At 71.0% G+C, this 57,321-nt stretch carries 48 protein-coding genes, 1 tRNA gene, 5 pseudogenes and 1 riboswitch (1 of these 55 only partly in view); of the genes and pseudogenes, 25 read left to right on the top strand and 29 right to left on the bottom strand.

Annotated features, from left to right (window positions below; all coding sequences use genetic code 11):
• Positions 1–537 precede the first annotated feature (537 nt).
• The 4 genes and pseudogenes from AB0M27_RS18625 to AB0M27_RS18640 form a co-directional block, all read left to right on the top strand.
• Entirely contained in the window at positions 538–1,089 is a 552-nt protein-coding gene (locus tag AB0M27_RS18625; RefSeq protein ID WP_365722945.1) for a hypothetical protein, read from the top strand.
• A 280-nt stretch (positions 1,090–1,369) separates the two neighbouring features.
• A pseudogene (locus AB0M27_RS18630) lies at positions 1,370–1,878 on the top strand (ATP-binding protein); the annotation flags it as partial.
• A 286-nt stretch (positions 1,879–2,164) separates the two neighbouring features.
• Positions 2,165–2,431, top strand: a complete 267-nt coding sequence (locus AB0M27_RS18635) for a hypothetical protein (protein WP_365723103.1) — start codon at positions 2,165–2,167, stop codon at positions 2,429–2,431.
• Positions 2,432–2,494: 63 nt separating this feature from the next.
• Positions 2,495–2,779, top strand: a pseudogene (locus AB0M27_RS18640) (site-specific integrase); the annotation flags it as partial.
• Positions 2,780–2,932: 153 nt separating this feature from the next.
• On the opposite strand, the gene AB0M27_RS18645 reads toward AB0M27_RS18640, so the two are convergent.
• Positions 2,933–3,014: transfer RNA gene (locus AB0M27_RS18645), tRNA-Tyr, on the bottom strand.
• A 237-nt stretch (positions 3,015–3,251) separates the two neighbouring features.
• On the opposite strand from AB0M27_RS18645, the gene AB0M27_RS18650 reads away from it, so the two are divergent.
• The 3 genes from AB0M27_RS18650 (at position 3,252) to AB0M27_RS18660 (ending at position 5,849) form a co-directional block, all read left to right on the top strand.
• Positions 3,252–3,740, top strand: a complete 489-nt coding sequence (locus AB0M27_RS18650) for a YajQ family cyclic di-GMP-binding protein (RefSeq protein ID WP_365722946.1) — start codon at positions 3,252–3,254, stop codon at positions 3,738–3,740.
• A gap of 176 nt (positions 3,741–3,916) precedes the next feature.
• Positions 3,917–5,170: an amino acid permease gene (locus tag AB0M27_RS18655; protein WP_365722947.1), complete on the top strand. Its 1,254-nt coding sequence runs from the start codon at positions 3,917–3,919 to the stop codon at positions 5,168–5,170.
• 277 nt (positions 5,171–5,447) lie between these two features.
• Positions 5,448–5,849: a YccF domain-containing protein gene (locus tag AB0M27_RS18660; RefSeq protein ID WP_356307606.1), complete on the top strand. Its 402-nt coding sequence runs from the start codon at positions 5,448–5,450 to the stop codon at positions 5,847–5,849.
• A gap of 20 nt (positions 5,850–5,869) precedes the next feature.
• On the opposite strand, the pseudogene AB0M27_RS18665 reads toward AB0M27_RS18660, so the two are convergent.
• The 14 genes and pseudogenes from AB0M27_RS18665 to AB0M27_RS18730 all read right to left on the bottom strand — a co-directional run bounded on the left by AB0M27_RS18665 (position 5,870) and on the right by AB0M27_RS18730 (position 17,891).
• A pseudogene (locus AB0M27_RS18665) lies at positions 5,870–6,269 on the bottom strand (gas vesicle protein K).
• Positions 6,266–6,510: pseudogene (locus AB0M27_RS18670) on the bottom strand (gas vesicle protein). Before AB0M27_RS18670 ends, AB0M27_RS18665 begins: the two co-directional pseudogenes overlap by 4 nt.
• Positions 6,484–6,624 (bottom strand): annotated as a pseudogene (gene gvpO / locus AB0M27_RS18675) (gas vesicle protein GvpO); the annotation flags it as partial. The pseudogenes AB0M27_RS18670 and gvpO, both read right to left, overlap by 27 nt.
• A 70-nt stretch (positions 6,625–6,694) precedes the next feature.
• Positions 6,695–7,558: a zinc metalloprotease HtpX gene (gene htpX, locus AB0M27_RS18680; protein ID WP_365722948.1), complete on the bottom strand. Its 864-nt coding sequence runs from the start codon at positions 7,556–7,558 to the stop codon at positions 6,695–6,697.
• A gap of 192 nt (positions 7,559–7,750) precedes the next feature.
• The gene (locus AB0M27_RS18685; RefSeq protein ID WP_365722949.1) at positions 7,751–9,271 is read right to left on the bottom strand and encodes an NADH-quinone oxidoreductase subunit N; all 1,521 of its coding nucleotides are present in this window, start codon (positions 9,269–9,271) and stop codon (positions 7,751–7,753) included.
• On the bottom strand, positions 9,268–10,842 hold the full coding sequence (locus AB0M27_RS18690; protein ID WP_365722950.1) for an NADH-quinone oxidoreductase subunit M: 1,575 nt from the start codon (positions 10,840–10,842) through the stop codon (positions 9,268–9,270). Before AB0M27_RS18690 ends, AB0M27_RS18685 begins: the two co-directional genes overlap by 4 nt.
• Before the next feature lie 6 nt (positions 10,843–10,848).
• Entirely contained in the window at positions 10,849–12,843 is a 1,995-nt protein-coding gene (locus AB0M27_RS18695; protein WP_365722951.1) for an NADH-quinone oxidoreductase subunit L, read from the bottom strand.
• A complete protein-coding gene (gene nuoK, locus AB0M27_RS18700) occupies positions 12,840–13,214 on the bottom strand; it encodes an NADH-quinone oxidoreductase subunit NuoK (RefSeq protein WP_365722952.1) in 375 nt (124 codons plus the stop codon). Before nuoK (AB0M27_RS18700) ends, AB0M27_RS18695 begins: the two co-directional genes overlap by 4 nt.
• Positions 13,214–13,897, bottom strand: coding sequence for an NADH-quinone oxidoreductase subunit J (locus tag AB0M27_RS18705; protein ID WP_365722953.1), 684 nt, complete (start codon positions 13,895–13,897; stop codon positions 13,214–13,216). The genes nuoK (AB0M27_RS18700) and AB0M27_RS18705 overlap by 1 nt, the downstream gene beginning before the upstream one ends.
• The gene (locus AB0M27_RS18710) at positions 13,894–14,445 is read right to left on the bottom strand and encodes an NADH-quinone oxidoreductase subunit I (protein ID WP_365722954.1); all 552 of its coding nucleotides are present in this window, start codon (positions 14,443–14,445) and stop codon (positions 13,894–13,896) included. Before AB0M27_RS18710 ends, AB0M27_RS18705 begins: the two co-directional genes overlap by 4 nt.
• Complete coding sequence (locus AB0M27_RS18715) at positions 14,445–15,413, bottom strand: complex I subunit 1 family protein (RefSeq protein ID WP_365722955.1); 969 nt, start codon at positions 15,411–15,413, stop codon at positions 14,445–14,447. Before AB0M27_RS18715 ends, AB0M27_RS18710 begins: the two co-directional genes overlap by 1 nt.
• Positions 15,410–16,888 carry an NADH-quinone oxidoreductase subunit C gene (locus AB0M27_RS18720; RefSeq protein WP_365722956.1) on the bottom strand — a complete coding sequence of 493 codons (1,479 nt, stop codon included), beginning with the start codon at positions 16,886–16,888 and terminating at the stop codon, positions 15,410–15,412. The genes AB0M27_RS18715 and AB0M27_RS18720 overlap by 4 nt, the downstream gene beginning before the upstream one ends.
• Complete coding sequence (locus AB0M27_RS18725; RefSeq protein WP_365722957.1) at positions 16,885–17,481, bottom strand: NADH-quinone oxidoreductase subunit B family protein; 597 nt, start codon at positions 17,479–17,481, stop codon at positions 16,885–16,887. Before AB0M27_RS18725 ends, AB0M27_RS18720 begins: the two co-directional genes overlap by 4 nt.
• Entirely contained in the window at positions 17,472–17,891 is a 420-nt protein-coding gene (locus AB0M27_RS18730; protein ID WP_365722958.1) for an NADH-quinone oxidoreductase subunit A, read from the bottom strand. The genes AB0M27_RS18725 and AB0M27_RS18730 overlap by 10 nt, the downstream gene beginning before the upstream one ends.
• Before the next feature lie 233 nt (positions 17,892–18,124).
• Here AB0M27_RS18730 and AB0M27_RS18735 point away from each other — a divergent pair, with 233 nt between their 5' ends.
• The 5 genes from AB0M27_RS18735 to AB0M27_RS18755 all read left to right on the top strand — a co-directional run bounded on the left by AB0M27_RS18735 (position 18,125) and on the right by AB0M27_RS18755 (position 25,237).
• On the top strand, positions 18,125–19,306 hold the full coding sequence (locus AB0M27_RS18735) for a sensor domain-containing protein (protein WP_365722959.1): 1,182 nt from the start codon (positions 18,125–18,127) through the stop codon (positions 19,304–19,306).
• Between the two features lie 399 nt (positions 19,307–19,705).
• Positions 19,706–21,049 (top strand): sensor domain-containing protein, encoded by a 1,344-nt coding sequence (locus AB0M27_RS18740; protein WP_365722960.1) that lies wholly within the window; start codon positions 19,706–19,708, stop codon positions 21,047–21,049.
• Between the two features lie 246 nt (positions 21,050–21,295).
• Positions 21,296–21,955: a response regulator transcription factor gene (locus AB0M27_RS18745; protein WP_365723093.1), complete on the top strand. Its 660-nt coding sequence runs from the start codon at positions 21,296–21,298 to the stop codon at positions 21,953–21,955.
• A 263-nt stretch (positions 21,956–22,218) separates the two neighbouring features.
• The gene (locus AB0M27_RS18750) at positions 22,219–24,147 is read left to right on the top strand and encodes a 2-oxoacid:acceptor oxidoreductase subunit alpha (RefSeq protein ID WP_365722961.1); all 1,929 of its coding nucleotides are present in this window, start codon (positions 22,219–22,221) and stop codon (positions 24,145–24,147) included.
• On the top strand, positions 24,140–25,237 hold the full coding sequence (locus tag AB0M27_RS18755; RefSeq protein ID WP_365722962.1) for a 2-oxoacid:ferredoxin oxidoreductase subunit beta: 1,098 nt from the start codon (positions 24,140–24,142) through the stop codon (positions 25,235–25,237). Before AB0M27_RS18750 ends, AB0M27_RS18755 begins: the two co-directional genes overlap by 8 nt.
• Positions 25,238–25,255: 18 nt before the next feature.
• On the opposite strand, the gene AB0M27_RS18760 is transcribed toward AB0M27_RS18755, so the two are convergent.
• Positions 25,256–25,660, bottom strand: a complete 405-nt coding sequence (locus tag AB0M27_RS18760; protein ID WP_365722963.1) for a helix-turn-helix domain-containing protein — start codon at positions 25,658–25,660, stop codon at positions 25,256–25,258.
• A 101-nt stretch (positions 25,661–25,761) separates the two neighbouring features.
• Between AB0M27_RS18760 and AB0M27_RS18765 the strand changes: the two genes are divergently transcribed.
• The 3 genes from AB0M27_RS18765 to AB0M27_RS18775 all read left to right on the top strand — a co-directional run bounded on the left by AB0M27_RS18765 (position 25,762) and on the right by AB0M27_RS18775 (position 28,204).
• Positions 25,762–26,616 carry an SDR family oxidoreductase gene (locus AB0M27_RS18765; RefSeq protein ID WP_365722964.1) on the top strand — a complete coding sequence of 285 codons (855 nt, stop codon included), beginning with the start codon at positions 25,762–25,764 and terminating at the stop codon, positions 26,614–26,616.
• A gap of 113 nt (positions 26,617–26,729) precedes the next feature.
• The gene (gene rarD, locus AB0M27_RS18770) at positions 26,730–27,680 is read left to right on the top strand and encodes an EamA family transporter RarD (RefSeq protein WP_365722965.1); all 951 of its coding nucleotides are present in this window, start codon (positions 26,730–26,732) and stop codon (positions 27,678–27,680) included.
• Between the two features lie 44 nt (positions 27,681–27,724).
• On the top strand, positions 27,725–28,204 hold the full coding sequence (locus tag AB0M27_RS18775) for a VOC family protein (protein WP_365722966.1): 480 nt from the start codon (positions 27,725–27,727) through the stop codon (positions 28,202–28,204).
• A gap of 12 nt (positions 28,205–28,216) precedes the next feature.
• On the opposite strand, the gene AB0M27_RS18780 is transcribed toward AB0M27_RS18775, so the two are convergent.
• Positions 28,217–29,305 (bottom strand): hypothetical protein, encoded by a 1,089-nt coding sequence (locus AB0M27_RS18780; RefSeq protein WP_365722967.1) that lies wholly within the window; start codon positions 29,303–29,305, stop codon positions 28,217–28,219.
• A gap of 195 nt (positions 29,306–29,500) precedes the next feature.
• Between AB0M27_RS18780 and AB0M27_RS18785 the strand changes: the two genes are divergently transcribed.
• The gene (locus tag AB0M27_RS18785) at positions 29,501–30,094 is read left to right on the top strand and encodes an NAD(P)H-dependent oxidoreductase (protein ID WP_365722968.1); all 594 of its coding nucleotides are present in this window, start codon (positions 29,501–29,503) and stop codon (positions 30,092–30,094) included.
• A 2-nt stretch (positions 30,095–30,096) separates the two neighbouring features.
• Here the strand turns inward: AB0M27_RS18785 and AB0M27_RS18790 are convergent, their stop codons facing one another.
• From AB0M27_RS18790 to AB0M27_RS18805, 4 genes are all read right to left on the bottom strand, one after another.
• Positions 30,097–31,014, bottom strand: coding sequence for an ABC transporter permease (locus AB0M27_RS18790; protein ID WP_365722969.1), 918 nt, complete (start codon positions 31,012–31,014; stop codon positions 30,097–30,099).
• The gene (locus tag AB0M27_RS18795; protein WP_365722970.1) at positions 31,001–31,999 is read right to left on the bottom strand and encodes an ABC transporter ATP-binding protein; all 999 of its coding nucleotides are present in this window, start codon (positions 31,997–31,999) and stop codon (positions 31,001–31,003) included. The genes AB0M27_RS18790 and AB0M27_RS18795 overlap by 14 nt, the downstream gene beginning before the upstream one ends.
• Before the next feature lie 70 nt (positions 32,000–32,069).
• Entirely contained in the window at positions 32,070–33,284 is a 1,215-nt protein-coding gene (locus AB0M27_RS18800; protein ID WP_365722971.1) for a sigma-E factor regulatory protein RseB domain-containing protein, read from the bottom strand.
• A gap of 822 nt (positions 33,285–34,106) precedes the next feature.
• On the bottom strand, positions 34,107–35,117 hold the full coding sequence (locus AB0M27_RS18805; RefSeq protein WP_365722972.1) for a polyprenyl synthetase family protein: 1,011 nt from the start codon (positions 35,115–35,117) through the stop codon (positions 34,107–34,109).
• A gap of 576 nt (positions 35,118–35,693) precedes the next feature.
• Positions 35,694–35,875, top strand: a riboswitch (cyclic di-AMP (ydaO/yuaA leader).
• Between the two features lie 5 nt (positions 35,876–35,880).
• On the opposite strand from AB0M27_RS18805, the gene AB0M27_RS18810 reads away from it, so the two are divergent.
• Positions 35,881–36,369: a transglycosylase SLT domain-containing protein gene (locus tag AB0M27_RS18810; protein ID WP_365722973.1), complete on the top strand. Its 489-nt coding sequence runs from the start codon at positions 35,881–35,883 to the stop codon at positions 36,367–36,369.
• Positions 36,370–36,480: 111 nt separating this feature from the next.
• Here AB0M27_RS18810 and AB0M27_RS18815 read toward each other — a convergent pair whose 3' ends face one another.
• From AB0M27_RS18815 to AB0M27_RS18825, 3 genes are all read right to left on the bottom strand, one after another.
• Entirely contained in the window at positions 36,481–37,293 is an 813-nt protein-coding gene (locus tag AB0M27_RS18815; protein ID WP_365722974.1) for an HAD family hydrolase, read from the bottom strand.
• Between the two features lie 131 nt (positions 37,294–37,424).
• Positions 37,425–38,627, bottom strand: a complete 1,203-nt coding sequence (locus tag AB0M27_RS18820; RefSeq protein WP_365722975.1) for an NAD(P)-binding domain-containing protein — start codon at positions 38,625–38,627, stop codon at positions 37,425–37,427.
• Between the two features lie 47 nt (positions 38,628–38,674).
• Entirely contained in the window at positions 38,675–39,919 is a 1,245-nt protein-coding gene (locus AB0M27_RS18825; RefSeq protein ID WP_365723094.1) for an ATP-grasp domain-containing protein, read from the bottom strand.
• A gap of 304 nt (positions 39,920–40,223) precedes the next feature.
• Between AB0M27_RS18825 and fahA the strand changes: the two genes are divergently transcribed.
• The 8 genes from fahA to AB0M27_RS18865 all read left to right on the top strand — a co-directional run bounded on the left by fahA (position 40,224) and on the right by AB0M27_RS18865 (position 49,825).
• Positions 40,224–41,441, top strand: a complete 1,218-nt coding sequence (gene fahA / locus AB0M27_RS18830; RefSeq protein WP_365722976.1) for a fumarylacetoacetase — start codon at positions 40,224–40,226, stop codon at positions 41,439–41,441.
• 419 nt (positions 41,442–41,860) lie between these two features.
• Positions 41,861–42,799, top strand: a complete 939-nt coding sequence (locus tag AB0M27_RS18835; protein ID WP_365722977.1) for a M56 family metallopeptidase — start codon at positions 41,861–41,863, stop codon at positions 42,797–42,799.
• Between the two features lie 147 nt (positions 42,800–42,946).
• Positions 42,947–43,735, top strand: coding sequence for a GntR family transcriptional regulator (locus AB0M27_RS18840; RefSeq protein WP_365722978.1), 789 nt, complete (start codon positions 42,947–42,949; stop codon positions 43,733–43,735).
• 44 nt (positions 43,736–43,779) lie between these two features.
• Positions 43,780–44,007, top strand: coding sequence for a ferredoxin family protein (locus tag AB0M27_RS18845; protein ID WP_031166915.1), 228 nt, complete (start codon positions 43,780–43,782; stop codon positions 44,005–44,007).
• The gene (locus AB0M27_RS18850; RefSeq protein WP_365722979.1) at positions 44,004–45,365 is read left to right on the top strand and encodes an ABC transporter substrate-binding protein; all 1,362 of its coding nucleotides are present in this window, start codon (positions 44,004–44,006) and stop codon (positions 45,363–45,365) included. Before AB0M27_RS18845 ends, AB0M27_RS18850 begins: the two co-directional genes overlap by 4 nt.
• The gene (locus AB0M27_RS18855; protein ID WP_365722980.1) at positions 45,362–46,276 is read left to right on the top strand and encodes an ABC transporter permease; all 915 of its coding nucleotides are present in this window, start codon (positions 45,362–45,364) and stop codon (positions 46,274–46,276) included. Before AB0M27_RS18850 ends, AB0M27_RS18855 begins: the two co-directional genes overlap by 4 nt.
• Positions 46,260–47,048 (top strand): ABC transporter ATP-binding protein, encoded by a 789-nt coding sequence (locus tag AB0M27_RS18860; RefSeq protein WP_365722981.1) that lies wholly within the window; start codon positions 46,260–46,262, stop codon positions 47,046–47,048. Before AB0M27_RS18855 ends, AB0M27_RS18860 begins: the two co-directional genes overlap by 17 nt.
• Before the next feature lie 11 nt (positions 47,049–47,059).
• Positions 47,060–49,825 (top strand): fumarate reductase/succinate dehydrogenase flavoprotein subunit, encoded by a 2,766-nt coding sequence (locus AB0M27_RS18865; protein ID WP_365722982.1) that lies wholly within the window; start codon positions 47,060–47,062, stop codon positions 49,823–49,825.
• 27 nt (positions 49,826–49,852) lie between these two features.
• On the opposite strand, the gene recQ is transcribed toward AB0M27_RS18865, so the two are convergent.
• The 5 genes from recQ to nuoK (AB0M27_RS18890) all read right to left on the bottom strand — a co-directional run.
• Positions 49,853–51,835, bottom strand: a complete 1,983-nt coding sequence (recQ, locus tag AB0M27_RS18870) for a DNA helicase RecQ (RefSeq protein WP_365722983.1) — start codon at positions 51,833–51,835, stop codon at positions 49,853–49,855.
• Between the two features lie 213 nt (positions 51,836–52,048).
• Entirely contained in the window at positions 52,049–53,698 is a 1,650-nt protein-coding gene (nuoN, locus tag AB0M27_RS18875; protein WP_365722984.1) for an NADH-quinone oxidoreductase subunit NuoN, read from the bottom strand.
• Positions 53,695–55,266: an NADH-quinone oxidoreductase subunit M gene (locus AB0M27_RS18880; RefSeq protein WP_365722985.1), complete on the bottom strand. Its 1,572-nt coding sequence runs from the start codon at positions 55,264–55,266 to the stop codon at positions 53,695–53,697. Before AB0M27_RS18880 ends, nuoN begins: the two co-directional genes overlap by 4 nt.
• Positions 55,267–55,271: 5 nt before the next feature.
• Positions 55,272–57,218: an NADH-quinone oxidoreductase subunit L gene (gene nuoL / locus AB0M27_RS18885; RefSeq protein WP_365722986.1), complete on the bottom strand. Its 1,947-nt coding sequence runs from the start codon at positions 57,216–57,218 to the stop codon at positions 55,272–55,274.
• Positions 57,219–57,233: 15 nt separating this feature from the next.
• Positions 57,234–57,321, bottom strand: the 3' end of a protein-coding gene (gene nuoK, locus AB0M27_RS18890; protein WP_023547474.1) for an NADH-quinone oxidoreductase subunit NuoK. Its footprint extends 212 nt past the window's final position; only the last 88 of its 300 coding nucleotides appear in the window; its start codon lies beyond the right edge, outside the window; the stop codon is at positions 57,234–57,236.

The following is a 57,321-nucleotide window of genomic DNA, read 5'->3' on the forward strand; positions in this document are numbered from 1 at the left end:
ACCGCTTCAGCAGCTCTCCTACATCAAGCCACCTCCACGTTCAGGACACACGAAACCCGGCGCACACCCGACGCGACAGCCGGGCCACCGGCCTGCTCATGGCCGGACCGGCAAGCCGAAACGGCCTGCCAGATAAACTGACGGGTCGTCATGACAATTTGAGGCCGATTACTTTATCGCCTGGCCTCCAGAGGTGCCACCGGCGCTGAGCCACGCGTTCAGACATGTCAGCACCTGGCCTAAAACCGCAGGTCGAACCGTTATCGCATGCAGCTCGTACGGAATGCGTGATGAGGCTGGATGCGGCTCAACGTTTGCATCCTCGAACCAATCGGACAGTTCCCTCGGCTATGCGAGGAGAGAGGACGCAAGATGTTCCCGAAGCGCAAGGTGACACGCAATCGGCGCCAAGAAGAGGGCATTCCCTCACGCCACCCCCGCCTGAGTGCGAGGACGGCGGCCCTGATCGTGCTCGGCAGCGGGGCGGTAGGTCTCTGGTCAGCGCCCATGGCGCACGCCGCAGGTCATGATTCGCTCATGACCTTCCGCTCAAGCGGTACCTTCACCGTCCCCGAGCATGGTGCGCACGGCGGCGGCCATGGGATCCGAACCTCCGCCGAAGACCGCGCGGACTTCAAGGACGACGCAGACGGCGACGCCGCCGAAGACCGCGCGGACTTCAAGGACGACGCAGACGCCGACGCCACCCACGACCGCGCGGACTCCGACGACAACGCAGACGGCGACGCCGCCGAAGACCGCGCGGACTTCAAGGACGACGCAGACGCCGACGCCACCCACGACCGCGCGGACTCCGACGACAACGCAGACGGCGACGCCGCCGAAGACCGCGCGGACTTCAAGGACGACGCAGACGCCGACGCCACCCACGACCGCGCGGACTCCGACGACGACGCCACCCACGACTGGGCGGACTTCAAGGATGACGCAGACTGGGCGGACTTCGACGACGACGGCTTGCAGATCACCGTCATCGTCAACAACAACAATAACAACAACAATGCAGCCAACTCGAATAACAACAATAACAACAACAACGCTGTCGTGCGGGGGTCGCGGCGGAGCTGATGACCTCGTGCGGTGGCACAAACAACAACAACTGAATTCACGGTCTGGGGTGGATGGAAAAGCCATCCACCCCAGACCGGCTGTTTCGCGCGGACCTTCACCGTGAAGCGACATCCCCTTAATCGGCACCAAGATCGAGTGATGCCGACTGAGTGGCCGCCCACTCCGATTTTCACGACTCCTGGGTCTCCTCGGGATATGCGTCAGCCAGGGCGTGAAGTTGTGGGTCGGGGATGCGCGGAGCTCGCAACCGGGCTGTCCGTATGTTGGCTGCGGACCCAAGGCTCAGTGGGGGCAGGACCTGCGCGGGGATGTCGCCTCCCTGAGCCCGTATCAGCGGCACCTGCTCATCACCGGCCTGTCCGACCAGGGCAGGACCGCCGCCCTGCGCTCCCTCGCGCTATGACTCGCGCTGGACCGCACCGTTGAGTTCCGGATGGGCGACCTGAAGGGTGTCGGCGACTGGGCCACGTTGTCACCCAGATGTCCGAGGACGCCGTCGAGGAGATGAACCGCCGTCTCCAGGCACCGCCCGGCACCGAGTTCCCGCCGCTCATCGTCGTCCCGGATGAGGCGCAGGTCGCGTTCATGTGCCCGGTCAAGGGCGAGGACAAGCGGCCCTGCTGGGGCTCCGGCTCCACCTCCCGGTACTTCATGGCCGCCCGGAAGATCCACAACCAAGGGCGCGCGGTCAACGTCCTGCCGTGACAGGGCACCCAGGACCCCACCGACCAGAACCTTCCCAAACTCGTACGGGAGGGCGCCCACACGCGGGCATCGCTCGCGCTGGATGTTTCCACGGCTGACCTGCAACGGTCCCGCCGCCCAGTCCGCCCACGGCGCCTGCCCTCGGGGGCCTCTTGGACGACCACCCACACGAACGCCAGCGAAGCGGCCACCAGCAGGACATCGCACCATGACTGTCCCAGCCACAAGTGCGCGACAACAACGGCACCGCCGAAGCCAAGCACCGCCAAACCGAACCTCACCCAGCGGCGTGCCTCCGGGGACCGCAGTCGCCCGGTCGTCCGCCGCCCATTCGCCATGTCCAACTTGTACAACTTATGGATATTTTGTGTTCGAGATCCGCGCCATCTGCGAACCGGCCGACGCCAGCCGCGTCGCCACCATGCTCGGCACCGCCTTCACCACCGGCCCGGTACGCCGCTACCCCACCCGAGAAGGTGAGTGGGTGCGGCTGTACGTCACCGCTGACCACCGCCCGCCCCGGCCGCGTGGCCGACACCGGAACAGGCCTACGCCGCCGCCCCCGAGCATCACCAGCGAGATCGGGTGGACTGCCCGCACCGTCGCCCACACACCCCGTGCGGCGACGCCCTGAACCGGGAGTACTGGCTCCGCAAAGCGGCACTGCTCGACCGCATCACCGCGTACGGCACCGCTGCGGGGCAGACTCGTCCAGGACACCGGCTATGGAGAGGTCTGGGCGGAGGCCCGCTCACGGGCCCTGACTCCCGGCGGGTACAGATCGGCGTTGGCCAAGCGACCGTATGACCTTCGCCATGCTGCGGTGTCCACCTGGCTCAGCTCCGGGGTGGAGCCTCAACTCGTGGCGGAGCGCGCCGCCCACAGCGTGGCGGTGCTCTTCCGGGTGTACGCCAAGTTCCTCAAGGACGGAGACGAGGCGGCGAACGCCGAGATCTCCGGCCGCCTCAGGCAGGCTGGGTGACGGGCCGGAAATCCCGTCCACGCTCCGTCCACACACATCGAGACGCGGCGTTCGAACGCGAGACAGCGTGAGACAGTCCTCTGATCACCTGCGGGTACGACAACGGCCCCGTGACCTGCTTTTCTCGCAGGTCACGGGGCCGTTGTTCCCGTGTGGCGGCGCCAGGATTCGAACCTGGGAAGGCTGAGCCGGCAGATTTACAGTCTGCTCCCTTTGGCCGCTCGGGCACACCGCCGGGTTGGCCACCAGATCGAACCGCTTTTCGGCGGTGCCCCCTGGCGACGACGTAAACAATACCCGATACACGGGGGTGCTTCGCCACCCGGTTGATCTCCACCCCTCGGCTCGTGGGGTGGCTAGGCTGGTGCGGATGCGGCCCGGTGTCATGCCGGGCCCGGCGGCCGCCGCCGCGCACGCCGGCACGCACCCGATACGCACCCGATACGCACCCCGATACAAGGAGCCACAGGACATGGCCGACTCCAGTTTCGACATCGTCTCGAAGGTCGAGCGGCAGGAGGTCGACAACGCCCTCAACCAGGCCGCCAAGGAGATCTCGCAGCGCTACGACTTCAAGGGCGTGGGTGCCTCGATCTCGTGGTCCGGGGACAAGATCCTCATGGAGGCGAACTCCGAGGACCGGGTGAATGCTGTCCTCGACGTCTTCCAGTCCAAGCTGATCAAGCGTGGTATCTCGCTGAAGGCACTGGACGCGGGCGAGCCCCAGCTGTCCGGCAAGGAGTACAAGATCTTCGCGTCGATCCAGGAGGGCATCTCCCAGGACAACGCGAAGAAGGTGGCGAAGATCATCCGTGACGAGGGCCCGAAGGGTGTGAAGGCCCAGGTCCAGGGTGACGAACTGCGCGTCTCCTCCAAGAGCCGTGACGACCTCCAGGCCGTGATCGCACTGCTGAAGGGCAAGGACTTCGACTTCGCACTGCAGTTCGTGAACTACCGGTAAGCGACCGGCAGCACGTCTGCGACAGCACGGAAGGGCGGGCGCCCCCGAGCGGTGCCCGCCCTTCCGTGCTGTCGTGACGCACGTTCGCTGCCCGTTGACCACGTGTTCGCGGCCTGTTGACGAGGAAGACGCCGACGGTCCACCACCCGGTTCCGGCGGTCAGTAGGGTGCGCCGCATGACAACTTCCGGCACCGCACTGCGACGCACCCTCGGCGTGCGGGACGCCGTGGTCGTCGGCCTCGGCTCGATGGTCGGGGCCGGCGTCTTCTCGGCCCTGGGACCCGCCGCGCGCGCGGCCGGATCGGGGCTGCTGCCCGGGCTGGCGCTCGCGGCCGTCGTGGCTTACTGCAACGCCATGTCCTCGGCCCGGCTCGCCGCCCGCTATCCGGCCTCCGGCGGGACGTATGTGTACGGACGGGAACGGCTGGGCCCCTTCTGGGGCTATCTCGCGGGCTGGGCGTTCGTGGTCGGCAAGACGGCGTCCTGTGCGGCCATGGCGCTCACCGTGGGCGCCTACGTCTGGCCGGGGCAGGCGCACTCGGTGGCGGTCGCGGCCGTGGTGGCGCTGACGGCCGTGAACTACGGCGGGATCCAGAAGTCGGCGTGGCTGACGCGTGTGATCGTGGCGGTGGTGCTGGCCGTGCTCGCGGCCGTGGTGGTCGTGTGCCTGGCCTCCGGGCGGGCCGACGCGGGGCGGCTGGACATCGGGCTGTCGTCGGGCGCGGGCGGGGTGCTCCAGGCTGCGGGGCTGCTGTTCTTCGCGTTCGCCGGGTACGCGCGGATCGCGACCCTCGGGGAGGAGGTACGGGATCCGGCGCGCACGATTCCGCGTGCGATCCCGCTGGCCCTGGGGATCGCACTTGTGGTGTACGCGTGCGTGGCCGTCGCGGTGCTCGCCGTCCTCGGTGCGGACCGGCTCGGGCACGCGGCGGCGCCGCTGGCCGACGCGGTACGGGCGGCCGGCGTGCCGGGGCTCGTGCCGGTGGTGCGGGTCGGGGCGGCGGTGGCGGCGCTCGGCTCGCTGCTCGCGCTGATCCTCGGCGTGTCCCGTACGACGCTCGCCATGGCCCGGGACGGGCATCTGCCGGGGGCGCTGGCGGCCGTGCACCCGCGTTTCCAGGTGCCGCACCGGGCGGAGCTCGCCGTGGGCGCGGTGGTCGCCGTACTTGCCGCGACGGTCGACGTACGCGGCGCGATCGGCTTCTCCTCCTTCGGCGTGCTCGCCTACTACGCCGTCGCCAACGTCTCCGCGTGGACCCTGAGTCCGGCGCCGTCGGCCCGCATGGTGCCCGTGGTGGGGCTGCTGGGCTGCGCCACGCTGGCGTTCGCGCTGCCCTCCGTCTCGGTGACCGTGGGGACGGGCGTGCTCGCGGTGGGCGTGGCGGCCTATGGCCTACGACGATTGGCGCGGCGGCGGCACACCGAGTGACGCCTCGTCAGCCGCGTCGGCACGCGCGCGTGGGCGTCAAGCACCCGGCACGCGCGCGTGGTTGTCAAAGCAGCCGGCGCGCGCGTAGTGCCCACGTTCCGCCGGCCCGGTCGGCGGGCAGCCGGCGCTGCCGGCGCTGCCGGCGCTGCCGAACGGGATCGTCTCCGAACGTTCCCGATCACGCCACAGGGATGCCGCGGTTCTGCCTGAACGCGCTGACGCGCTGATACTTGTGGCAGCAGGCATGCCGGCGGAGCGACCTGGAGAGGTACCGATCATGAAGGTGTTCAACCTGCTGCTCAACATCCTGTGGCTCGTCTTCTGCGGCTTCTGGATGGCGATCGGTTATCTCATCGCCGCCCTGATCTGCTTCGTCCTGATCGTCACCATCCCGTTCGGCATCGCGTCGCTGCGCATCGCCGGCTTCGTCCTGTGGCCGTTCGGCCGGACCACCGTGGACCGCCCGGACGCGGGGGCGGGCTCCTTCATCGGCAACGTGATCTGGGTGATCTTCGCCGGATGGTGGCTGGCGCTGGGCCACCTGATCACAAGCATCCCCCTGTTCCTGTCGATCATCGGGATCCCCTTCGGCTGGGCGAACCTCAAGCTCATCCCGATCTCCCTCATGCCGCTCGGGCGTGAGGTGGTGCCGTCTGACCAGGGTTTCGCCGGGCGCTGATCTCCCGCGCCCGCCGCTGGTCACGGTGGAAGCAGGGTGCCCAGCGGCCCGAGGCCGATGTTGAGGTCGGCCAGGGTGAGGCCGTAGCGGTCGCACAGTTCGGCCATCCGGTCGTGCAGCAGCATGAGGGTCAGGCCGAGACGTTCCTCCTGTTCCTCGGTCAGGTCGCCCTCGTCGACAGGGCGGAGGGCCTGGCGTTCCATCAGTTGGCGCAACAGCTCCACGATGGTCAGGGCGAGCCTGACCAGGCCCCTCTCCACCGTGTCCGGGTCGGCGCGAAGCCGGCGCGCGGCGCCCCGGACCCGGCCGTCGGGCGACGGGGGCACCTCCTCCGGGCGGGCAGCAGCAGCAAGAGGCGCGGTCCGCGGCCTCGGCGACCTCGCGCAGCCGATCGGGGGACGGGCGGTCAACGGGGCTCATCCGGAACCACCGTCTCCGCCGTGTCCACCGTGCCCGGTGAGCGCCTGCCGCGGCGGCGGACGGAACGTCGCCCACTGCTCGTCGAGCTGCTCGCGGACGGCGACCACCACGGCGCTCAGCGAGATCCTCACGAGATCGATGTCGGCGATGGACAGGACGAGGTCCCGGTGCGCACGACACCTCCGGTCAGCAGCCGGTCCAGCAGGTCGATCAGGGCCACCTGCCTGCTCGTCTCCGGCACGCGCTCCAGCTCCACGACTTCGACTTCCCAACCCCCGTCGGTCGGTCTCAGCGCCGAAACCGATTCCGGGGTTCGCCCCAGCAGTTCGGCGAGCTGCTCCGTCGCGCTCCGCATGGCGTCGGTCGCGGACACGCGGTCCGGCGCAGGCCCCTGACTTACCGGGACTTACCGGGACGCCGGACCTTCACCGGTGGTGACCTGCCATCTGCTCCAGCCGGGCGATGCGGTCCGCCATCGGCGGGTGCGTGGAGAACATCCTGGCCAGGCCCTGGCCCGCGCGGAACGGGTTCGCGATCATCATGTGGCTGGCGGTCTCGATCCGCGGCTCGGGGGGCAGCGGGAGCTGCTGGGTGCCGACCTCCAGCTTGCGCAGGGCACCGGCGAGGGCCAGCGGGTCGCCGGTGAGCTGGGCGCCGGAGGCGTCCGCCTCGTACTCGCGGGAGCGGCTGATGGCCAGCTGGATCAGGGAGGCGGCGAGCGGGCCGAGGATCATGATCAGGAGCAGGCCGAGCAGGCCGGGGCCGTCGTCGTCGTCCGAGCGGCCGACCGGGATCAGCCAGGCGAAGTTCACCAGGAACATGATCACCGAGGCGAGCGCGCCGGCGACCGAGGAGATGAGGATGTCCCGGTTGTAGACGTGGCTGAGCTCATGGCCGATGACACCCCGCAGCTCGCGCTCGTCCAGCAGGCGCAGGATGCCCTCGGTGCAGCACACGGCCGCGTTGCGCGGGTTGCGGCCCGTGGCGAAGGCGTTGGGGGCTTCCGTGGGCGAGATGTACAGGCGGGGCATGGGCTGGCGGGCCTGCGTGGACAGCTCGCGGACCATGCGGTAGAGCGCCGGGGCCTCGAACTCGCTGACCGGGCGGGCGCGCATCGCGCGGAGCGCCAGCTTGTCGCTGTTCCAGTACGCGTACGCGTTCGTGCCGAGGGCCACCAGGACCGCGACGATCAGACCGGTACGGCCGAAGAGGCTGCCAATGACGATGATGAGTGCGGACAGTCCCCCGAGGAGTACTGCGGTCCTGAGCCCGTTGTGCCGGCGGTGCACCGTGCGCCCTCCAAGTCGTGCAGCTGGGGAACACTTTGGTCCAGTGGACCCTCCCGCTTCTGACAACGCCAGGCGGCGGCTGCGAGTTCCCTGGTGGATGCGGCTGCGCGCCGGAGCCGTACGGGTGACGGTGCGCGTACGGCCACGAGCGCGTGGAGGCTACGGGTGCCCCACGCGCGCGTGGCCGCTTCCTCAGAACAGTCCGGTGGCCGCGAAACGGAGGACCAGCTGGGGTGCTCCGGACAGGGCGACGCCGAGTACGCCGGTGAGGGCGAGGGCGGCCGTGAGGGGGGCCGGGACGCGGTGCCGGGCGGATTCGCCCTCAGGGGCGCGGAACAGCAAGGCCGTCCACTGCAGGTAGTAGAAGAGGGCGATCACCACGTTGACGGCCATGACGACGGCGAGCCAGCCGAGGCCCGCGTCGACGGCCGCCGAGAACACGGTGACCTTGGCGAACAGCCCGATGACGCCCGGCGGCAGCCCGGCCAGGCACAGCAGGAAGAACGCCAGCAGCAGCGCGGTGAGCGGGTTGCCGGCGTACAGGCCCCGGTAGTCGCTGATCCGGTTCAGGGCCCGGCTACGGCCCACCACGGCGGCCACCGCGAACGCGCCCAGGTTCACGGCGCCGTACATGAGCGCGTAGGCCACGGTGGAGCCGATCGCCTTCTGCGGATCCCTGGCGTAGCCGGCGGCGGCGATCGGCACCAGCAGGTAGCCGGCCTGGCCGACGGAGGACCACGCGAGCAGCCGTACGGCGCTGTACGCGCGCGTGGCCTGCTGGCGCAGGGCACCGACATTGCCGACGGTCATGGTGAGCGCGGCCAGGGCGGCGAGCGCGGGGCCCCAGACGTCGGCGTACGACGGGAACGCGACGACGGTGACGAGGATCAGTCCGGAGAAGCCGACCGCCTTGCCGACGACCGACAGATAGGCGGCGACGGGCAGCGGGGCGCCGACGTAGGTGTCGGGCACCCAGAAGTGGAAGGGCACGGCGGCCGTCTTGAACGCGAAGCCGATCAGAGTGAGGACGACACCCGCCTGGGCGAGCGTGTGCAGTTGTCCGCCGACGTGCGGCAGGCGCTGGGCGACCTGGGTGAGGTAGAGGGTGCCGGTGGAGGCGTAGACGAAGCTGACGCCCATCAGGCTGACGGCGGTGGCCGTCACCGAGGACAGGAAGAACTTCAGGGCGGCCTCGGAGGACCGCTCGTCGCCGTGCCGGATGCCGACGAGGGCGAAGGCGGGCAGGGAGGCGACCTCCAGGGCGACGATCAGGGTGGCCAGGTCGCGGGAGGCGGGAAGCAGGGCGGCGCCGGCCGCGGAGGACAGCAGCAGGAACCAGAACTCGCCCGGTGGGACGCGCCGCTCGTCGTCCCTGAGGTTCGTGACCGACAGCAGGGCCGTGAGCAGGGCGCCGCCGAGGACCAGGAACTGGATGACGAGCGTGAAGTGGTCGGCGGTGTAGCTGCACGGGCGCGTGCCACCGCCGGTCAGGCAGAAGGTGCTGCGGTCGCCGTCCAGGAGGGGCAGCAGCATCAGCGTGGCGACGGCGAGTCCGGCGACCGAGGCCCAGCCGAGGACGGCCCTGCGGGTCTCGGGCAGGAACAGGTCGGCGACCAGGACGACCAGTCCGACCGCGGCGGCGATGGTCGGCGGGGCGACGGCGAGCCAGTCGACGGACTGGACCAGCGACTCGGCGAGGGGCTGGGCGCTCATCGGGTGCCTCCTGCGAGGAGCTGGTGCACGGCCGGGTCGGTCAGGCCGAGCAGCGCCCTCGGCCACAGTCCGGCGGCGACGGTGAGGGCGACGAGCGGGGTCCAGGCGGCGAACTCGTAGCCGTGGACGTCGGCGAGCTTCGGGACTTCCTGTTCGACTCCGCCCATGCAGACGCGGCGGACCACGATCAGCATGTACGCGGCCGTCAGAAGGGTGCCGAACGCGCCGATCGCCATGAAGGTGAGGAAGGCCGGCCGGCTGAGGTCGGCGGCGGGCTTGAACGCGCCGAGCAGGGCCAGCATCTCGCCCCAGAACCCGGCGAGCCCGGGCAGCCCGAGCGAGGCGACCGCGCCGAACGCGAGGAGGCCGCCGAGGCGCGGGGCCTTGCCGTACAGCGCGGCGCCGGTCTCCTCGGCCAGGGTGTCGAGGTCGGTGCTGCCGGTGCGGTCCTTCAGCGCGCCGACCAGGAAGAAGAGGAGGCCGGTGATCAGGCCGTGGGCGATGTTGGCGAACAGGGCGCCGTTGACGCCGGTCGGGGTCATGGTGGCGACGCCCAGCAGGACGAAGCCCATGTGACCGACCGAGGAGTAGGCGATCAGCCGCTTGAGATCGCCCTTCGCGCCCCGCTTGGCCAGCGCCAGACAGGCCAGGGACCCGTAGATGATCCCAACCACGGCGAACGCGGCGAGATACGGCGCGAAGGTGTGGAAGCCGTGCGGCGCGACCGGCAGCAGGATCCGGACGAACCCGTACGTACCCATCTTGAGCAGGACACCGGCCAGCAGGACCGAGCCGACGGTCGGCGCGGCGGTGTGGGCGTCGGGCAGCCAGCTGTGCAGCGGCCACATCGGCGACTTCACGGCGAGCCCGATCCCGATCGCCAGAACGGCGATGACCTGCACGGACGCGGTCAGCGACCGGCCGTTGTCAGTGGCGAGTGCCACCATGTCGAACGTGCCCGCCTTGATCCCGATCAGGAGCAGGCCGAGCAGCATCACCACGGAGCCGAGCAGCGTGAACAGGATGAACTTCCACGCGGCCCGGGTCCGGCCCTCGCCGCCCCAGCGGGCGATGAGGAAGTACATCGGGATGAGCACCATCTCGAACGCGAGGAAGAACAGCAGCAGGTCGAGGACGGCGAAGGTCGCGAGGGTGCCGGACTCGAGCAGGAGCAGCAGCGCGACGAACGCCTTCGGGGAGCCGCCCGCGGGCGGCTTGAAGTAGGAGTACAGCGCGCAGAGGAAGGTCAGCAGCGCGGTCAGGACGACCAGGGGGAGGGAGATGCCGTCGATGCCGAGGTGGATCCGCACGTCGAGTGCGGGGATCCAGCTGATGTCGGTCGTGGCCTGCATCTTCGACGGATGGTCGTGGTCGAAGCCGAGCGCCAGGACGATCGCGGCGATGAGGATGGCGCCGGTCGCGGTCACACCGTGCCGCAGCACGGCCTGCTCGGGCGACTTCCCCTTCAGTCCGGGCGGGGCCGGGAGGAGGGCGGCGACGGCGCCGAGGAGCGGGCCGACGACGACGAATGCCAGAAGGAACTGCATCACGGACTCGTTGATATCGATCACGCCTGCTCACGCTCCCGTGGCGACGAGGACGACGGCGACCACCAGGACGACGGTGCCGGCGAGCAGCGCGCTCACATAGGTCTGCACATTGCCGGTCTGCGCCCGGCGTACGGCGGCCCCGAGCAGCCGCGGCAGGCCGGCCGCGCCCTGTACGTAGGTCTCGACGACCTCGCGGTCGAGGAACCGGACGAGGCTCGCTCCGGCCTGCACCGGGCGGACGAACAGCGCCGCGTACACGGCGTCCAGGTGGAAGCCGACGGCCGCGTGGCGGCGCAGCGGGCCGAGCAGCAGCCGCGCCGGGTCCGCCGGGTCGGGCGTGTAGGCGATGTCGCCGTAGGCCGGCTCGTGGGTGGCGATGGCCTCGGCCTCGACCAGCCCGGCGTCCTCCTCCGGATGGGCGGCGACCGCGCCCAGCGGGACCCGGGCGGCGAGCTGGGTGGTGCGCTGCCAGGCGCCGTAGGTGAGCAGCCCGCCGACCACGGCGAGGCCCGTGCCGAGGATGGAGGTGAGCAGGGTCGGGGACAGGTCGCGGCCGTCGAACCAGCCGGGCAGCGAGCGGTAGGCGAGCCCGCCGAAGGCCAGGGACGGCACGGCGAGGACCCACAGCACCACGGTCATCGTCAGCGGCTGGCGGCCGTGGTCAGGGGCCTCGGCGCCCCGGCCACGGAAGGCCAGCAGCCACAGCCGGGTCGCGTAGGCGGCGGTGAGCAGCGCCGTGACCAGACCGGCGGCGAGGACGATCCAGCCGGCCGCGCCCGGCACGTGCAGGGTGTCACCGTCGGCCGCGTGCTCGGCGGCGCCGAGGACGGACTCCTTGGAGAAGAAGCCGCTGAACGGCGGGATCGCGGCGAGCGCGAGGAGCGCCACGGTCATCGTCCAGTAGGCGTCCGGGACGCGGTCGCGCAGCCCGTGCATGCGGGACATGGCGGCCAGTGAGTTGGTCCCGGCGGCGTGGATGATCACGCCGGCCGCGAGGAACAGCAGCGCCTTGAAGGCACCGTGGGACAGGAGGTGGAAGACGGCGGCACCGCGGTCGCCTACGGCCAGGGCGCCGGTCATGTAGCCGAGCTGGCCGATCGTCGAGTAGGCGAGGACGCGCTTGATGTCGTCCTGGGCGAGTGCCGCGAGACCGGAGCCGACCATCGTGACGGCGGCCATGACGGCGAGCACCAGCATCGCGGCCTGGGAGGCCTCGAAGACCGGAAGGAGACGGGCGACGAAGTAGACACCGGCGGCGACCATCGTCGCGGCGTGGATCAGCGCCGAGACGGGCGTGGGGCCCGCCATCGCGTCCGGGAGCCAGGTGTGCAGCGGGAACTGTGCCGACTTGCCCGCGACGCCCGCGAGGAGCAGCAGGGCGACCACCGTCGGATGGTGCAGGTTGCCGCTCGCGACGGCGCCGAGGACGCGCGTGATCCGGAACGAGCCGGCGTCGGTGGCGAGCGCGAACAGGCCGATGAGGAACGGCACGTCGCCGAGCTTGGTGACCAGGAAGGCCTTCAGGGAGGCGGCGCGGGCCTCGGGGGTCTCCCAGTAGTGGCCGACCAGGAAGTAGGAGCAGATGCCCATGACTTCCCAGCCGACCAGCAGCACGATCAGGTCACCGGAGTAGACGACCAGGAGCATCGCGGAGGTGAACAGGGAGACGAGGGCGGCGTACGAGGGGTAGCGCGGGTCGTCGCGCAGATAGCCGGTCGAGTAGATCTGCACGCAGGCCGCGACGAACGCGACCAGGATCGCGACGAGCGCGGCGAAGCCGTCGATGTACAGCGCCAGCTCGATCGGGACCGAGCCGGTGGGCGTCAGCTCGGTGTGGGCGCTGATCGCCGGTCCGCCGCCCTGGCGCGCGGCGACGAGTGCGGCCAGCACGAGCGAGACCAGCGGCGGCAGCACGGCGAGCGGGCGGACGAACCCGGGCGCGGTGCGGCCGAGCAGCAGTCCGGCCGCGGCGCCGAGGAACGGCAGAAGGGGGACGAGGGCGGCGAGGGTGGTCGTGGTCACGCGGTGGCCTCAGCCTTCTCGGCCGCGGAGGAGCCGGGTCCCTCGGTGCCGGGGCCCTCGGCGGTGTCGCGGAGCTTGTCGATGTCGGAGGTGCCGCGGTTGCGGTAGACGGCGAGCACGATCGCCAGGCCGATGCCGATCTCGGCGGCGGCGATGGTGACGGTGAACAGGGTCAGCGCCTGGCCGGAGTGCAGGGTGTCCTTCGCGGCCCGGCTGAGCCAGACGTCGAAGGCGACGAGGTTGAGGTTGACGGCGTTGAGCATCAGCTCGACCGACATCAGGACCAGGATCGCGTTGCGGCGGGCGAGGACGCCGTAGAGGCCGGTGCAGAACAGGAGGGCGGAGAGGACGGCCGGGTAGGCGAGGTGCATCAGCGGGCGCCTTCCTGCTCGACCGGGTGAATTCCGGAATCCGTGACGGAGGGGGAACTCTCGGTGACGCCTCGGGAGTTCACATGGGGAGGGTTCGACTCCGCCTTCGCCTTGCGGGACAGGACGATCGCGCCGACCAGGGCCGCGAGGAGCAGGACGGAGAGCGCCTCGAAGGGCAGCACCCAGTTCCGGAACAGGCTCTCGCCCGTGACCCGGGTGGAGCCGGCGGCGGGGCCGTTCAGGTCGACCCAGGTGGTGCGGAAGGCGTCGACGACCACCCAGACCAGGGCGACGGCGGCGGCGACCGCGACGGTCAGGGCGGCCCAGCGGTTGCCGGAGTCGGCGTCCGGGGAGCGGCCGATGGGGGCCTTGGTGAGCATCAGACCGAACAGCAGAAGGACGACGACGGAACCGACGTAGATCAGGACCTGCACCCAGGCGATGAACTCGGCCGTGAGCAGCAGGTACTCCACGGCGAGACCACCGAGCGCGACCACCAGCCACAGGGCGGCGTGCACCAGCTGGCGGGTGGTGACGGTGACCAGCGCGGCGCCGAAGGTGACCAGGCCGACGAGGAGGAAGGCGATCTCGACGCCGGTCGGGGACAGGAAGCCGGGCGAGGCCGCGGCCAGGTGCACGCCGGGGTGACCCGCGGCGGGACTCAGGGTCGAGGCGAGGGTCATGACGCGCCCTCCCCCGGATCGGCCTGAGCGGCCGCCAGCTTCTCGGCGGTCTTGCGGGCGGCGGCGATCTCCTTCGGCTCCTCGGCGGCGGGGTCGAGGGCCGGCGGGGCCGGGACGGTCCACATCCACTCGCGGAGCTTGTCCCGCTCGTGGGTGAGGTCACGGATGTCGGTCTCGGCGTACTCGAACTCCGGAGACCAGAACAACGCGTCGAAAGGACACACCTCGATGCAGATACCGCAGTACATGCACAGGGAGAAGTCGATGGCGAACCGGTCGAGGACGTTGCGGCTGCGCTCGCGGCCGCCGGGGGTGGCTGGCGGGACCGTCTCCTTGTGGGAGTCGATGTAGATGCACCAGTCCGGGCATTCCCGGGCGCAGAGCATGCAGACCGTGCAGTTCTCCTCGAACAGGCCGATCACGCCACGCGTGCGGGGCGGCAGTTCGGGCTGGGCGTCCGGGTACTGCTCGGTGACCGTCTTCCTGGTCATCGTGCGGAGGGTGACGGCCAGGCCCTTGGCAAGGCCGGAGCCGGGGATCGGAGCCACTAGGAGATCACCACCTTGACGGTGCCGGTGAGGGCGATCTGGGCGAGGGAGAGGGGGACGAGGAGGGTCCAGGACAGCTTCTGGAGCTGGTCCTCACGCAGGCGCGGGTAGGTGACGCGGAGCCAGATGACGAGGAAGGCGAGGATCGCGGTCTTCAGCAGGGTCCACAGCCAGCCCAGGCCGTCGTGGCCCCACGGGCCGTGCCAGCCGCCCAGGAAGAGGACGGTGGTCAGGCCGCACAGGACGACGATTCCGGCGTACTCGGCGAGGAGGAAGAGTGCGAACCGCAGACCGGTGTACTCGGTGTACGCGCCGAAGATGATCTCCGAGTCGGCCACGGGCATGTCGAACGGCGGGCGCTGCAGCTCGGCGAGTCCGGCGACGAAGAAGACGACCGCGCCGACGATCTGCCAGGGCACCCACCACCAGTGGAAGCCGTGCAGGATGCCGGGCAGGGAGACCGTGCCCGCCGCCATCGCGACCGAGGCGGCGGCGAGCAGCATCGGAAGCTCGTAGGCGAGCAGCTGGGCGGCCGTGCGCAGGCCGCCGAGCAGGGAGAACTTGTTCGCGCTGGCCCAGCCGGCCATGAGCGAGCCGAGCACGCCGACGCCCATCACCGCGAGCACGAAGAACACGCCCGCGTCCAGGACCTGGCCGACGGCGCCCTCGCCGGGGCCGATCGGGATGGCGAGCAGCACGAGGAGGTACGGCAGCAGGGCCACGGCGGGGGCGAGCTGGAAGACGCGGCGGTCGGCGCCGGCCGGGACCACGTCCTCCTTCTGCGCGAACTTCACGCCGTCCGCGATGAGCTGCGCCCAGCCGTGGAAGCCGCCCGCGTACATCGGGCCGAGGCGGCCCTGCATGTGCGCCATCACCTTGTGCTCGGTCTGGCCGACGATCAGCGGGAAGGTGAGGAAGACGACGAACACGACCAGGAGTCGCAGGGCGACGTCCAGCGCGCCGTTCACTGCGGGCCTCCTGTGGGGTTGTCGTCGGTGGGCTCGGGTTCGGGGTTGCCGGGGGTGGCGGGCGCGTCGCCGCCGGTGAGGTCGTCACCGGGGGCGGCGGACCGTTCGGGTTGCCGCTCGAGCTGCTCGGGTTCGGCAGGGCTCCGCTCCGGTTCGGCAGACGTTCGGTCAGGTTCCGTCGAGGCCTGTTCGGGCCCCGCAGCGGTCGTTCCCGGTTCCTCCGGCGCCTGTTCGGGCCCCGCCGGGACCTGTTCGGGCTCCTCGAAGGCCGGGCGGGCGTGGTGCCACGGGGCGTCCGAGCTGCGCGGGGCCGTGCTCCGACGGGCGGGACGAGCGGCACTGCCCGCCGCCGCCGGCTCACTCGTAGCCGGTGCCCTCGGCTCTTCCGCAGCCGGTGCCGGCCGCTCACCCGCAGCAGCCGGTTCCGTCGGCTCGTCGGTGGCCGGTGCCGTCGGTTCCGGAGCCTGGGGTCGCTGTGAGGCCGAGCCCTCCGAGGTGCTGCGGGCGCGGCGGGGCCGGGCCGGGGCGGGGGTGGGCTCGTGGGCCACGGAGGCCTCGGCGGCCGGACCTTCCGCTGCCGCGGCACGGGTCGCGTCGCCCTCGGCGGCGGTCTGCTTGAGCTCGGCCGCGTCCTGAGGTGTCCGCGTCTGGCTCACCGACCCCTCGCCGGCGCTCCGCGTCCGCCGAGGCCGCGCACCGGCAGGCCCGGCAGCAGCCTCGCCGGTCGGCTCGGTCGGCTCGGTCGGCTCGGTCGGGGCCGCCTGCGGCGTCTGACTCGCCGAGCCCTGTGCCGCCGTGCGGGTCCGTCGTACCGGGCGGTCTCCGGCCGCGCCTGCACGAGCAGCTGCTGGGCGTTCGCCCGCCGCCCGGCCCGCGCCCCGCGCCGGGCGGGCCGGGGCCGGAGGCAGCTGGCCTTTCAGGGGGCCCCACTCGTTGGGGTCGGGCACGCCCGGGGGGAGCATCTGGCGGCGCTTCGGGCCGCCGTGCTCGGATTCGCCGGGCTCCTTCGCACCGGGCCAGGCCTTGGCGACACGCGCGGCGAGGACGAAGTCCTTGCGGAGCGGGTGGCCCTCGAAGGTCTCCGGGAGGAGCAGGTGCTCCAGGCCGGGGTGGCCCTCGAACACCACGCCGAACATCTCGTGGGTCTCGCGCTCGTGCCAGGCGGCGCCCGCGTAGACGCCGACGGCGGAGGGCAGCGTCGGCGCCTCGTGCGGGACGGTCGTGCGGACGAGGAGGCGGCGGACCGGGCCCAGGGCGACGACGTGGGCGGAGACGCGGAAGCCCGTGCCCGGTTCGTCGACCGCGCTCAGCCAGTCGAAGTAGGTGCAGCCCAGGGTCGTACGGGCCGTCTCCAGGGCGGTGAGCCAGGAGGACGGCGGTACGTCCACGGTGAGGAGGTCGTACGACTCCTCGGCCGTGGCGTCCGTACCGAAGAGGTCCTCGACCGGGGCGGGCAGCCAGCCGACCGTGCTCATCGTCCCTCCCCCTCTCCAGCGGGGGCGGGCGGTTTCACCAGGTCGCTGGTCAGGGCGGCCGCGGACGGGCGGGAGTGGCCGTACCGCTCGCCCAGCGACTCTCGGGCGATCTTCTCCTGGAGCTTGAGGATGCCCTGGAGCAGCGCCTCGGGGCGCGGCGGGCAGCCGGGGACGTACACGTCCACCGGGATGATCTGGTCGACGCCCTTGGTGACGGAGTAGGAGTCCCAGTAGGGGCCGCCGCAGTTGGAGCAGGCGCCGAAGGAGATGACGTACTTCGGCTCGGGCATCTGCTCGTACAGGCGCTTGACGGCCGGGGCCATCTTGTCCGTGACCGTGCCGGAGACGACCATCAGGTCGGCCTGGCGGGGGCCGGGCGCGAACGGGATCACGCCGAGGCGGATGAAGTCGTGGCGGGCCATCGACGCGGCGATGAACTCGATCGCGCAGCAGGCGAGGCCGAAGTTGAAGACCCAGAGCGAGTAGCGGCGGCCCCAGTTGAGGACCACCTTCATCGGCTCGGGGGCCAGGCGGGCGAGCGCGCCCAGCCGCTTCGGCTCCGGGAGCGACACAGGTGTGGGGGTCACGTCCATGCCAGGACGCCCTTCTTGTATGCGTACAGCAGGCCGACGGCGAGGAAGCCGAGGAAGACGAACATCTCCACGAGCGTCGTCGCGCCGTAGCCGGGGGCGGCGAAGACCGTCGCCCAGGGGAACAGGAAGATGGAGTCGACCGCGAAGATCACGTACAGGAAGGCGTAGACGTAGTAGCGGACCTGGGTGTGGGCCCAGCCCTCGCCGACCGGGTCGACGCCGCACTCGTAGGTCAGGAGTTTCTCGGGGGTCGGCACGACCGGGCGCAGCAGGCGGCCCGCGCCGAAGGCGACCGCGACGAACAGCACGCCGATGAGCGCGAGCAGTCCCACCACCGAGTAGGACTGGAAGTAGCCGGCCGCGATGACGTTCCCCGCGGCGGTCGTCGAGTCCCCCAACGTCTCCCGCACCGTCCGTCCCTCGCTCCCTGACCGTGTGACCTGAGTGGATTCCGTGATCCCGCATGTTCGAGGATCCGTACGCACCGGAGTCTAGGCCCTGATAAAGAACCGGTAAGCAGCCCGTCACGCCATGAGACAGCTGACGGAGCCGTCCGACGCGTTCGAGGTGGGGTTTTCCCCCGTCGGCGGAGGGCGGCGTACCGCATGGCGCGGAGGGTGCCGGGCACGGCAGGCTGACCGGTATGACCGCTACCAGCTCCGCCGTCGGCCAGGCCGACGGCCCCGACCGTCTGCCCCCGATCCGGCCGGCGTACGACGCGCACACCTGGAAGGAGATCCTGTATCTCCTGCTGAACCTGCCGGTGACGCTGTTCGGCTTCGTCTACGCGATCACTGTGCTGCCCGTCGGCGGGTCTCTGACGATCACCGTCGTCGGCCTTCCGCTGCTGGCGCTCAGTCTGCTGGGCGCCCGGCAGCTGGGGAAGCTGGAGCGGGCCCGCGCGCGATGGCTGCTCGGGGTGCGGGTGGAGGAGCCGACCCCGCTGCCGCTCGCGAAGAGCGGCGGGCTGACGCAGCGGCTGTGGATGGCGCTGAAGGACCCGGTGGGCTGGCGGACGCTGCTGTACGACGTCATCCGGCTGCCCTGGGGCATCCTCACCTTCTGCACCGTGCTGACCTCGCTGTTCGTGCTGTGGCCGGTGCTGCCGTACCTGGCGCGGGGCCTGGCGAACGTCGACCGCTTCATGGTGCGCGGGTTGCTGTCGCCCTCGGACGAGCTGGAACGCCGTATCGCCGAGCTGGAGTCGGACCGCGGGGTCGTGGTCGACACGGCCGCCGCCGATCTGCGGCGCATTGAGCGGGACCTGCACGACGGGGCGCAGGCCCGGCTGGTCAACCTGGCCATGGGGCTCGGTCTGGCCAAGGAGAAGCTGCTGGAGGATCCCGACACGGCGGCGGCGATGGTGGAGGAGGCGCACGGCGAGGTGAAGCTGGCCCTCCAGGAGCTGCGCGACCTGGCCCGGGGCATCCACCCGGCCGTGCTCACCGACCGGGGCCTGGACGCGGCCCTGTCCTCGGTCGCCACCCGCTGCACGGTGCCGGTGAAGGTGACCGTGGACCTGCCGGACCGCCCGGCGCCGGCCATCGAGGGCATCGCCTACTTCACCGTCTCCGAACTGCTCCAGAACATCAGCAAGCACAGCCAGGCCCGGACCGCCTCGGTGGACGTGTGGCGCACCGAGGAACGGCTGCTCATCCAGGTCCGCGACGACGGCCGGGGCGGTGCCCGCCTGGAGGGCGGCACCGGCATGCGCGGCCTCGCGGACCGGCTGGGCGCGGTGGACGGCCTGTTCGTCCTCGACTCCCCGCCCGGCGGCCCGACGGTGGTCACGGCGGAGCTGCCGTGGAGGGACCGGACGGAGTAGCCGGCGGCGCCGCATGCGGGTGGAACGGCCGACGGTTCCCCATGCGGGTGCGGGCGACTGGCTCTCTGGACCCTTGATAACCAGAGAGAGCGACGGTTCCCCATGCGGGTGCGGGCGACTGCATCCCCCTAGGGGCGTGGGGATCTGCGCGAGCGACCCCGACGAACCCGCAGCCGCCCCGCAAGCAGACCCCCCACGGCGATCCCGCGCAACGCCACCAACGGCCAACCGCACCAAGAAGCCGACCGCACCGGGCGAACGGCTGTCCGCCGGAGGCAACAGGTGGGGAAAACCCCCGCCCCAAGACGCCGACGGACTCCATGGCCCGCAAACCCCCGCCGCACGACCCTGGAAACACGGCTGAACCGCCGCTGGGACGAGGAGAACGGGACGGAATCGATGGCCACGGAATACGGACACGGGTACGGATACGGACGGGGTGAGGATCAGTCCGCCGGCGCCGGCCACCGGCTGCCCGCCGCGCTGCGGGCGCCGTTCGAGGCGCGCAGCTGGCGCGAGTTCGGCTATGTCCTGCTGAGCCTGCCGATCTCGATCGTGCTGTTCACCTGGACGGTGACCATGGCGTCGCTCGGCGCGGGCCTGTTGGTGACCTTCCTCGGCGTCCCGGTGCTCGCGGCGGCGCTGGCCGGCTGCCGGGGCTTCGGCGCGCTGGAGCGGGCGCGGGCGCGGGGGCTGCTGCGGCTGGACGTGGCCGAGCCGGAGCCGCTGCGGATGCGCAAGCCCGGGGCGCTGGCCTGGATGGGCGCGGTGCTCAAGAGCGGCACCTCCTGGCGGAACCTGCTGTACGCGCTGGTGCAGTTCCCGTGGGCGGTGTTCTCGTTCTCGGTGGCGGTGAGCCTGTGGACGACGGGCTGGACGCTGCTGACGTACCCGCTGTGGTTCTGGGTCTTCCCGGCGTACGTCGGCCAGGGCGGCATCCAGCTGTACGGCGACGAGCACCACAGCGTCTATCTCGACAACCCCTTCGAGATCACCGTGACCGCGCTGGTCGGGCTGCTGTTCACGCTGGCCACGCCGTGGATCGTACGGGCCCTGACGACGGTGGACGGGCTGCTGGTCCGGGGCCTGCTGGGGCCGTCGCTGCTGTCGGCGCGGGTGGTGGAACTGGAGTCGGACCGCGGGGTGGTGGTCGACACGGCCGCCGCCGATCTGCGCCGCATCGAGCGGGACCTGCACGACGGGGCCCAGGCCCGGCTGGTCAACCTCGCCATGGACCTGGGGCTGGCGAAGGAGAAGCTGCGGGAGGATCCGCGGGCGGCGGCACGGATGGTGGACGAGGCGCACGGCGAGGTGAAGACGGCGCTGCAGGAGCTGCGCGATCTCGCCCGCGGTATCCACCCGGCCGTACTGACCGACCGGGGCCTGGACGCGGCCCTGTCCGCGGTCGCCTCCCGCTGCGCGGTGCCGGTGCGGGTGGAGGTCGATCTGCCGGCCCGTCCGGCGCCGGCCATCGAGGGCATCGCCTACTTCACCGTCTCCGAACTGCTGCAGAACATCAGCAAGCACAGCCGGGCTCGGTCCGCCTCGGTGGACGTGTGGCGCGCGGAGGACCGGCTGATGCTGCAGGTGATCGACGACGGCGTCGGCGGCGCGGACGTCACCCGCGGCTCGGGCCTGGCCGGTCTCGCCGGCCGCCTGGACGCCGTGGACGGCGTCTTCGTGGTGGACTCCCCGGAAGGCGGCCCCACCCGGGTGATCGCGGAACTGCCCTGGCGAGACTGACGCGAGGACCTGAATCGCCGACGCCCCACCCATCGATCACCGGCACAGGCATGAAGAAGATCCCACCCCCGCCCCGGCCCTTCCCGCCCCCTCCCCGGAGGCGGGATTGTGCTGATGAGGCGAGCGGCGCGTACCGAATGCTGGAATGCTGGACCTCCGTACGCTGGAACGCTGGATCTCCGTGAGGACGGACGTCGTCGCGGAGCGGGATCGGGCTCGGGGGGCCGGGAGATCGTGGAGGACAGGGTGCGGGTGGTCATCGCCGAGGACTCAGTGCTGCTCAGGGAGGGCCTGACCCGGCTGCTGACCGACCGCGGGCACGATGTCGTGGCCGGCGTCGGGGACGCGGAGGCGCTGGTCAAGACCGTCGCCGACTTGGACGCGCAGGGCGAACTGCCCGACGTCGTGGTGGCGGACGTACGGATGCCGCCGACACACACCGACGAGGGCGTGCGGGCGGCCGTACGGCTGCGGAAGGCCCATCCGGGGCTCGGCGTGCTGGTGCTCTCGCAGTACGTGGAGGAGCGCTACGCCACCGAACTGCTGGCCGGTTCCAGCCGGGGTGTGGGCTATCTGCTGAAGGACCGGGTCGCCGAGGTCCGCGAGTTCGTGGACGCGGTGGTGCGGGTGGCCCAGGGCGGTACGGCGCTGGACCCCGAGGTGGTCGCGCAGCTGCTCGGCCGCAGCCGCAAGCAGGACGTGCTGGCGGGGCTCACCCCGCGCGAGCGCGAGGTGCTCGGGCTGATGGCGGAGGGACGCACGAACTCGGCGATCGCCAAGCAGTTGGTGGTCAGTGACGGCGCCGTTGAGAAGCACGTCAGCAACATCTTCCTGAAGCTCGGGCTGGCTCCGAGCGAAGGGGACCACCGGCGTGTTCTGGCCGTACTGACCTATCTGAACTCCTGACCCGAAGAACACTGTCAGCAGGGCGTCGGACGGTCCGGCTTCGGTGGGAAGACCGGGTACCCGGATGGAAGACCGGAGGAGACGGCCGGGGAAGGACGTCCTGACACCTCAGCGCCGACTCGAAAGCGCCACGGGCCGACTCGAATGTCGTCCATTCTGTGGATCGCCTCGGGAAGGCGACCCTAACCGACGTAGGGTTGATCCTGGGATGGTCCGCGGGATGACCACGCCCCGGACAGCCGCCTCGAAGGAGGTCCAGTTCAGTGACCAGCCAGGTCAGCAGCCAGGCGGAGCAGGCCGACGGAGCCGTCGTCGGAGAGCAGCGCAAACCGGGCGGCGTCAAGGACGTACGGCGCCTGGACCGGGTGATCATCCGGTTCGCGGGGGACTCGGGTGACGGCATGCAGCTCACCGGTGACAGGTTCACCTCGGAGACCGCGTCCTTCGGCAACGACCTCTCCACCCTGCCCAACTTCCCCGCCGAGATCCGCGCTCCCGCCGGCACCCTGCCCGGCGTCTCCAGCTTCCAGCTCCACTTCGCCGACCACGACATCCTCACCCCCGGCGACGCGCCGAACGTCCTGGTCGCCATGAACCCGGCCGCGCTGAAGGCGAACATCGGCGATCTGCCGCGCGGCGCCGAGATCATCGTCAACACGGACGAGTTCACCAAGCGCGCCCTGCAGAAGGTCGGCTACGGCACCTCCCCGCTGGAGGACGGCTCGCTGGACGGCTACAACCTGCACCCGGTGCCGCTGACCACCCTCACGGTGGAGGCGCTGAAGGAGTTCGACCTCTCCCGCAAGGAGGCCGAGCGCAGCAAGAACATGTTCGCGCTGGGTCTGCTGTCGTGGATGTACCACCGGCCGACCGAGGGCACCGAGAAGTTCCTGAAGTCGAAGTTCGCGAAGAAGCCTCAGATCATGGCGGCGAACATCGCCGCGTTCCGGGCGGGCTGGAACTTCGGCGAGACCACGGAGGACTTCGCCGTCTCCTACGAGGTCGCCCCGGCCGCCAAGGCCTTCCCGGTCGGCACCTACCGGAACATCTCCGGCAACCTCGCCCTGGCCTACGGCCTGATCAGCGCGTCCCAGCAGGCGGACCTGCCGCTGTTCCTGGGCTCGTACCCGATCACCCCGGCCTCGGACATCCTGCACGAGCTGAGCAAGCACAAGAACTTCGGCGTGCGGACCTTCCAGGCGGAGGACGAGATCGCGGGCATCGGCGCGGCGCTGGGCGCGGCGTTCGGCGGCTCGCTCGCGGTGACCACCACCTCCGGTCCCGGTGTCGCACTGAAGAGCGAGACGGTCGGCCTCGCGGTCTCCCTGGAGCTGCCGCTGCTGGTCGTCGACATCCAGCGTGGCGGCCCGTCCACGGGTCTGCCGACCAAGACCGAGCAGGCGGACCTGCTGCAGGCGATGTTCGGCCGCAACGGCGAGGCCCCGGTGCCGATCGTGGCGCCGAAGACGCCGGCGGACTGCTTCGACGCGGCTCTGGAGGCGGCCCGGATCGCCCTGACCTACCGCACCCCGGTGATGCTGCTGTCCGACGGTTACCTGGCCAACGGCTCCGAGCCGTGGCGGATCCCGGACCTGCACGAACTGCCGGATCTTCGGGTGCAGTTCGCCTCCGGCCCGAACCACACCCTGGACGACGGCACCGAGGTCTTCTGGCCGTACAAGCGCGACCCCGAGACCCTCGCCCGGCCGTGGGCGATCCCGGGCACCCCGGGCCTGGAGCACCGCATCGGCGGCATCGAGAAGCAGGACGGCACGGGCAACATCTCCTACGACCCGGCCAACCACGACTTCATGGTCCGCACCCGGCAGGCCAAGATCGACGGGATCGAGGTCCCCGACATCGAGGTCGACGACCCGCACGGCGCGAGCACGCTGGTGCTGGGCTGGGGCTCGACGTACGGCCCGATCACGGCGGCGGTACGGCGGCTGCGGGCGGCCGGCGAGGGAATCGCGCAGGCCCATCTGCGCCACCTCAACCCCTTCCCGCGCAACCTCGGCACCGTCCTGAAGCGGTACGACAAGGTGGTGATCCCCGAGATGAACCTCGGGCAGCTGGCCACCCTGATCCGGGCGAAGTACCTGGTCGACGCCCGCTCCTACAACCAGGTCAACGGCATGCCGTTCAAGGCGCAACAGCTCGCCGCGGCGCTGAAGGAGGCCATCGATGACTGACACCGGCAACGGGCTGCTGCAGCTGGTCCCCAAGGCCGAGGCCAAGCAGTCGATGAAGGACTTCAAGTCGGACCAGGAGGTGCGCTGGTGCCCGGGCTGCGGTGACTACGCGATCCTCGCCGCCGTGCAGGGCTTCATGCCGGAGCTGGGGCTGGCCAAGGAGAACATCGTCTTCGTCTCCGGCATCGGCTGCTCCTCCCGCTTCCCGTACTACATGAACACCTACGGGATGCACTCCATCCACGGCCGCGCCCCGGCGATCGCCACCGGCCTGGCGACCAGCAGGCGTGATCTGTCGGTGTGGGTGGTCACCGGTGACGGCGACGCGCTGTCGATCGGCGGCAACCACCTGATCCACGCCCTGCGCCGCAACGTCAACCTGAAGATCCTGCTGTTCAACAACCGGATCTACGGCCTGACCAAGGGCCAGTACTCCCCGACCTCCGAGCTCGGCAAGATCACCAAGTCGACGCCGATGGGCTCGCTGGACGCGCCGTTCAACCCGGTGTCGCTGGCGATCGGAGCGGAGGCGTCCTTCGTCGCCCGCACCATCGACTCCGACCGCAAGCACCTGACCGAGGTGCTCCGCGCGGCCGCCGACCACCCGGGCACCGCGCTGATCGAGATCTACCAGAACTGCAACATCTTCAACGACGGCGCCTTCGACGCCTTGAAGGACAAGCAGCAGGCCGAGGAGGCCCTGATCCGGCTGGAGCACGGGCAGCCGATCCGCTTCGGCGGTGGGGGCACCTCCCGCTCGAGCGAAGCCGAGAGTGGGGGAGGCGGGCGCGGCGTTGTACGCAACAAGGCCACCGGTGACCTGGAGGTCGTCACCGTGACGGCGGAGAACGAGGCGGACATCCTGGTCCACGACGCCCACGCCACGTCCCCGACCACCGCCTTCGCGCTCTCCCGGCTCGCCGACCCCGACACCCTGCACCACACCCCGATCGGTGTCTTCCGCTCGGTCGACCGGCCGGTCTACGACACGGCGATGGCCGACCAGCTGGACACCGCGATCGAGCAGAAGGGCAAGGGCGACCTGGCCGCGCTGCTGGCGGGCGGGGACACCTGGACGGTCATCGGCTGAGAACGCCTTTCGGCTTGGCTATGAGGCCCGGGACCGGACGTCCCGGGCCTCGTCGTATGCCCGGCGGGCGCTGAGCACGTCGTCCATGCGCTGCTCGGTCCACCGGGCCAGCGCGCGCACCTGTTCCGCCGCCTCGCGGCCCAGCTCTGTCAGGGAGTAGTCGACGCGCGGCGGGATGACGGGCTTGGCGTCCCGGTGGACGAGACCGTCGCGCTCCAGGGTCCGGAGGGTCTGCGTGAGCATCTTCTCGCTGACGCCACGCCCGCCGAGGCCGCTGATCGCCCGACGCAGTTCGCTGAAGCGATGCGGGCGGTCGAGGAGCTGGATCAGCACCAGCACGCCCCAACGGCTGGTCACGTGCTCCAGGACCAGGCGGTGGGGGCACATGGCCTCGCCGTCGCCCTTCCAGTCACTTACCGACATGCCCGTACCTTACTTCAAAGTGGGTACTTTCGCTGGGTTAGCGCCCATCCTAAGGTGAGTGCCATACGAGATACACGGCATCCCACAAGGAGTTGCGAACCATGAGCATCGTCGTCACCGGAGCCACCGGACACCTCGGCCGGCACGTCGTGGAGCAGCTGCTGGAGAAGGTTCCGGCGCAGCGGATCACCGCCGTCGTGCGCGACGAGGCGAAGGCCGCCGACTTCGCCGCCCGCGGGGTGAAGCTGGCCGTCGCCGACTACAACGCGCCCGAGACCTTCGACGGCCTCTTCGCCGCCGGTGACAAGGTCCTGCTGATCTCCGGCAACGAGTTCGACAAGGGCAGGGTGCAGCAGCACAAGGTCGTCATCGACGCCGCCAAGGCCGCCGGCGTGGCGCTGCTCGCCTACACCAGCGCCCCGGGCAGTCTCACCGCCGCGCTCGCGGACGACCACCGGGCGACGGAGGAGGTACTGCTCGCCTCCGGCCTGCCGTACACCCTGCTGCGCAACGGCTGGTACCACGAGAACTACACCGAGAACCTGGCCCCGGTGCTGGAGCACGGCGCGGTCGTCCAGGCCGCCGGCGACGGCCGGGTGTCCTCGGCCGCCCGCGCCGACTACGCCGCCGCCGCGGTCGCGGTGCTGACCGGCGAGGGCCACGAGAACAAGACGTACGAGCTGGGCGGCGACGAGGCGTGGGGCTTCGCCGAGTACGCGGCCGAGCTGAGCCGGCAGACCGGCAAGGAGATCGTCTACAACGCGGTCTCCGTGGAGACCTTCGCCGGCATCCTGACCGGCGCCGGGCTGCCCGGGCCGCTGGCCACGATCCTGGCCGGTGTGGACGCCTCGGTCGAGAAGGGCGAGCTGGTGGTCTCCTCCGGCGACCTGTCGCGGCTGATCGACCGTCCCACCACCCCGCTGGCGGAGGCGGTCACCGCCGCACTCAAGGGCTGAGCCGTCCGACACCCCTCGGACTGTCATGACCGTATGGCGATACGGCCATGACAGCCGGGGGTGCTCGGCGCTACCTTCCTTCTCGCGTGCCTGATGCGAGAGGGAGGGGCCCCATGGCCGGGAAGTCCAAGGGTGAGCACCGAATAGGCCTGCTGAACGGCTTCGCCGCCTACGGCATGTGGGGCCTGGTGCCCCTGTTCTGGCCCCTGCTGAAGCCCGCCGGGGCGGTGGAGATCCTCGCCCACCGCATGGTGTGGTCCCTGGTCGTCGTCGCCGTCGCCCTGCTCTTCGTACGGCGCTGGGCGTGGGCCGGACAGTTGCTGCGCCAGCCCCGCCGGCTGGGGCTCATCGCCGTGGCCGCCGCTGTCATCACGGTGAACTGGGGCGTCTACATCTGGTCCGTGAACTCCGGCCATGTCGTCGAGGCCTCCCTCGGGTACTTCATCAACCCGCTGGTGACCATCGCGATGGGCGTGCTGCTGCTGAAGGAGCGGCTGCGGCCCGTGCAGTGGGCGGCGGTCGCCACCGGCCTCGCCGCCGTCGTCGTCCTGACCGTCGGCTACGGCCGCCCTCCGTGGATCTCGCTCGTCCTCGCGTTCTCCTTCGCCACCTACGGCCTGGTCAAGAAGAAGGTCGCCCTCGGCGGCCTGGAGTCGCTGGCCGCCGAGACCGCGATCCAGTTCCTGCCCGCGCTCGGCTATCTGCTGTGGCTCGGTGCGCACGGCAAGGCCAGCTTCCTGAACGAGGGGACCGGGCACGCCGTCCTGCTCGCCTCCACCGGCCTGGTCACCGCACTGCCCCTCGTCTGCTTCGGCGCGGCGGCGATTCGTGTGCCCCTGTCCACGCTGGGCCTGCTGCAGTACCTGGCGCCCGTCTTCCAGTTCCTGCTCGGCATCTTCTACTTCCACGAGGCCATGCCGCCCGAACGCTGGGCCGGGTTCGCGCTGGTCTGGCTGGCGCTGATGCTCCTCACGGGCGACGCGCTGCGCGCGGCGCGCAGGCCGCGGGAGCCGCTGGGCCTGCCCCGGGTGGAGACGCCCGATTCAGCGCCGGTGGAAACCTGATTCGGTGGGTCCGAAGTCAGTGCTCGCCGCTATAAGTGGTGAGCATGTCGACTCAGTCACCCACCGAGGCCCCTGCCCCGCTGCACTGGAAGCTCGTCATCGACGCGGCCGACCCGCACGCCCAGGCCGACTTCTGGGCCGCCACGCTGCACTACACGGCCGAGGACAACAGCACCCTGATCGAACGGCTGCTGTCCCTCGGCGCGCTGCCCGGCGAGGCCACGGTCGAGTACCACGGCCGGCCCGCCTTCCGTGACCTGATCGCCGTACGGCACCCCGACGACCCGTACGACCCGGAGACCGGCACCGGGCTCGGCCGGCGGCTGCTGTTCCAGCGCGTGCCGGAGCCGAAGACGGTCAAGAACCGGCTCCACCTGGACCTGCACCCCGGCGAGGGCCGGCGCGCCGACGAGGTGGCACGGCTTCGGGCGCTGGGCGCGCGGGTGCTGAACGAGGTGAAGGAACCCTCGGGCGCATGGGTGGTGATGGCGGACCCGGAGGGCAACGAGTTCTGCGTGCACTAGAGCTGTCGCCGGTCACGGCTGTGCGCCACGGGCCGCGCGGTCGGTCAGGCGGACCATGCGGGCGCGGGCGGACTCCAGCGGGTGCGGGTCGGCGGCGGCGGGACCCGGCTCGGTAGTGAGGTCCGCCCACAGCTCGATGAGGTTGCGGCCCAGCCGCAGGCCCTCCTCGGGGTCGCGCACCGCACGCCATGCGGTCGCCGCGCTCTGCACGTTGCCGTACGCGGCCTCCGCGTCCCGCGCCTGCCGGCGCAGCCGGGCGAGGTCCAGGGACTGCCGGCAGGCACCGACCGGGTCGCCTCCCAAGTAGGTGATGTAGGCGGACAGTTCGCGCAGGTGCAGCACCTCGGCATGGCCGGGGCCCAGCACGGTGGTCGCCTCGGCGACCGTACGGTCGGCGAGTTGCGCCGCCGCCTCGATACGGCCGGAGCGCACGGCCTCGTTGATCCGCGTCATCGGCTCGGTGAGCAACTCGGCCCCCTCCGCGGTCTCGGTCACGGGCTCGTCCCCGAGCACCTCCTCGGCGACGGCGTCGAAACCGCGGGCGGGGGTGGGAGTCGGGGTGGTGGGGGCGGGCTCGGGTTCGAGGACGTCGGTGACGGGCGCCGGGGCCTTGGCGACCGGCATGACGGGCGCCGGGGCCTTGGTGACCGACATGACCGGGGCGGGACCGAACTGCCCCGGCGGTGCCTGTACGGTCCCGGCCGGCACGGGCGCCGGCTGCGTGATCGGGGGCACATCCCGCACGCCCTCCGGCGAAGCCACGGCTGCCCGTGAGGCCACGCCCGCCGCACCCGGCTCCGCCGGCACGGCCACCCGTACCGCCTGCCCCGTGACCCGGCTGGAGCCGTCCGCCGAGACCTCCAGGGGAACCACGCAACCCGCGAGGTCGTCGTGGATCGTGGCGCGTATGGGGGCGCCGATGCTGATGGCCAGACGCTGGAGGTGGTTGAGGACGGCCTGCTGGATCTCCTCGCCCGGCGCCGCCACCACCGATGCCCCGCCGACCGACGCGCCTCCCGCGCCGAACACCCGGACCGGTACCACCGCCGGATGCGCCACGGGCTGCTGCGCCCGCTTCTTCTCGAAGCTGACTCGAGACATCGGTTTTCCCTCACTCCCCCGGCGTCGCGATCCGGTCGTACGCGTCCTGCCGACCAGTGTGTCGGCTCGCTTCGGTTTCCGCGTCACCGCAGCGTCACAGCCTCGCACCAGCCGCACCCTGGCCCAGAATTCTTGCGTGTGCATATAATGCGTGCGCCTTTAGCCGCTGTACGACAGCACGCCCCGGGGGGACCCATGAACCGTCGTTTTCTCTTCGTCCTGGGCAGCGCCCGCGCCGAGGGCAACACCGAGTTGCTGGCCCACGCGGCGGCCGAGCAACTGCCCGGTGACGTCGAACAACGCTGGATCCGCCTGGCCGAGCACCCACTGCCCGACTTCGTGGACCAGCGGCACGACAGCGAGCACGTACGGCCGCCCTCGGACAGCGCGACCGGTCTGCTGCTGGACGCCACGCTGGCGGCCACGGACATCGTGATCGCCTCGCCGCTGTACTGGTACTCGGTGTCCGGCCTCACCAAGCGCTACCTGGACCACTGGTCGGGCTGGCTGCGCACCCCGGGCGTCGACTTCAAGGCGACCCTGGCCGGGCGTACGCTCTGGGGCATAGCCGCGCTCGCCCATGACGAGACGTCGGTCGCCGAACCCTACGTCGGCACGCTCAACAACTCGGCCGCCTACATGGGGATGCGCTTCGGCGGCGTCCTGCTGGGTAACGGCAGCGCCCCGGGTGACGTGCTGAAGGACACCGACGCGCTGGCACGCGCGAAGACCTTCTTCGCGCAGGACGCCCCCTTCGCGCGCTTCCCGTACGAGACGCCCGCCGGCTAGCCCTACGCGCTGATGTCCTTCGTCGTGAACCGCGCCCAGGCCGCCGAGCCGAACACGGCCGCGTACAGCGCCTGGAGGCCGAGGTTCTTCACCAGGTCGTCCCAGTAGACGGGGTCGCGCACCAGGTCGGCGAAGGACAGCCAGTAGTGCGAGAACAGGTACGGCCGCAGCGCGTGCAACTGGGGTATCTGGTCGAGGATCTGGACCGTGATGAGTATGCCGACGGTGGTCGCCATCGCCGCGATGCCGCTGTTCGTGAGCGTCGACACGAACAGGCCGAGCGCCGCCAGGCCGACCAGTGAGGCGGCGACCACCAGGGCGATCAGCAGGGCCCGGCCGAGGCCCTCGGTGAAGCTGATCCTGGTGCCGGATATGGTCGTGAGGTCGCCCAGCGGGAAGAGCAGCGCGCCCACGATCAGCGCCGAGCCGGCCACGACCAGCGTGGCCAGCACGCAGAACGCCATCACCGTCGTGTACTTGGTGAGCAGCAGCCGGGCGCGGCCGGCCGGGGCGACCAGCAGATAGCGCAGGGTGCCCGCGCCCGCCTCGCCCGCTATCGCGTCGCCCGCGACGACCCCGACGGCCATCGGCAGGAAGAACGGCAGGGTCGCGGCCAGTGCCGTGAACACCAGGAACAGGCCGTTGTTGGTGATCTGTGTCATGAACGCCGGGCCCTGGCCGCTGTGGTCCACCGTCCTGTCGCCCCGCGTCTGGATCCTCACCGCGATCCCGACCAGCACCGGCACGGCGGCCAGCACCCCGAGCAGGGCGAGCGTGCGCCAGCGTCGGAGGGTCGTGACGAGTTCGCTGCGCAGCAGCCCGAACGCCCACAGAGGGCTCGGTCGGCGCACCGCGGACACGGGGGCCGTCCCGGGCTCGGGGGCCCTACCGTTCACGGAGGCCGTCTCAGCCCGCGACATCGAAGCCCTCCCCTGTCAGCGCCACGAACGCGTCCTCCAGCGACGCCCGTTCGACCGTGAACCCCCGGACCCGGATCCCCGCCGCGACCAGGGCCGCGTTCACCTCCGCGAGGTCCCGCGCGGGCGGCTCGGCGGTGACCCGGTCGCCGTCGACGGTGACGTCCCCGACGCCCTGCTCCTTCAGCACCCGGGCCGCCTCGGCCGGATCCGGGGTGGTCACCACCAGCCGGCCGCGCGCCCCGGCCGCCAGGTCGGCCACCGCGCCCTGGGTGACGAGCCGGCCCCGCGCCATGACCGCCGCGTGGGTGCAGACCTGCTCGATCTCGTCGAGGAGGTGGGAGGAGAGGAAGACGGTCGTGCCGTCGGCGGCCAGCTCCCGGATCAGGGTGCGGATCTCGCGCATGCCCTGCGGGTCGAGGCCGTTGGTGGGCTCGTCCAGGACGAGCAGCCGGCGCGGCTGGAGCAGCGCGGCGGCCAGACCGAGGCGCTGTCTCATGCCCAGCGAGTAGGCCTTCGCCTTCTTGCCGGCGGCGGCCGCGAGGCCCACCCGGTCCAGGGCGGTGGCGACGCGGGCGTGCCGGGTGCGGGGGTCGGCGGTCGGGTCGGCGGCGTCGTAGCGCAGCAGGTTGTCCCGGCCGGAGAGGAAGCCGTACAGCGCGGGGCCCTCGATGAGTGCGCCGATCTGGGGGAGCACGGACCGGGCCGACCGGGGCATCGGGCGGCCCAGCACGCGTGCCGTGCCCGCCGTGGGCTCGATCAGGCCCATCAGCATGCGGATGGTGGTGGTCTTGCCCGAGCCGTTCGGACCGAGGAAGCCGAAGACGCTGCCCGCCGGGACGGTCAGGTCGAGTCCGTCGACGGCGAGTTGTCCGCCGCGGTAGCGCTTGGTGAGGCCGCGGGTGGCGATGACGCTCGCCTCCTGCTGCTCCGGAGCACGCTCCGCCGCGTCCCCCGCCTCCCGCTCCGTGGCGGACCCTCCGTCCATCGGCTCCCCCTCGATTCGTGCTCCCGTGAAGGGTCAACTCACGGTCACGGCCCGTAGTGCCCGGGCAGGGTCACTTCCCTTCGTTCGCCGCCTTCACCAGGGCGTCCTTGGTCACCGCGCCGACGTACACCTTGCCGTCGTCGGTGATCAGGGCGTTGACCAGCCGGGTGGAGAAGACCGTGCCCTTGCCGAACTTGCCCGAGACCTTGTCGCCGATCGAGCCGAGGAAGCCGCCGAGGTCACCGCCCTGGGAACCGGTCGGCAGGCCGCTCTTCGCGCCGGTGTCGAAGGTGGCGATGGACGTCCAGCCCTTGCCGAGGACGTCGGCGCCGTTCATGCCCTTGGCGAAGTCCTCGCCGGACTCGGGCGCGTGCTTGCGAGCCGCGGAGTCCTGCTTCTCCTCCGTCACCTTCGCGCCCTTGGGCGGGGTGAAGGTGAAGGTCGAGGCGGCCGGCCTGGCGAAGGAGACCTGGGTGAAGCCCACGTCGAAGACGGCGGCGCCGCCGCTCTTCGGCGTCAGCGTGAACTTCAGCGGCATGCCCGTCTTCGCGTCGACGGCGATGCTGATGGCGCCGACCGTGGTGCCGGACTGCCTGGGCTTGATCAGCAGCTTGTAGGCGTCGCGGCCGGCGACCCGCTCGGTGCCGTCGACGGTGACGGACGTGGTGCCGTCCACCGACTTCAGCGCCTGGTCGGCGAAGTCCTTCGGCGTGGCCGGGGGCTCGGCGTCGTGCTCCTTGCCGGAGTCGGCCGAGGTGCCGTGGTACACCTCGTTGGTCTTGCTGTCGTAGCCCCACACGTTCCTGCCGTTGTGGATGAGGCTGTACTCGGAGCCGCTCTCCAGCAGCGACAGCTTCTGCTTCTCGGGGCCGTCGGCGGCGACGCGCAGCGTGTGCCTGCCGGAGACCAGCGAGGTGAGCTGGGACTGCGGGTCGGCGGAGGAACCGTCGCCGGAGCCCTTGGCGGCGCCGGAGGCCAGGCTGTTCTCCAGGCCGCCGAGGTCGGGCAGGCCGAGGTCGGTGTTGATCCGCACGGTGCCGGACAGCTGCTGCACGTCCGACTTCGCGATCTTCTCGATGAGCTGCTGAGCGGTGATCCGGGGCAGGTCGGGGTCGCCAGAGGCGGCGAGCGCCGGGACCAGACCGATCGTGGCCGCCGCGACCCCCACCACGGCGACCGGGACCGCGTAACGGGCCGCCCTGCGGCGCCCGGCGTTTCGCTCAGCGCCCCCCGCGGCGTCCACTCCCGCGGCGTCCACTGCGTCGTCGGATTCGTACGGTGCCATGTGTGCCTTACCTCCGTCGTCGGCGGCGGCTGTTCTCACGTTGGTCCACCCGAGCCGCCATTCTCACCCGAATCGGTGAGGATTGGTGATTTCCGTGGTTTCCATCTCACCAAATCAGCCATGAGGAAGCGTCAGACCTCGGAGCCAACTCCGCGTACGCCTGGGGTATGACACGCAGGGTCAGGAACTCCGCCGACCCGTAGGGGTCTCACCGGAATGGAGGGGGGCGTACGGGGGCGCGGGGGGTGTACGGACCCACGGGGCGTACGGATCGCATCGGCCCATGCCGGGTCGCACGGCTGATGGCGCGGCGCGGCGGGCGGCCGGAAGCGCGCCGTGACGTACGGCTGCGGCGCGACGGACGGCCGGAAGCGCGCCGTGACGTACGGCTGCGGCGCGACGGACGGCCGGAAGCGCGCCGTGACGTACGGCTGCGGCGCGACGGACGGACGGAAGCGCGCCGTGACGTACAGCCGAAGCACGGCGCGACAGACGGACGGAAGCGCGCCGTGCTTGCACGACCGGAAGCGGCGAGGCACACGGCCGGAAGCGCGGCGCCGCAGACGGCCGGAGCCGCGCCCGGGTCGCACGGACCGAAGGCGACGAGGCACACGGCCGGAACCAAAGCGCGACGCACGGCCGAAGACGTGCCAGATCCCCACAGCCCGCAACGCGGCGCGGCGGACAGCCGGAAGTGTGCCGGGTCGTCCGAGCGGAGGCGGGGCGTGGCGGGGCAGGCGGCCGGGTCAGCCGACGCGGCGGACAGCCGGAAGCCCCCGGGTCGATCGCCGCAGGCAAGGCGTGATCGGACAGGCGGCCGAGTCAGCCGGCGCGGTGGACCACCGCGTCGCACAGTTCCATCAGCGCGGCCTTGGCGTCGCACTCCCGCAGCGGCGCCAGCGCCGCGCGGGCCTCCTCCGCGTACCGGATGGTGTCCCGGCGGGCCTGCTCCAGCGCGGGGTGGGCGCGCAGCGCGGCCAGCGCCTCGGCGTGCCGGGCGTCGTCGCTGAGGTCGGAGTCGAGCAGCTCGCACAGCGCGATGTCCTCGGCCAGGCCGAGACGGGCGGCGCGCTCGCGCAGCCGGAGCACGGGCAGCGTCGGGATGCCCTCGCGCAGGTCGGTGCCCGGGGTCTTGCCGGACTCGTGCGAGTCGGAGGCGATGTCCAGGACGTCGTCGGCGAGCTGGAAGGCGACCCCGAGCCGCTCGCCGTACTGGGTGAGCACGTCGACGACCGTCTCGTCGGCACCGGACATCATCGCGCCGAACCGGCACGACACCGCCACCAGCGAGCCCGTCTTGCCGCCGAGCACGTCCAGGTAGTGCTCGACCGGGTCGCGGCCGTCGGAGGGGCCGGCGGTCTCCAGGATCTGGCCCGTGACCAGCCGCTCGAAGGCGAGGGCCTGCACCCGGACCGCCTCGGGGCCGAGGTCGGCGAGGATCTGGGAGGCGCGGGCGAAGAGGAAGTCGCCGGTGAGGACCGCGACGGAGTTGCCCCAGCGGGTGTTGGCGCTGTCCACGCCGCGCCGCACCGCCGCCTCGTCCATGACGTCGTCGTGGTACAGCGTGGCCAGGTGGGTCAGCTCCACGACCACGGCCGAGGGCACGACGCCCGGCGCGTAGGGGTCGCCGAACTGGGCCGCGAGCATCACGAGCAGCGGCCTGAACCGCTTCCCGCCGGCTCGTACGAGGTGCTGCGCGGCCTCCGTGATGAACGGGACCTCGCTCTTGGTGGCCTCGAGCAAGCCTTCCTCGACAGCCGCCAATCCGGCCTGGACATCGGCTTCCAGAGCCTGGTCCCGCACGCTCAGCCCGAACGGCCCGACGACGGTCACGAGGGGTCTCCTGTCTGCTGGTGTCTGCTGGCGATTACACGGTTTGTCGATAGGTCGCTGCCATCACTCAACTCAGCGTATCCGGTCCTGTTTCGATCACCGATAGCGCCCACCGGTCCAGCCTGGGCGGTATCGGATCACGACCGGTATGTTTTTGATCAAGTAGTAAGAGCAGACATTTCTCGACTTAACAGGAATCCGCACGCTTTGTCGCGAGCCGAGGGGGCGAGCGGAGTAATGCCTACGCCCCAGGCAACGACAGACGCCACGTCATGGGTTCCGCCACGGGTTCCATCACCCACCCGATCTACCCGAACCCCTCGCGTCCGATTTAGAATACTTTGCTATTTCGTGAATTGGGTCACGTCCAACCTCCGGCGCCCCAGGGCCCGTCAGGCCACCTTCACCCTTGCCTCGTCGGCGAGTTGAGGGTTGGCAACCGCAAAGGATCAAGTACCGCATACAGCACAGATCAAGGTCAAATAGGACGTACTGTGCTTCCGGTACTTGTTTCCGACATGTGCTCTCGCATACGTTCCAGGCCGTCGGGCGGACGCCGAATCCTGCCGCCGCCCGCGTGACCCATCGACGAACTCATTCGTACGGCAGGAGCGGGGGACCCAGGTAAGTCGCCGGGCCGGTCGGCACACGTCGCACCGGAACGGCTAGGGGTGAAGCCATGCCTTCTCAGGAAGGCGTGGCCGGGCACCTCCCCGCCCGAACCCGACAGCTCACCTCGCAGGCGACGGAGAGGACTTCCCCCATGTCTGCTGCCGCCAAGCACCGCCGCCCGCGCAACAACCGCCTCGTCCGCGCCCTCACGGCCGCCGGCACCGGCGCCGTCGTCCTCACCCTGTCGCTCATCGGCGCCACCAGCGCCTCCGCGGCCACCGGCACGACCTCCAAGGCTTCCTCCACCACCGCCGGGTACCCGAACAACCTCGACGGCTGGATCCGCGAGTCCCTCGCGATCATGGCCCAGAAGGGCATTCCGGGCACCTACAACGGCATCTACCGCAACACCATCCGGGAGTCCTCCGGCAACCCGAAGGCCATCAACCTCTGGGACTCCAACGCCGTCAAGGGCACCCCGTCCAAGGGTCTGCTCCAGGTGATCGACCCGACCTTCAACGCTTACCACGTGGCCGGCACCTCCTTCGACCCCTACGACCCGGTCGCCAACATCACCGCGGCCTGCAACTACGCCGCCGCCCGGTACGGCTCGATCGACAACGTGTTCAGCGCGTACTGACGGTCCCGCTGACCGGCACGGCATCGGCCGCCCGGTGTGCCCTCACCTGGCGGAGGGGCACACCGGGCGGCCGTCGCCGCTTCCGGGGACGGCCGGGTACTGATGTGCCGGTCAGTCGGTCGGGAACAGTCTTTCGAGGACGACAGCGACGCCGTCGTCCTCGTTCGACAGGGTGATCTCGTCGGCCACCGCCTTCAGTTCGGGATGCGCGCCGGCCATGGCGACCCCGCGCCCCGCCCAGTCGAACATCGGGATGTCGTTGGGCATGTCGCCGAACGCCAGCGCCTCCTGCGCCGCGATCCCGAGCCGCTCGGCGGCCAGCGCGAGACCGGTCGCCTTGGTCACTCCCGACGGCTGGAGCTCCACGGTCCCCGGTCCGGACATGGTGACCGTCGCCAGCTCGCCCACCACCCCGCGCGCAGTGGCCGCCAACTCGTCGTCGGACAGGTCGGCATGGCGCAGCAGCACCTTGCTGATGGGCGCGCACCACAGGTCGTCGCGCCGGCCGACCCGCACCGCGGGCAGGGTCGGGTGCGGCATCCGGTACCCGGGCTCGATGAGCGTGAGCCCGTCGGCCCCGTCCTGGTCCACGGCCGCGTACACCTGCCCCACCTCGGCCTCGATCTTGCCGAGCGCGGTCTCGGCCAGCTCCCGGTCCAGCCGGACCGACCACAACAGGCGGCCGGTCCCGGCGTCGTAGACCTGTGCGCCCTGCCCGCACACCGCGAGCCCCGTGCCGCCGAGGTCCGCGAGGAGTGGCCGTACCCGCGGGGCCGGGCGGCCCGTCACCACCAGGTGCCGGGCACCGGCCCGCGCCACCCGCGCGAGCGCGGCGAGCGACCGGTCGGAGACGGTGTCGTCGCCGCGCAGCAGCGTTCCGTCCAGGTCGGTGGCGATCAGTGCATATGCGGGGGAGGCTGCCATGATCAGAGAATACGGATACCGGGCCCCACCGACTCACCTTGTCGTCCTGCGTACTTACGTACTGGTCCACCCCAAGTGGTGTCTTCTGGCTCCGCGTTGATGACGGAGCTCGGCACGGACGGTCGGCGGCTTCAGCCGTGGGCCGACGCCAGGTGTTTCGTCAAGCGCGGCGAGGCGAACTCCGTGCCGCAGACGAAGCGCATCACCGGGCCGTACGACGACGCGGCCGGCAAGCCGGTGAAGTACAGGCCGGGAACGGACGAGACATACCCGGGGCCGAGCTTCGGCGTGCCACGGCTCACCGCGAGCCGGGTGCGCAGCTCGTGGCCGAGGAAGTCCATCGCCACGATGTCGACGCGGTAGCCGGTGGCGGCGATGATGTGGTCGGCGGTGAGCCGCTCGGTGTGCCCGCCGTGGGTGCGGACGGTGAGGACGGGGCTGCCGTCCGGTGCCTCCGCCCTCACGATCCGCTCCACGTCCTGCACCTGCACCGCGCTCTCGAAGCGCTCGCGCAGCCACCAGGCGCCGAGCGGTCCGAGGACCCGGCGGACCAGGAAGTGGCGGGTGGCCTCGGGCAGATAGCGATAGGGGTGCGGGTAGTAGCTGAACGCCCACAGCGACCAGGCGCGGCCGAACGGGGACTCGGGGCGCAGCTTCGGCTGCTTCCAGGGCGGCGCGCCGAAGGCGACCCGGCCCTGGCCGCGCGCGACCACACGCACGCGTGCCCCCGCCTCGGCAGCGAGCGCCGCCGTCTCCAGCGCGGACTGGCCGGCGCCGACCACGATCAGTTCCTTGCCGGCGAAACGGCTCAGGTCGTGGTGCTGGGAGCTGTGCGAGACCGGGCCGGTGGGCGCCGGTCCGTCGGCCGCGGCTCCCGCGAGCTCCGCCGGCAGGTGCGCCAGGCCCGCAAGGCCGGTCGCGACGACGACCGCGCGCGCGGTGAACATCTCCCCCGAGTCCAGCTTCAGCTCGAAGCCGCCACTCTTGTCGCGGTCCACGGAGACGACCCGCACCCGCTCCAGGTCGGGGACGAGCTTGCGCTGGAACCACTCGCCGTAGGCGATGAAGGTCTCCACCGGGATGATGTCCTCGTCGGTCACCAGGCGGCGGATCCCGGCCGCGTCGCAGTAGTCGGCGAGCGTGTGGCCGGGCTGCGGGCAGTCGAGGTTCGAGGCGGCGGGCGTCGACTTCAGGAGCATGCCCTCGGGCATGTGGTCGCGCCAGCTGACCATGGGGTCGCCGAAGACGCGGACGGGGATACCGCACGCCCGCAGATGGGCGGCGGTGGACAGGCCGAACGGCCCGGCCCCGATGACTGCAACCGGTCGAGTCACGAAGTCCCTCCCCAGGACATGGTGCGCCACTCTTGGCGTGGCTTTGCCTACTTCGTGGAGGTGCCGCTGCCGCGGCGGTTGGTCCGCCACAGTTGATAGAGGTGCTTCGCGCCCGGGCGCACGAAGCGGGCGAGCATCGTGAGGAACGGCAGCGGGTCGTCACCCGCGAGCCAGGCCAGCTCCGTCCCGCTCGCCTTCGCCGGCGCGTGCGGCGTCGTATAGCCGCTGCGGCGGTAGGCGAGGAGTGCGGGGAGGTCGATGTTCTCCACGATGTAGCGGTGGCCGGCGCGCTGTTCCCCTTCCGGAACGGGGCGGCCGGTCAGGTTCAGGTGCATCGCACGTACGACGTCCACGCCCGACTCGTTCTCGAACAGCCGGAACTGGGCGCCCATGCGCGGGTTGAAGTCGAGGAGCTTGTACTGTCCGTCGCGCCGGTCGAAGCGCAGGTCGAGGTCGATGATGCCGCTGTAGCCGATCTGTTTGATGAAACGCGCGGCGAGGTCGGTGAGTTCCGGGTTGTCGACGACGTAGGCGTTGGCCGTCATGCCGGCGTGCGGCGGCCATGAGCGGACCTTGACCCCGGTGAACAGCGCGAGCGGGCTGGAGTCCTGGTCGAAGCAGGCGTGCACGATCCAGTCCTCGGCCTCCTCGCGCGGCAGGTACTCCTGGAGGATCACGCCCGGCCGCGCGCCCCAGTCACGCGCGAGGGTGAGCAGGCCTCCGCGGGTGGCGATCCGCGTGGTGCCGTTGACGGCGGGCTGTCTGCGCCGGACGAACGCCTCGCGGTTCTTGGCCACCACCGGGAAGCGGGCCGTGTCGGCGAAGGCGACGATGTCCTCGTACGACTCCGGGAACGCCGACGCGGGGCTCGCGATGCCGTGCTCCACGCACAGTTCGTACAGACCCTGCTTGCTGGCGAGCCGGCGCGGCAGCGCGGGATCCACGCACGGGAAGAGAAAGGAACCGGCCAGATCGCCCTGGTGCTCGGCGATCAGTACGGCGGCCTCCTCGTCGGTCGGGACGAGAACGGCGGGGCGCCCGATGCGGCGGCCGATGCGCAGCAGGCCCTCGACCAGCCGGCCCGGGTCCTCCGCACCGGTCGTCGGCCACACGAAGGCCTTCTTCAGATAACGGGAAGAGGCCGCGGGCGTGTACGCGTCCTCGGTGATGGCATACATGGGCACGCCGAGCCGGCCCAGGCTGCGAATCGCGCCGACGCCGCCGTGGTGCAGCGGATAGTCGCCGAACTTGACGATCAGCCCTGGTACGTCCCGGTCCACCTCGAACGGCACACCGACGGTGTCTCCGGCCACGGGTCCCCCCACGTGTCCCCCCATTGGAACGGACCCACCCCGTCCGTGTCCCCAAAGGACGCTAAGCCGGAATTGCCGCCTCCGACAAGGGCTATTAGGACATTGCGAACCCTTTAGACAGGGTGCGAGCAACCTTTCGAAGCCCCGCGACACACACCTTTCGGACACCGTGGCGGGTGCCGCAGAAGGCTCTGCCCAAGACACGCATCACGGTCGTAACGTGTGGCGCGACCACATGGAACGAGCGCCACGCACGGCCCGGATGAGAGTGAGGCAGCACCCCATGCCCCCCTTCGACGTCCCCGAGGGCGACCCCTTCGGCCCCCACAACCTTCCCTATGGCGTGTTCTCGCCCTCCGGCAGCACGGAGCGGAGGGTCGGCGTCCGGCTCGGGGACCAGGTCCTCGACGCGGGCGCCGCGGCCGCCGCCCTCGGCTCGCCGCACCACGCGCTGCTCGCGCGGCCCACCCTCAACGCGCTGCTGGCCGCCGGCCGCCCGGTCTGGACGGAGGTACGACGCGCCGTCACGGCCTGGGTCACGGACCCCGCGCACCGCGAGACGGTCGAGCCGCTGTTCCACCCCCTGTCCGAGGTGACCCTGCACCTGCCCTTCGAGGTGGCGGACTACGTCGACTTCTACGCCTCGGAGAACCACGCCCGTAACGTCGGCCGGATCTTCCGCCCGGACGCCGAGGACTCCCTCACCCCCAACTGGAAGCATCTGCCGATCGGTTACCACGGCCGCTCCGGCACGGTCGTCGTCTCCGGCACGGACGTCGTACGGCCGTCCGGGCAGCGCAAGGCTCCGGCCGACCCGGCGCCCGTCTTCGGCCCCTCGATCCGGCTGGACATCGAGGCCGAGGTCGGCTTCGTCGTGGGCGTGCCGTCGGAGCTGGGCCGGCCGGTCGCGCTCGGCGACTTCCAAACCCACGTCTTCGGGCTGTGCCTGCTGAACGACTGGTCCGCGCGGGACATCCAGGCCTGGGAGTACGTCCCCCTCGGCCCCTTCCTCGGCAAGTCCTTCGCGACCTCGGTGTCGGCGTGGATCACTCCGCTGGAAGCGCTGGAGCACGCGCGCGTGGCGCCTCCGGAGCGCACGCACCCGCTGCTGCCCTACCTGGACGACTCGGCACCCGGCATCGAACCCGGCGGCTACGACCTGCGGATCTCCGTCGCCATCAACGGCCACGCGGTCTCCGAGCCGCCTTTTTCGACCATGTACTGGACCGCCGCCCAGCAGCTCGCGCACATGACGGTGAACGGCGCCTCGCTGCGCACCGGCGACCTGTACGGCTCGGGCACGGTGAGCGGCCCCGAGGAGGGCCAGCGCGGCTCCCTGCTGGAGCTGACCTGGAACGGCCGCGACCCCCTCGAACTCCCGGACGGCAAGCGGACCTTCCTGGAGGACGGGGACGTGGTGACCCTGTCGGCCTGGGCCCCGGGCGCGGACGGGCGCCGGGTGGGGCTGGGGGAGGTCAGCGGGCGGGTTGCGGCGGGGTGACGGGCCACCCTGTAGCTGGAGATTGATACAAGTCCGCCCGGACCCGGGGGCGGCGCAGGCACGCGCGTGGCCCCGCCGCCCCCTGGCCCGCCGCCATGGGACGCCCGAACACACCAGCGGTGCCAGGAACTTCGCGGCCTGCACAGTGGCCCTGGGCTCGGAGCGGAAGCCGTACCGGAGGCGGTGCGGCAGGCCTTTCGGGAGCGGGAGCCGTAAGGCTTCCGCGCTGCAAGCCGGACAAGCCGGACGCGAGGGAAAGCCGGCGGCCCCAACCACGGGACCGATCGCCGCCGAGACCTGACTCTCGCCGCCCCGCACCGTCATACTGGGCGGACACGCACCACGCGAGGCGCCCTCGGCGTATCGCCCCGCACCACCCGCACCCGCACAACTCTCCGACCAGGAACCGGAGCCCCGGCATGACCGTCTGCCTGCTCCTGCTGAGCGTCGTCGCCCTGACGGCCGCCCTGCCGGCGCCGCGCGCGCTGACCCGTGCCGCCTGGCCCGAGCGGGAGCCCGTGGTCGCGCTGTGGGTGTGGCAGTGCCTGGTCGCCACCGTCCTGCTGTGCTGCCTGGCCGCACTGGTCCTGGGCGCGGCGGCCGTCTTCCACACCGTCCGCGACCGCGTGTTCGCCCCCGCGCCGCCCTCCGTCACCGCCGCCTACGACCTCTCCTCCGCGCCGGTGTGGGCCGCCGTCCTCACCGTGCTGCTGGCCTGCGGGGCCGGCTGGACGACGGCGATGCTGGCGCGGGAACTCGTCGAGGCCCGCCGCAGCCGTGACCAGGCCCGCGCCCAGCTGCGGGAGCGTGCCCCCGACCTCCCGGCCGGACTGCCGGCGGCGCGCGGCCCGATGCTGGTGCTGGAGGACGAGTACCCGGACGCCTGGTGGATGCCCGGACACCCGCCGCAGCTGGTCGTCACCACCGGGGCGCTCCACCGGCTCACCGACCACCAGCTGGACGCCGTCCTCACCCACGAGCGCGGGCACGCGCGTGCCCACCACGACTGGCTGCTGCACCTGTCCACCGCGCTCGCCACGGGCTTCCCGCGCGTGCCGCTGTTCGCCCACTTCTGCGACCAGACGCACCGCCTGGTCGAGCTGGCCGCCGACGACACGGCGTCCCGGCGCTGCGGCCACCTCACCACGGCCCTAGCGCTGATCGAGCTGAACCAGCACCGGGGTGTCCTGTCCTGCGACTCCAGCCGTCGCCTCCTCGGCGAACGCGTGGACCGCCTGCTGGAACCGCCGCCACGGCTGCTGCGCCGGCACCGGGCCCTGACGACGACGGTGGCCGCCCTGGTGCCGCTGCTGCCATTGCTGATCACGTTCGCGCCGGGGCTGACGGCACTGTCCTGACGGCCGTGTCCCGACGGGTCCGCAGGGTGGCGGATCTTCTCGTCCGGAGAGGAAAACCCGCAGCTCAGCGGCGTATCCGACGCCCCCTCACCTAGCGCAACACTTCGGCAACACGACTTTCCCTACCGCATCGGTATGGTTCCAGCCGTGCCACCCACCGACCGTCCCCGAGACAACGACGGTCAGGGCGCCGCGACGACCGTCGCCGCCCACCGCGCACGTCGTCGGCTGCGCGCGGACCGGGCCAGGCAGCTCGCCGATCTGCTGCGCCGCCAGATCCTCACCGGCGCCTTCCAGAACGGCCCCCTCCCCCACGAGTCGACCCTCGCCGCCGACTACCGAGCCTCCCGCAACACCGTCCGCCTGGCCCTGGACCTCCTCAGGGCCGAGGGCCTGGTGGAACGGCTGCCCGGCGTCGGCACCGTGATCGTCGCCCGGAAGTACCCGCACGGGCTCGACCGCCTGATGGGCCTCGCGGAAACCCTCCGCGAACACGGCCGCGTCACCAACGAGGTCCGCACCATGGGCCCCGCCCCCGCACCCGCCCCAGTGGCCGACCGCCTCCACGTCCCCGCCGGCGCCGAGGTCCTCTACATCGAGCGTCTGCGCCGCCTGAGCGGCCTGCCCCTCTCCCTCGACCTCACCTACATCCCGCTCGACATCGGCACCGCCCTGCTCGGTGCGGACCTGGAGAACACCGATGTCTTCCGCCTTCTGGAAGCCATCACTGGCCAGCGCCTCGGCCAGGCCGAGATCACCCTGGAAGCGGTGAACGCTGACACCCACTCCGCCGCCGTGCTCCAGGCCCCGCGCGGCGCCGCCGTACTGATGCTGGAACGCCTCACCCACCTCGCCGACGGCCGACCCCTCGACCTGGAGTTCATCCGCTTCCGCGGCGACCGGATCACCATGAGCGGCCTGCTCAACCGGTCGTAGACACCCTGCCGGCACCCCTGCCTGCACGGTTCCTGGAGAGAGCCATGCCCTTGGCGCCCCAGCGGGCCGACGTGCCCGTGACCATCGACGAGTCGAAGTGCATCGACGGCTGCACCCTCTGCGTGGACATGTGCCCGCTGGACTCCCTCGCCATCGACGAGACCAACGGCAAGGCGTACATGCACGTCGACGAGTGCTGGTACTGCGGCCCCTGCGCGGCCCGCTGCCCCACCGGGGCCGTCACGGTCAACATGCCCTACCTGCTCCGGTGAGAGGTACAACCGCCACGAAACGAACGGCAGTCACCGCATCCACCGTCGCACTCCTCCTCCCCCTGTCCGCCTGCGGCGGCAGCGCCGAGGCGGGCAGCGACTCCACGGTCACCGTGACCGTCGGCTACCAGTCCAAGACCATCAACACCGTCACCGCGGGCACCCTGCTGCGCTCCCTCGGCTCCTTCGAGAAGCAGCTCAACTCCCTGCACGACGGCCACGCCTACAAGGTCGACTGGCAGGACTACGCCACCGGCGCCCCGATCACCGCCCAAATGACCGCCGGCAAGGTGGACATCGGCTCGATGGGCGACTTCCCACTGCTGCTCAACGCCGCCCGCGGCAAGCAGCTCGGCCGCGGCACCCGCCTGGTCTCGGTGACCGGTTACAACCTGCGCGGCGGGCTCAACACCGTCGTCACCGCGCCCGGCTCGACACTCACCTCCCTGCACGACCTCAAGGGCAAAAAGGTCTCCACGAGCGTCGGCTCCGCCGCAGACGGCACCCTCGTACGGGCCCTGCAACGCGCCGGCATCGACCCGGACGAGGGCATCTCCAAACTCAACCAGCAGCCCGCTGTCGGCGCCTCGGCGCTCTCCTCCGGCGGCGTGGACGCTCTGTCGCAGTTCGTCGCCTGGCCGGGCCTGCTCGCCTACCTGGGCAAGGCGAAGGCCCTGTACGACGGCGCCCAGCTGAATCTGCCCACCTTCCATGGCGTCACCGCCCGGGAGGACTTCGCCAAACAGCACCCGGCCGTTCTGGAGGCCTTTCTCAAGGCCCAGGCGGAGGCGACGGACTACCTCAACGTCCACCCCGTCGCCGCCGCCGAGAAGGTCGCGAAGGCCACCGGCCTGCCCGCCGAGGTCGTCTACCTGTACAGCGGCGCCCACGGCATCGCCACCTTCGACCCGGCCGTCAAGCCGCAGCTCGTCTCCGCGCTGAAGCAGGACGTGTCCGTACTGAAGGCCGCCAAGCTGACCGGCGACATCGACGTGGACTCCTTCGTCGACGACCAGTACGTCAAGAAGGCCCTCGGTGCCCCCTATGCCAAGCGGCTCATCGCCACGCCCGCACCGGCCGCGAGCGAGGTGTGGGCCAAGGGCAGCGAGAAGACGGTCTCCTTCAAGTCCGCGAAAGAGCTGCTGACTTACGCGGTTGGACACCAGGACGGCATCCGCGCCGCCTACGTGCCCGACGCCACCACCGGCACCCTCTGGTTCGCCGACAAGGCTGTCTGGGTGGCCGACGGCAACCAGTTGCTGCCCTTCGTCACACCGGCGACCGCCCAGGCCTACATCACCGCCCACGGCGGCGCCCGCACGGTGTCGTACCGCGAGGCTCTGGAGCGGGCCTCATGACCCGGCGGCCCCTCGCCCGGTATGCGTTGCGGGCGGCCTCCCTGGCCGCCTTCCTCGGCCTGTGGCAACTGCTGACCAGCCTCAACGTCGATCTGTGGCTGCGCTTCTCGCAGTTCCCGACAGTCACCGAAGTGGCGCGCGCCTTCGCCGGCCGGCTCGCCGGAGGCGACTTCTGGACCGACCTCACCGACAGCCTCACCCGGATCCTGACCGGCTTTGCCCTCGCGGCCGTCCTGGGCGTGGTCACGGGCGTGCTCGTGGCCCGCTCGCGCCTCGCCGAGGATCTGCTCGGCCCGGTCCTGGAGGTGATCCGCCCGATCCCGGCGATCGCCCTCGTCCCGGTCGCGATCCTGCTCTTCCCGTCCAATGAGCAGGGCATCGTCTTCATCACCTGCACCGCCGCCTTCTTCCCCGTGCTGGTTTCCACCCGGCACGCGGTCCGCGCGCTGACCCCTGTCTGGGAAGAGGCGGTGCGCACCATGGGCGGCGGGCGGCTGCGGATCCTCGGTTCGGTCGTGCTGCCCGGCGCGCTGCCCGGCATCTTCGGTGGGCTGTCGGTCGGCATCGGCGTGTCGTGGATCTGCGTGATCTCCGCCGAGATGATCTCCGGCCAGTACGGGGTCGGCTACCGCACCTGGCAGGACTACACGGTGGTGAACTACCCGGGCGTCTTCGTCGGCATGGTCACGATCGGCGTTCTCGGCTGGGTCACCTCCACGGCCGTGGAACTTCTCGGCCGGCGCCTGACCCGCTGGCTGCCCCGCTCCTCGTACGTCCCCGGTGGCCGCACCCGCGTTCCCCGGCCTGTCGCCGCCCCCTTCCGTGCCGACGGCGATTCCAAGCACCAGGCCCAGCCCGAGCAGCAGGGCCAGAAGGACACCGAGGAGGCCCGCAATGAGCACCTCGTCTGAGGCCGTCGCCTCTCCCGTCGCGCCGGCTTCAAGGGCCGTACACGGCACCCGGCTCACCTTCCGGAACGCCGTGCTCGGCCACCCGGACGCGCCGGTGCTGTACGACGTCGACCTGGACGTCTCCCCCGGTGAGATCCTCGCCGTCGTAGGCCCGTCCGGCTGCGGCAAGTCCACGCTGCTGCGCACCCTCGCCGGACTGTTGCCTCCGCTGGGCGGCGCGGCAGAAGCAGACGGTGTCCCGCTGATGGGGCCGTCGGCCGACCGTGCGCTGGTCTTCCAGGAGGACGCGCTGCTGCCATGGCGCACCTTGCGCGGGAACGTCGAACTGCCGCTCGCCATCAGCGGCGTACCGCGCTCCGAACGCCGTTCCCGGGCCGAGTCCTGGCTCCGCCGCGTCGGACTGAGCGCACATGCGGGGCAGTTGCCGCACCGGGTGTCAGGTGGGCAGCGCCAGCGTGCCCAGTTGGCCCGTGCGCTGGCCGACAGCCCGCGCGCCGTCCTCATGGACGAGCCCTTCGGCGCCCTTGACGCCCAGACCCGCTCCGGCATGCAGGACCTGCTGGTGGAGGTGTTGCGCGGCACGGGCGCGACCGTCGTCTTCGTCACGCACGACGTCGACGAGGCCCTCTTCCTCGGCGACCGCGTGGCCGTGCTCGGCCCCGGCCGGGTGGCCGCCGTACGGGACGTGCCCGGGCCACGCGACCGCGGGGCCGTGGACGACCCGGCCCGCGTGGCGCTGCGCCGCGACATCCTCACCTCGCTCGGCTCCTGAAAGGCACCCCGGTGACCACCCCCGCCACCACTCACCCGGAGATTCCGGCCATCGCCGACGCCGAGGAGCTGACCTGCGACGTCCTCGTCATCGGCGGCGGCACCGCCGGCACCATGGCCGCCCTGACCGCCGCCGAGCGCGGCGCGAACGTCCTGCTGCTGGAGAAGGCCCACGTCCGACACTCCGGCGCGCTCGCCATGGGCATGGACGGCGTCAACAACGCGGTCATCCCCGGCCGCGCCGAACCCGACGACTACGTTGCCGAGATCACCCGCGCCAACGACGGCATCGTCGACCAGTCCACCGTCCGCCAGACCGCCACCCGCGGTTTTGCCATGGTGCAGCGGCTGGAGTCGTACGGCGTCAAGTTCGAGAAGGACGAGCACGGTGAGTACGCGGTGCGGCAGGTGCATCGCTCCGGCTCGTACGTACTGCCCATGCCAGAGGGAAAGGACGTCAAGAAGGTCCTGTACCGGCAATTGCGGCGGCGCGAGATGCGGGAGCGGATCCGGATCGAGAACCGGGTGATGCCGGTCCGGGTCCTGACCGCCGAGCGGCGGGCGGTGGGCGCCGCTGGCTTCCACACCCGTACCGGCGCCTTCGTCACCGTCCGCGCGGGCGCGGTCATCCTCGCCACCGGCGCCTGCGGCCGGCTCGGCCTGCCCGCCTCCGGCTACCTCTACGGCACCTACGAGAACCCCACCAACGCCGGTGACGGGTACGCCATGGCCTACCACGCGGGCGCCGAGCTGACCGGCATCGAGTGCTTCCAGATCAACCCGCTGATCAAGGACTACAACGGCCCGGCCTGCGCCTACGTCGCCAACCCCTTCGGCGGCTACCAGGTCAACCGGCACGGCGAGCGTTTCGTCGACTCCGACTACTGGTCGGGGCAGATGATGGCCGAGTTCTCCGCCGAGGTCGCCGGCGACCGCGGCCCGGTCTACCTCAAGCTCAGCCACCTCCCGGAGGAGTCGATCTCCGCGCTGGAGTCGATCCTGCACTCCACCGAGCGGCCCACCCGGGGCACCTTCCACTCCGGGCGCGGGCACGACTACCGCACCCACGACGTCGAGATGCACATCTCCGAGATCGGCCTGTGCGGCGGCCACTCCGCCTCCGGCGTCCGCGTCGACGACCACGCCCGTACGACCGTGCCCCGCCTCTACGCCGCCGGCGACCTCGCCTGCGTGCCGCACAACTACATGATCGGCGCCTTCGTCTTCGGCGACCTTGCGGGGGCGGACGCCGCCCAGTACACCGCGTACGAGGGGGAGCTTCCCACGGACCAGGTGCGCGAGGCGCATGAGCTGATCTACCGCCCGCTGCGCAACCCGGACGGTCCGCCGCAGCCCCAGGTCGAGTACAAGCTGCGCCGCTTCGTGAACGACTACGTGGCGCCGCCGAAGTCCGGTGCCCGGCTCTCCCTCGCCCTGGAGGCCTTCGAGCGGATGCGCGCCGACATCGCCGCCATGGGGGCCCGTAGCCCGCACGAGTTGATGCGCTGCGCCGAGGTCGGCTTCATCCGTGACTGCGCCGAGATGGCCGCTCGCGCCTCTCTCGCCCGCACCGAGTCCCGCTGGGGCCTCTACCACGACCGTCTCGACCACCCCGGCCGCGACGACGTCTCCTGGTTCCACCATCTCGATCTGCACAAGTCCCCCTCAGGTGCGCTGGAGTTCACGGCTCGTCCCGTGGCTCCATATCTGGTCCCGGTCGAGGAGTTCGCCCCGGTCGGCGGTGCCCCCCGCCGGCTCGGCGAGGTCCGTCCCGAGGACGTGGCCACGGCCGGGCCGCGCGAGGTGGCACCGGTCGCCGCAGGACCGACGCCCGTGCGTGTCACCGCCTCCGCCGACCGGGCCGACGTAGCGGGCACCGCCTCGCCCCGGCTCCTCGATCTGCTGGCGCTGGCCGAGACGGAACCCGAACTCGCCGTGCTTGAGCCCTACTTGGCCGACCCGGATCCCGCCGTCCGTCGTACGACCGTCTCGGTCCTCACCGAGACCGTGCCGCCCGGCACCGGGCAGGCTCTGGCCCGCGCCCTGTCCGATCCCGACGCCGAGGTCCGCGCGGCCGCCGCTGCCTCACTGCGCGAACTGGTCGAGACGCTGTCGCCCGAACCCGCCCTCGGCACCGCTCTCACCGGCGCCCTCACCTCGCTCGACCCCGTGGTCCGCGCCGCCGCCCTCGATGTGCTGCGCGCCCTGCGGCTCGGCGAAGCCGGGGTGTTCGCGGCGGGGCTGGACGACCCCGACGTCGCTGTCCGTACCGAAGCCGTACGGGCCCTCGTCTCCGTCGACGCGGTCGGGCCGCTGACGGCTGCTGCGAACGATCCCTCCCGGGAGGTCCGGGTCACCGTGGCCAAGGCCCTGGCCGCCGTCGGCTCGGCGTCCCTGACCGCAGCCGACCGGGCGCTGCTCTCCACCGCCCTGGACCGGCTCACCGAGGACGGCGATCCCCTGGCGCGTGGCGCCGCTTTCGCCGCGCTGGCCGGCACCGGCTGCCCGGGTCCGCTCACCAACCGCGCCGTGGCCGCGCTGTCCGACCCGGCCTGGCAGGTCCGCTCCGGCGCCGCCACCGCACTGTCGGCCGCGTCCGCCGAGGCCGCCGTCCCCGCCCTGGCCAAGGCGCTGGCCGACCCCAACGCCGACGTGCGCAAGGCGACGGTTCTGGCCCTGACCCGGCACCGGGCCACGGAGGAGGCCCGCGCGGCCCTTGCCACGGCGACAGCCGACACCGACGCGGACGTCAGGGCGTACGCGGCTCGGGGGCTGTGACAGCCGCCGCGTACGGCGGACAGTGGGCTATATCCAGTCGTCCGGCTCCGGCTCCTCGTCCGGCTCCGGCCAGTCGGCGTCCTGCGCGTCGCCTGCGGTCGTGGCCGGGTCGTCCAGGGCGGCCAGCACGGCCAGCACGCCCTCCCCGTACGTCGCCAGCTTCTTCTCGCCGACGCCGCTCACCGTGCCGAGTTCACGCACCGAACCGGGCCTGCGGCTGACGATCTCCCGCAGGGTGGCGTCATGGAAGATGACGTACGCCGGTACGCCCTGCTCTCGGGCCTGTTCGGCGCGCCAGGCACGCAGCGCCTCGAAGGCGGGGAGGAGTTCGTCCGGCAGCTCGGCCGCGACGGCCTTGGCCTTGCGGTCGCCGTCGGAGGCCCCGGCCGACCGGGACCGGGAGACGGCCGGCTTCTTGGGCTCCTTGCGCAGCGGCACATCCCGCTCGCTCCGCAGCACGGTGCCGCTCGCCTCGGTGAGCACCAGAGTGCCGTACTCCCCCTCGACCGCGAGCAGCCCCTGTGCCAGCAGCTGCCGGACGACGCCCCGCCACTCGGCCTCGGTGAGGTCCTGTCCGATGCCGAAGACGGACAGCTGGTCGTGGTCGAACTGGATCACCTTACCGGTGCGCTTGCCGAGCAGGATGTCGACGATCTGCACGGCGCCGAACTTCTGCCCCCGCTCCCGCTGCAGCCGTACCACCGTCGACAGCACCTTCTGCGCGGCGATCGTGCCGTCCCAGGTCTCCGGCGGGGTGAGGCAGGTGTCGCAGTTGCCGCAGCCCGCCGCATCGGGGTCCTGACCGAAGTAGGCGAGCAGCTGGCCGCGGCGGCAGCGGGCGGTCTCGCACAGCGCGAGCATGGCGTCGAGGTGGGCGGTGGCCCGGCGGCGGAACGCCTCATCGCCCTCACCGGACTGGATCAGCTTGCGCTGCTGTATGACGTCGTTCAGGCCGTACGCCATCCAGGCCGTGGACGGCAGTCCGTCGCGGCCCGCGCGGCCGGTCTCCTGGTAGTAGCCCTCGATCGACTTGGGCAGGTCCAGGTGGGCCACGAACCGTACGTCCGGCTTGTCGATTCCCATGCCGAAGGCGATGGTCGCTACCACGACCAGGCCGTCCTCGCGCAGGAACCGGGCTTGGTGGGTGGCGCGCATGCCCGCGTCCAGGCCCGCGTGGTACGGCACCGCCGCGATGCCGTTGGCGGTCAGGAACTCCGCGGTCCGCTCCACCGAGTTGCGCGACAGGCAGTACACGATGCCGGCGTCGCCCGCGTGCTCCTCGCGGAGGAAGGCGAGCAGCTGCTTCCTGGGGTCGGCCTTGGGCACGATCCGGTACTGGATGTTGGGCCGGTCGAAGCTGGCGACGAAGTGGCGGGCCGTCGGGAGATTCAGCCGCTGGGTGAGCTCCTGGTGGGTGGCGTGGGTGGCCGTGGCGGTGAGGGCCATGCGCGGGACGTCCGGCCAGCGCTCGCCGAGGAGGGACAGGGTGAGGTAATCGGGGCGGAAGTCGTGACCCCACTGGGACACGCAGTGCGCCTCGTCGATCGCGAAGACGGAGATCTTGCCGCGGGAGAGCAGGTCCAGGGTGCCCTCAAGGCGCAGCCGCTCCGGCGCCAGGTACAGCAGGTCCAGCTCGCCGGCCAGGAACTCGGCCTCGACCACGCGCCGCTCGTCGAAGTCCTGCGTGGAGTTGATGAAGCCGGCGCGCACGCCGAGGGCACGCAGCGCGTCCACCTGGTCCTGCATGAGCGCGATCAGCGGCGAGATCACCACGCCCGCACCCGGTCTGACCAGGGCCGGGATCTGGTAGCACAGCGACTTTCCGCCACCGGTGGGCATGAGGACGACGGCGTCGCCGCCCGCCACCACATGCTCGATGATCGCTGCCTGCTCGCCCCGGAAGGCCTCGTACCCGAAGACCCGGTGCAGCGTGGCCAGCGCCTCGCTTTCGGCCGCGCCCGGCCCCTCGGTCACCTGTGGCATCTCGCTGATCCCGCCCGTCGCACCCATCGTCCTGTCCCCCGTCGGTCCCCCGTGTGTCGTTCCTCGACCACTGCGTCCACCATAGGGGCCCGGACCGACAGCCTCGGAGTTATCCACAGGCTCGGTCCGTTCTTCCGCGTAATCGGACGCTGACGTGAAGCAACGAGCGGCTTTCCCCGTCGCCGGCAGCACGACGGCCCGGCATCCCTGAGGTGCCGGGCCGCTGTGTACCTGGGAGTGTCAGCGCACGAACACTCCCGCCTGGCTCGCCAGATTCAGGAAGTACTGCGGCGCCACACCGAGCACCACCGTCACCGCCACGCCCACGGCGATCGCCGCCATGGTCAGCGGGGACGGGACGGCCACGGTCGGGCCCTCCGGCCTGGGCTCGCTGAAGAACATCAGGACGATCACGCGGATGTAGAAGAACGCGGCGATCGCCGAGGAGATCACACCGACCACGACCAGCGGGGCCGCGCCGCCGTCCGCCGCCGCCTTGAACACCGCGAACTTCCCGGCGAAGCCGGAGGTCAGCGGGATACCGGCGAAGGCCAGCAGGAACACCGCGAAGACCGCCGCGACCAGCGGGGAGCGGCGGCCGAGCCCCGCCCACTTCGACAGGTGGGTCGCCTCGCCGCCCGCGTCGCGCACCAGCGTGACCACCGCGAAGGCGCCGATCGTCACGAACGAGTAGCCGGCCAGGTAGAAGAGGACGGACGAGACGCCGTCCTTCGACATGGCGATGACACCCGCGAGGATGAATCCGGCGTGCGCGATGGAGGAGTACGCCAGCAGCCGCTTGATGTCGGTCTGCGTGATCGCGATGATCGCGCCGCCGAGCATGGTGATGATCGCCACCGCCCACATGACCGGCCGCCAGTCCCAGCGCATCCCGGGCAGGACGACGTACAGCAGACGAAGCAGCGCGCCGAACGCGGCCACCTTCGTCGCCGCCGCCATGAAGCCGGTCACGGGGGTCGGCGCGCCCTGGTAGACGTCCGGCGTCCACATGTGGAACGGCACCGCGCCCACCTTGAACAGCAGGCCCATCACGATCAGGGCGCTGCCGAGCAGCAGCAGTGCGTCGTTGCCCATGGTGTTGGCGAGCGCCGGGTCGACGTTGGTGACCGTGCCGTCGACGACCTGCGCGATGCGCGCGTACGACACCGAGCCCGCGTAGCCGTACAGCAGGGCGATGCCGAACAGCGTGAACGCGGAGGCGAACGCGCCGAGCAGGAAGTACTTGACCGCGGCTTCCTGCGACATCAGCCGCTTGCGGCGGGCCAGCGCGCACAGCAGGTACAGCGGCAGGGAGAAGACCTCCAGGGCCACGAACAGGGTCAGCAGGTCGTTGGCCGAGGGGAACACCAGCATGCCGGCGATCGCGAAGAGGAGGAGCGGGAAGGCCTCCGTGGTGGTGAATCCCGCCTTCACCGCCGCTTTCTCGCTGTCGCTCCCCGGTACGGATGCGGCCTGCGCGGCGAAGGAGTCGACGCGGTTGCCGTGCGCGGCCGGGTCCAGGCGCCGCTCGGCGAAGGTGAACAGGCCGACGAGACCGGCCAGCAGGATCGTGCCCTGCAGGAACAGGGACGGGCCGTCGACCGCGATCGCCCCCATGGCCGCGATGTGCGCCTTGGTGGTGCCGTAGCCGTCGGCCGCCAGCGCGACCACCGCGGCGAACGCGGCGCACAGCGCGACGACGGACACGAACACCTGGGCGTAGTAGCGGGACTTGCGCGGGACGAACGCCTCGATCAGCACGCCGACCAGCGCCGCACCGACGACGATCAGCGTCGGCGACAATTGTCCGTATTCGATCTTCGGTGCCGGGATCTTCGCGATCGGGTCGACCGCGGTTGTCCACAGGCTGTGGACGGCTGTTGCGCTCACTTGGCCGCCTCCACCGAGGGCTTGGGGTCGGTCTTGTGTACGTCGGACATGGTCTGCTTGACCGCAGGGTTGACGATGTCCGTGACGGGCTTCGGGTAGACGCCCAGGAAGATCAGCAGCACGATCAGCGGGGCGACGACGACGAGTTCACGCGCGCGTAGGTCGGGCATCGCCGAGACCTCGGGCTTCACCGGGCCCGTCATCGTCCGCTGGTACAGGACGAGGGTGTAGAGCGCGGCGAGGACGATGCCGAAGGTGGCGATGATGCCGATCGCCGGATAGCGCGCGAACGTGCCGACCAGGACCAGGAACTCGCTGACGAACGGGGCGAGTCCGGGCAGCGAGAGGGTGGCGAGGCCGCCGATCAGGAAGGTGCCGGCGAGCACCGGGGCGACCTTCTGCACGCCCCCGTAGTCGGCGATGAGCCGCGAGCCGCGCCGGGAGATCAGGAAGCCGGCGACCAGCATCAGCGCGGCCGTGGAGATGCCGTGGTTGACCATGTAGAGCGTCGCGCCGGACTGGCCCTGGCTGGTCATCGCGAAGATGCCCATGATGATGAAGCCGAAGTGCGAGATCGACGCGTAGGCGACCAGGCGCTTGATGTCCCGCTGGCCGACGGCGAGCAGTGCGCCGTAGACGATGCTGATCAGGGCCAGGACGAGGATGACGGGCGTCGCCCACTTGCTGGCCTGGGGGAACAGCTGGAGGCAGAAGCGGAGCATCGCGAAGGTGCCGACCTTGTCGACGACCGCGGTGATGAGGACGGCGACCGGAGCGGTGGACTCCTGCATGGCGTTGGGCAGCCAGGTGTGCAGCGGCCACAGCGGCGCCTTCACCGCGAACGCGAAGAAGAAGCCCAGGAACAGCCAGCGTTCGGTGCTCGTCGCCATGTGCAGCGAGCCGTTCGCGCGGGCCTGCGCGATCTCCTGGAGGCTGAAGTTTCCGGCCACCACGTAGAGGCCGATCACCGCGGCCAGCATGATCAGGCCGCCGACCAGGTTGTAGAGAAGGAACTTGACGGCCGCGTACGACCGTTGCGTCGAGGCCGCCTCCTCGCCCTGCGCGTGTGCGCGGTCTCCGAAGCCGCCGATGAGGAAGTACATCGGGATGAGCATGGCTTCGAAGAAGATGTAGAAGAGGAAGACGTCGGTGGACTCGAACGAGATGACCACCATCGCCTCGACGGCCAGGATCAGCGCGAAGAAGCCCTGGGTGGGACGCCAGCGGCGGCTGCCCGTCTCCAGCGGGTCCGCGTCGTGCCAGCCCGCGAGGATGATGAACGGGATCAGTACGGCGGTCAGGGCGACCAGCGCAACCCCGATGCCGTCGACCCCCAGCTCGTATCTCACGCCGAAGTTCTCGATCCAGGCGTGGGACTCCGTGAGCTGGTAGCGGGCGCCGCCCGGGTCGAAACGGACCAGGACGATGATCGCCAGGGCGAGTGTGGCGAGCGAGACGAGCAGCGCCAGCCACTTTGCGGCGGTGCGCCGCGCGGCCGGTACGGCGGCCGTGGCGACGGCCCCCACGGCCGGGAGCGCCGCCGTCGCTGTCAGCAGAGGAAAGGACATCGGTATCAGACCGCCCTCATCAGCAGGGTTGCGGCGACCAGGAGTGCCGCACCGCCGAACATCGAGACCGCGTAGGAGCGGGCGAAGCCGTTCTGGATCCGGCGGAGCCGTCCGGACAGGCCGCCGAAGCCGGCCGCCGTGCCGTTGACGACGCCGTCGACCAGGGTGTGGTCGACGTAGACCAGGGAGCGCGTCAGGTGCTCGCCGCCGCGCACCAGGACCACATGGTTGAAGTCGTCCTGGAGCAGGTCGCGGCGGGCCGCGCGGGTGAGCAGCGAGCCGCGTGGAGCGACGGCCGGGACGGGCTTGCGGCCGTACTGGGCCCAGGCGATGCCGACGCCGACGGCCAGGCAGACCATGGTCGCGCCGGTGACCGCCGCCGCACTGACCGGGGAGTGGCCCTCGCTGTGCCCGGTGACCGGCTCGAGCCAGTGCAGGAAGCGGTCGCCGAGGTTGAAGAAGAAACCGCCGGCCACCGATCCCACTGCCAGCACGATCATGGGGATCGTCATGACCTTGGGCGACTCGTGCGGGTGCGGCTCTGCGTACTCGCCGCGCGTCTCGGCAGCGGGCTCCACACTCGGTTCGGCCGGGGACGGGGTCGGGGCGTGCCTCCAGCGTTCTTCTCCGAAGAACGTCATCAGCATCACGCGCGTCATGTAGAAGGCGGTGATGGCCGCGCCCAGCAGGGCCGCACCGCCGAGGATCCAGCCCTCCGTACCGCCCCTGGCGAAGGCCGCCTCGATGATCTTGTCCTTGGAGAAGAAGCCGGACAGGCCCGGGAAGCCGATGATGGCGAGATAGCCGAGCCCGAAGGTGATGAACGTGATCGGCATGTACTTGCGCAGGCCGCCGTAACGGCGCATGTCGACCTCGTCGTTCATACCGTGCATGACGGAACCGGCGCCGAGGAACAGCCCGGCCTTGAAGAAGCCGTGCGTCACCAGGTGCATGATCGCGAAGACGTAACCGATGGGGCCGAGGCCCGCGGCGAGCACCATGTAGCCGATCTGGGACATGGTCGAGCCGGCCAGCGCCTTCTTGATGTCGTCCTTGGCGCAACCGACGATCGCACCGAAGAGGAGCGTGACCGCACCGACCACGGTGACGGCGAGTTGGGCGTCGGGTGCCGCGTTGAAGATGGCGGCGGAACGGACGATCAGGTAGACGCCCGCGGTCACCATCGTCGCCGCGTGGATCAGGGCCGAGACCGGGGTCGGGCCCTCCATGGCGTCACCGAGCCAGGACTGCAGCGGCACCTGGGCCGACTTGCCGCAGGCGGCGAGGAGCAGCATCAGGCCGATCGCGGTGAGCTTGCCCTCGGAGGTGTCGCCGGCGTGGCTGAGGACCGGGCCGAAGGCGAAGCTGCCGAAGGTGGTGAACATCAGCATGATCGCGATCGACAGGCCCATGTCGCCGACGCGGTTGACCAGGAAGGCCTTCTTCGCGGCCGTCGCGGCGCTGGGCTTGTGCTGCCAGAAGCCGATCAGCAGGTACGAGGCGAGGCCGACGCCCTCCCAGCCGACGTACAGCAGCAGGTAATTGTCGGCGAGGACGAGCAGCAGCATCGCCGCGAGGAACAGGTTCAGGTAGCCGAAGAAGCGGCGGCGGCGCTCGTCGTGCTCCATGTAGCCGACCGAGTACAGGTGGATCAGCGAGCCGACGCCCGTGATGAGCAGGACGAACGTCATCGACAGCTGGTCCAGGCGGAAGGTGACGTCCGCCTGGAAGCCGCCGACCGGGATCCAGGTCCACAGGTGCTGGGTCAGCGTGCGTTGGTCGGCGCTCTTGCCGAGCAGGTCGGCGAAGAGGACGACACCGATGGCGAAGGAGACGAACGAGAGCAGCGTGCCGATCCAGTGGCCGACGCTGTCCAGGCGCCGGCCGCCGACCAGGAGGACGGCCGCTCCGAGCAGGGGCGCCGCGATGAGCAGCGCGATCAGGTTCTCCACGATTCTTCCGACCCCTTACAGCTTCATCAGGCTGGCGTCGTCGACCGAGGCCGAGTGGCGGGTACGGAACAGCGACACGATGATCGCGAGGCCCACCACGACC

This window comes from Streptomyces sp. NPDC052107 (genome assembly GCF_040680215.1).
Lineage (GTDB): Bacteria > Actinomycetota > Actinomycetes > Streptomycetales > Streptomycetaceae > Streptomyces.

Coding starts and splice junctions, on each gene's coding strand:
- AB0M27_RS18705 (WP_365722953.1), bottom strand. CDS start 13,897: ATGACCCTCGCCTCGACCCTGAGTCCCGCCGCGGGTCACCCCGGCGTG.
- AB0M27_RS18880 (WP_365722985.1), bottom strand. CDS start 55,266: ATGTCCTTTCCTCTGCTGACAGCGACGGCGGCGCTCCCGGCCGTGGGG.
- AB0M27_RS18855 (WP_365722980.1), top strand. CDS start 45,362: ATGACCCGGCGGCCCCTCGCCCGGTATGCGTTGCGGGCGGCCTCCCTG.
- AB0M27_RS18760 (WP_365722963.1), bottom strand. CDS start 25,660: ATGTCGGTAAGTGACTGGAAGGGCGACGGCGAGGCCATGTGCCCCCAC.
- AB0M27_RS18655 (WP_365722947.1), top strand. CDS start 3,917: ATGACAACTTCCGGCACCGCACTGCGACGCACCCTCGGCGTGCGGGAC.
- recQ (WP_365722983.1), bottom strand. CDS start 51,835: ATGGGTGCGACGGGCGGGATCAGCGAGATGCCACAGGTGACCGAGGGG.
- AB0M27_RS18785 (WP_365722968.1), top strand. CDS start 29,501: ATGAACCGTCGTTTTCTCTTCGTCCTGGGCAGCGCCCGCGCCGAGGGC.
- AB0M27_RS18835 (WP_365722977.1), top strand. CDS start 41,861: ATGACCGTCTGCCTGCTCCTGCTGAGCGTCGTCGCCCTGACGGCCGCC.
- AB0M27_RS18625 (WP_365722945.1), top strand. CDS start 538: ATGACCTTCCGCTCAAGCGGTACCTTCACCGTCCCCGAGCATGGTGCG.
- AB0M27_RS18810 (WP_365722973.1), top strand. CDS start 35,881: ATGTCTGCTGCCGCCAAGCACCGCCGCCCGCGCAACAACCGCCTCGTC.
- AB0M27_RS18815 (WP_365722974.1), bottom strand. CDS start 37,293: ATGGCAGCCTCCCCCGCATATGCACTGATCGCCACCGACCTGGACGGA.
- AB0M27_RS18685 (WP_365722949.1), bottom strand. CDS start 9,271: ATGAGCGCCCAGCCCCTCGCCGAGTCGCTGGTCCAGTCCGTCGACTGG.
- AB0M27_RS18780 (WP_365722967.1), bottom strand. CDS start 29,305: ATGTCTCGAGTCAGCTTCGAGAAGAAGCGGGCGCAGCAGCCCGTGGCG.
- AB0M27_RS18720 (WP_365722956.1), bottom strand. CDS start 16,888: ATGAGCACGGTCGGCTGGCTGCCCGCCCCGGTCGAGGACCTCTTCGGT.
- AB0M27_RS18775 (WP_365722966.1), top strand. CDS start 27,725: ATGTCGACTCAGTCACCCACCGAGGCCCCTGCCCCGCTGCACTGGAAG.
- nuoK (WP_365722952.1), bottom strand. CDS start 13,214: ATGCACCTCGCCTACCCGGCCGTCCTCTCCGCCCTCCTGTTCTGCACC.
- AB0M27_RS18740 (WP_365722960.1), top strand. CDS start 19,706: ATGGCCACGGAATACGGACACGGGTACGGATACGGACGGGGTGAGGAT.
- AB0M27_RS18800 (WP_365722971.1), bottom strand. CDS start 33,284: ATGGCACCGTACGAATCCGACGACGCAGTGGACGCCGCGGGAGTGGAC.
- AB0M27_RS18735 (WP_365722959.1), top strand. CDS start 18,125: ATGACCGCTACCAGCTCCGCCGTCGGCCAGGCCGACGGCCCCGACCGT.
- AB0M27_RS18795 (WP_365722970.1), bottom strand. CDS start 31,999: ATGGACGGAGGGTCCGCCACGGAGCGGGAGGCGGGGGACGCGGCGGAG.
- AB0M27_RS18660 (WP_356307606.1), top strand. CDS start 5,448: ATGAAGGTGTTCAACCTGCTGCTCAACATCCTGTGGCTCGTCTTCTGC.
- AB0M27_RS18860 (WP_365722981.1), top strand. CDS start 46,260: ATGAGCACCTCGTCTGAGGCCGTCGCCTCTCCCGTCGCGCCGGCTTCA.
- AB0M27_RS18755 (WP_365722962.1), top strand. CDS start 24,140: ATGACTGACACCGGCAACGGGCTGCTGCAGCTGGTCCCCAAGGCCGAG.
- AB0M27_RS18790 (WP_365722969.1), bottom strand. CDS start 31,014: ATGTCGCGGGCTGAGACGGCCTCCGTGAACGGTAGGGCCCCCGAGCCC.
- rarD (WP_365722965.1), top strand. CDS start 26,730: ATGGCCGGGAAGTCCAAGGGTGAGCACCGAATAGGCCTGCTGAACGGC.
- AB0M27_RS18845 (WP_031166915.1), top strand. CDS start 43,780: ATGCCCTTGGCGCCCCAGCGGGCCGACGTGCCCGTGACCATCGACGAG.
- AB0M27_RS18725 (WP_365722957.1), bottom strand. CDS start 17,481: ATGGACGTGACCCCCACACCTGTGTCGCTCCCGGAGCCGAAGCGGCTG.
- AB0M27_RS18765 (WP_365722964.1), top strand. CDS start 25,762: ATGAGCATCGTCGTCACCGGAGCCACCGGACACCTCGGCCGGCACGTC.
- AB0M27_RS18650 (WP_365722946.1), top strand. CDS start 3,252: ATGGCCGACTCCAGTTTCGACATCGTCTCGAAGGTCGAGCGGCAGGAG.
- fahA (WP_365722976.1), top strand. CDS start 40,224: ATGCCCCCCTTCGACGTCCCCGAGGGCGACCCCTTCGGCCCCCACAAC.